At 57.2% G+C, this 55,048-nt stretch carries 60 protein-coding genes and 2 pseudogenes (1 of these 62 cut by a window edge); 32 read left to right on the top strand and 30 right to left on the bottom strand.

The genetic code is table 11. The features are described from left to right. The 8 genes from folD to P8O11_RS06720 form a co-directional block, all read right to left on the bottom strand. A protein-coding gene (folD, locus tag P8O11_RS06755) for a bifunctional methylenetetrahydrofolate dehydrogenase/methenyltetrahydrofolate cyclohydrolase FolD (protein ID WP_300293015.1) crosses the window boundary here: on the bottom strand, positions 1 to 19 show its 5' portion. 872 nt of this gene lie to the left of the window's left edge; the window shows 19 of its 891 coding nt (coding positions 1-19); its start codon is at positions 17 to 19; its stop codon lies beyond the left edge, outside the window. Positions 20 to 126: 107 nt separating this feature from the next. Further along, complete coding sequence (locus tag P8O11_RS06750; protein WP_300293013.1) at positions 127 to 1,803, bottom strand: formate--tetrahydrofolate ligase; 1,677 nt, start codon at positions 1,801 to 1,803, stop codon at positions 127 to 129. 148 nt (positions 1,804 to 1,951) lie between these two features. After that, positions 1,952 to 2,548 (bottom strand): sulfurase, encoded by a 597-nt coding sequence (locus P8O11_RS06745; RefSeq protein WP_300293011.1) that lies wholly within the window; start codon positions 2,546 to 2,548, stop codon positions 1,952 to 1,954. Between the two features lie 160 nt (positions 2,549 to 2,708). After that, the gene (locus tag P8O11_RS06740; RefSeq protein WP_300293009.1) at positions 2,709 to 4,364 is read right to left on the bottom strand and encodes a peptidoglycan -binding protein; all 1,656 of its coding nucleotides are present in this window, start codon (positions 4,362 to 4,364) and stop codon (positions 2,709 to 2,711) included. Between the two features lie 3 nt (positions 4,365 to 4,367). Then, positions 4,368 to 5,594 carry a biopolymer transporter ExbB gene (locus tag P8O11_RS06735; RefSeq protein WP_300293007.1) on the bottom strand — a complete coding sequence of 409 codons (1,227 nt, stop codon included), beginning with the start codon at positions 5,592 to 5,594 and terminating at the stop codon, positions 4,368 to 4,370. 156 nt (positions 5,595 to 5,750) lie between these two features. Beyond that, a complete protein-coding gene (locus tag P8O11_RS06730; RefSeq protein ID WP_300293005.1) occupies positions 5,751 to 6,008 on the bottom strand; it encodes a hypothetical protein in 258 nt (85 codons plus the stop codon). 64 nt (positions 6,009 to 6,072) lie between these two features. Further along, positions 6,073 to 6,330 (bottom strand): hypothetical protein, encoded by a 258-nt coding sequence (locus P8O11_RS06725; RefSeq protein ID WP_300293003.1) that lies wholly within the window; start codon positions 6,328 to 6,330, stop codon positions 6,073 to 6,075. Between the two features lie 385 nt (positions 6,331 to 6,715). Further along, positions 6,716 to 7,180 carry a gamma-glutamylcyclotransferase gene (locus P8O11_RS06720; RefSeq protein ID WP_300293040.1) on the bottom strand — a complete coding sequence of 155 codons (465 nt, stop codon included), beginning with the start codon at positions 7,178 to 7,180 and terminating at the stop codon, positions 6,716 to 6,718. Positions 7,181 to 7,309: 129 nt separating this feature from the next. Between P8O11_RS06720 and P8O11_RS06715 the strand changes: the two genes are divergently transcribed. Beyond that, positions 7,310 to 8,293, top strand: a complete 984-nt coding sequence (locus P8O11_RS06715; RefSeq protein WP_300293001.1) for a DUF2125 domain-containing protein — start codon at positions 7,310 to 7,312, stop codon at positions 8,291 to 8,293. Continuing rightward, positions 8,290 to 8,940, top strand: a complete 651-nt coding sequence (locus P8O11_RS06710; RefSeq protein WP_300292999.1) for an HD domain-containing protein — start codon at positions 8,290 to 8,292, stop codon at positions 8,938 to 8,940. The genes P8O11_RS06715 and P8O11_RS06710 overlap by 4 nt, the downstream gene beginning before the upstream one ends. A gap of 248 nt (positions 8,941 to 9,188) precedes the next feature. Here the strand turns inward: P8O11_RS06710 and P8O11_RS06705 are convergent, their stop codons facing one another. From P8O11_RS06705 to P8O11_RS06685, 5 genes are all read right to left on the bottom strand, one after another. Further along, positions 9,189 to 9,494, bottom strand: a complete 306-nt coding sequence (locus P8O11_RS06705; RefSeq protein ID WP_300292997.1) for an extensin family protein — start codon at positions 9,492 to 9,494, stop codon at positions 9,189 to 9,191. Between the two features lie 320 nt (positions 9,495 to 9,814). Beyond that, positions 9,815 to 10,732, bottom strand: coding sequence for a prephenate/arogenate dehydrogenase family protein (locus P8O11_RS06700; protein ID WP_300292995.1), 918 nt, complete (start codon positions 10,730 to 10,732; stop codon positions 9,815 to 9,817). Beyond that, positions 10,729 to 11,811 carry a histidinol-phosphate transaminase gene (gene hisC / locus P8O11_RS06695; RefSeq protein WP_300292994.1) on the bottom strand — a complete coding sequence of 361 codons (1,083 nt, stop codon included), beginning with the start codon at positions 11,809 to 11,811 and terminating at the stop codon, positions 10,729 to 10,731. The genes P8O11_RS06700 and hisC overlap by 4 nt, the downstream gene beginning before the upstream one ends. Positions 11,812 to 11,931: 120 nt before the next feature. Then, positions 11,932 to 12,552 carry a 30S ribosomal protein S4 gene (rpsD, locus tag P8O11_RS06690; protein WP_300292992.1) on the bottom strand — a complete coding sequence of 207 codons (621 nt, stop codon included), beginning with the start codon at positions 12,550 to 12,552 and terminating at the stop codon, positions 11,932 to 11,934. A 174-nt stretch (positions 12,553 to 12,726) separates the two neighbouring features. Continuing rightward, complete coding sequence (locus P8O11_RS06685; protein WP_300292990.1) at positions 12,727 to 13,788, bottom strand: Hint domain-containing protein; 1,062 nt, start codon at positions 13,786 to 13,788, stop codon at positions 12,727 to 12,729. Between the two features lie 211 nt (positions 13,789 to 13,999). On the opposite strand from P8O11_RS06685, the gene P8O11_RS06680 reads away from it, so the two are divergent. The 7 genes from P8O11_RS06680 to P8O11_RS06650 all read left to right on the top strand — a co-directional run bounded on the left by P8O11_RS06680 (position 14,000) and on the right by P8O11_RS06650 (position 20,596). Continuing rightward, positions 14,000 to 14,875: a LysR family transcriptional regulator gene (locus P8O11_RS06680; RefSeq protein ID WP_300292988.1), complete on the top strand. Its 876-nt coding sequence runs from the start codon at positions 14,000 to 14,002 to the stop codon at positions 14,873 to 14,875. A 78-nt stretch (positions 14,876 to 14,953) separates the two neighbouring features. Next, positions 14,954 to 16,405, top strand: a complete 1,452-nt coding sequence (locus tag P8O11_RS06675; protein ID WP_300292986.1) for an aldehyde dehydrogenase family protein — start codon at positions 14,954 to 14,956, stop codon at positions 16,403 to 16,405. 4 nt (positions 16,406 to 16,409) lie between these two features. Next, entirely contained in the window at positions 16,410 to 17,387 is a 978-nt protein-coding gene (locus P8O11_RS06670; protein WP_300292984.1) for a membrane dipeptidase, read from the top strand. Next, positions 17,384 to 19,051: a hypothetical protein gene (locus P8O11_RS06665; RefSeq protein WP_300292982.1), complete on the top strand. Its 1,668-nt coding sequence runs from the start codon at positions 17,384 to 17,386 to the stop codon at positions 19,049 to 19,051. Before P8O11_RS06670 ends, P8O11_RS06665 begins: the two co-directional genes overlap by 4 nt. Continuing rightward, positions 19,048 to 19,611: a DUF3726 domain-containing protein gene (locus tag P8O11_RS06660; RefSeq protein ID WP_300292980.1), complete on the top strand. Its 564-nt coding sequence runs from the start codon at positions 19,048 to 19,050 to the stop codon at positions 19,609 to 19,611. Before P8O11_RS06665 ends, P8O11_RS06660 begins: the two co-directional genes overlap by 4 nt. A 47-nt stretch (positions 19,612 to 19,658) precedes the next feature. Continuing rightward, a complete protein-coding gene (locus tag P8O11_RS06655; RefSeq protein WP_300292978.1) occupies positions 19,659 to 20,189 on the top strand; it encodes a TetR/AcrR family transcriptional regulator in 531 nt (176 codons plus the stop codon). 5 nt (positions 20,190 to 20,194) lie between these two features. Next, positions 20,195 to 20,596, top strand: coding sequence for an META domain-containing protein (locus tag P8O11_RS06650; RefSeq protein ID WP_300292976.1), 402 nt, complete (start codon positions 20,195 to 20,197; stop codon positions 20,594 to 20,596). Here the strand turns inward: P8O11_RS06650 and recO are convergent. From recO to P8O11_RS06615, 7 genes are read right to left on the bottom strand one after another with little or no spacing between them, the layout of a single operon-like run. Further along, entirely contained in the window at positions 20,583 to 21,317 is a 735-nt protein-coding gene (gene recO / locus P8O11_RS06645; protein WP_300292974.1) for a DNA repair protein RecO, read from the bottom strand. The two genes, P8O11_RS06650 and recO, sit on opposite strands and share 14 nt — an antisense overlap. A gap of 10 nt (positions 21,318 to 21,327) precedes the next feature. After that, positions 21,328 to 22,563 carry a Tm-1-like ATP-binding domain-containing protein gene (locus P8O11_RS06640; RefSeq protein ID WP_300292972.1) on the bottom strand — a complete coding sequence of 412 codons (1,236 nt, stop codon included), beginning with the start codon at positions 22,561 to 22,563 and terminating at the stop codon, positions 21,328 to 21,330. Position 22,564: 1 nt separating this feature from the next. Beyond that, positions 22,565 to 23,500, bottom strand: coding sequence for a phosphotransferase (locus tag P8O11_RS06635; RefSeq protein ID WP_300292970.1), 936 nt, complete (start codon positions 23,498 to 23,500; stop codon positions 22,565 to 22,567). After that, the gene (locus tag P8O11_RS06630; protein ID WP_300293038.1) at positions 23,497 to 24,864 is read right to left on the bottom strand and encodes an aldehyde dehydrogenase family protein; all 1,368 of its coding nucleotides are present in this window, start codon (positions 24,862 to 24,864) and stop codon (positions 23,497 to 23,499) included. The genes P8O11_RS06635 and P8O11_RS06630 overlap by 4 nt, the downstream gene beginning before the upstream one ends. Next, on the bottom strand, positions 24,837 to 26,465 hold the full coding sequence (locus tag P8O11_RS06625; protein ID WP_300292968.1) for a tripartite tricarboxylate transporter permease: 1,629 nt from the start codon (positions 26,463 to 26,465) through the stop codon (positions 24,837 to 24,839). The genes P8O11_RS06630 and P8O11_RS06625 overlap by 28 nt, the downstream gene beginning before the upstream one ends. A 7-nt stretch (positions 26,466 to 26,472) precedes the next feature. Then, the gene (locus P8O11_RS06620) at positions 26,473 to 27,012 is read right to left on the bottom strand and encodes a tripartite tricarboxylate transporter TctB family protein (protein WP_300292966.1); all 540 of its coding nucleotides are present in this window, start codon (positions 27,010 to 27,012) and stop codon (positions 26,473 to 26,475) included. Between the two features lie 60 nt (positions 27,013 to 27,072). Then, positions 27,073 to 28,014 (bottom strand): tripartite tricarboxylate transporter substrate-binding protein, encoded by a 942-nt coding sequence (locus P8O11_RS06615; RefSeq protein WP_300292964.1) that lies wholly within the window; start codon positions 28,012 to 28,014, stop codon positions 27,073 to 27,075. A gap of 156 nt (positions 28,015 to 28,170) precedes the next feature. Between P8O11_RS06615 and P8O11_RS06610 the strand changes: the two genes are divergently transcribed. The 3 genes from P8O11_RS06610 to P8O11_RS06600 are packed head-to-tail and all read left to right on the top strand — an operon-like array spanning position 28,171 to position 30,964. Beyond that, positions 28,171 to 28,953: an IclR family transcriptional regulator gene (locus P8O11_RS06610; RefSeq protein ID WP_300292961.1), complete on the top strand. Its 783-nt coding sequence runs from the start codon at positions 28,171 to 28,173 to the stop codon at positions 28,951 to 28,953. Then, on the top strand, positions 28,950 to 29,612 hold the full coding sequence (locus tag P8O11_RS06605; RefSeq protein ID WP_300292958.1) for an HAD-IA family hydrolase: 663 nt from the start codon (positions 28,950 to 28,952) through the stop codon (positions 29,610 to 29,612). Before P8O11_RS06610 ends, P8O11_RS06605 begins: the two co-directional genes overlap by 4 nt. Next, positions 29,609 to 30,964, top strand: coding sequence for an aspartate aminotransferase family protein (locus P8O11_RS06600; protein WP_300292955.1), 1,356 nt, complete (start codon positions 29,609 to 29,611; stop codon positions 30,962 to 30,964). Before P8O11_RS06605 ends, P8O11_RS06600 begins: the two co-directional genes overlap by 4 nt. Here the strand turns inward: P8O11_RS06600 and P8O11_RS06595 are convergent. The 3 genes from P8O11_RS06595 to P8O11_RS06585 are packed head-to-tail and all read right to left on the bottom strand — an operon-like array spanning position 30,961 to position 33,545. Then, positions 30,961 to 32,136 carry a lytic murein transglycosylase gene (locus tag P8O11_RS06595; protein ID WP_300292953.1) on the bottom strand — a complete coding sequence of 392 codons (1,176 nt, stop codon included), beginning with the start codon at positions 32,134 to 32,136 and terminating at the stop codon, positions 30,961 to 30,963. The two genes, P8O11_RS06600 and P8O11_RS06595, sit on opposite strands and share 4 nt — an antisense overlap. Before the next feature lie 48 nt (positions 32,137 to 32,184). Beyond that, positions 32,185 to 32,781 carry a phospholipid-binding protein MlaC gene (locus tag P8O11_RS06590; RefSeq protein WP_300293037.1) on the bottom strand — a complete coding sequence of 199 codons (597 nt, stop codon included), beginning with the start codon at positions 32,779 to 32,781 and terminating at the stop codon, positions 32,185 to 32,187. An 11-nt stretch (positions 32,782 to 32,792) separates the two neighbouring features. After that, positions 32,793 to 33,545, bottom strand: coding sequence for a VacJ family lipoprotein (locus tag P8O11_RS06585; protein WP_300292951.1), 753 nt, complete (start codon positions 33,543 to 33,545; stop codon positions 32,793 to 32,795). 175 nt (positions 33,546 to 33,720) lie between these two features. On the opposite strand from P8O11_RS06585, the pseudogene P8O11_RS06580 reads away from it, so the two are divergent. The 8 genes and pseudogenes from P8O11_RS06580 to P8O11_RS06545 all read left to right on the top strand — a co-directional run bounded on the left by P8O11_RS06580 (position 33,721) and on the right by P8O11_RS06545 (position 41,023). Then, positions 33,721 to 35,460 (top strand): annotated as a pseudogene (locus P8O11_RS06580) (type I secretion system permease/ATPase). Between the two features lie 56 nt (positions 35,461 to 35,516). After that, a pseudogene (locus P8O11_RS06575) lies at positions 35,517 to 36,788 on the top strand (HlyD family type I secretion periplasmic adaptor subunit). Positions 36,789 to 36,867: 79 nt separating this feature from the next. Beyond that, a complete protein-coding gene (locus tag P8O11_RS06570) occupies positions 36,868 to 37,332 on the top strand; it encodes a RidA family protein (protein ID WP_300292949.1) in 465 nt (154 codons plus the stop codon). Continuing rightward, positions 37,332 to 38,096: a glycerophosphodiester phosphodiesterase family protein gene (locus P8O11_RS06565; RefSeq protein ID WP_300292947.1), complete on the top strand. Its 765-nt coding sequence runs from the start codon at positions 37,332 to 37,334 to the stop codon at positions 38,094 to 38,096. Before P8O11_RS06570 ends, P8O11_RS06565 begins: the two co-directional genes overlap by 1 nt. A gap of 34 nt (positions 38,097 to 38,130) precedes the next feature. Then, entirely contained in the window at positions 38,131 to 39,312 is a 1,182-nt protein-coding gene (locus tag P8O11_RS06560; protein ID WP_300292945.1) for a GNAT family N-acetyltransferase, read from the top strand. After that, on the top strand, positions 39,309 to 39,599 hold the full coding sequence (locus P8O11_RS06555; RefSeq protein WP_300292943.1) for a 4a-hydroxytetrahydrobiopterin dehydratase: 291 nt from the start codon (positions 39,309 to 39,311) through the stop codon (positions 39,597 to 39,599). The genes P8O11_RS06560 and P8O11_RS06555 overlap by 4 nt, the downstream gene beginning before the upstream one ends. Positions 39,600 to 39,834: 235 nt before the next feature. Further along, positions 39,835 to 40,431, top strand: coding sequence for a pyridoxamine 5'-phosphate oxidase family protein (locus tag P8O11_RS06550; RefSeq protein ID WP_300292941.1), 597 nt, complete (start codon positions 39,835 to 39,837; stop codon positions 40,429 to 40,431). Between the two features lie 49 nt (positions 40,432 to 40,480). After that, a complete protein-coding gene (locus P8O11_RS06545) occupies positions 40,481 to 41,023 on the top strand; it encodes an AAA family ATPase (RefSeq protein ID WP_300292939.1) in 543 nt (180 codons plus the stop codon). 148 nt (positions 41,024 to 41,171) lie between these two features. Here P8O11_RS06545 and P8O11_RS06540 read toward each other — a convergent pair whose 3' ends face one another. Both P8O11_RS06540 and P8O11_RS06535 read right to left on the bottom strand, forming a co-directional pair. After that, complete coding sequence (locus P8O11_RS06540) at positions 41,172 to 41,726, bottom strand: YaeQ family protein (RefSeq protein WP_300292937.1); 555 nt, start codon at positions 41,724 to 41,726, stop codon at positions 41,172 to 41,174. Positions 41,727 to 41,844: 118 nt separating this feature from the next. Next, on the bottom strand, positions 41,845 to 42,333 hold the full coding sequence (locus P8O11_RS06535; RefSeq protein ID WP_300292935.1) for a peroxiredoxin: 489 nt from the start codon (positions 42,331 to 42,333) through the stop codon (positions 41,845 to 41,847). Positions 42,334 to 42,417: 84 nt separating this feature from the next. On the opposite strand from P8O11_RS06535, the gene P8O11_RS06530 reads away from it, so the two are divergent. Both P8O11_RS06530 and rsmD read left to right on the top strand, forming a co-directional pair. Further along, complete coding sequence (locus tag P8O11_RS06530) at positions 42,418 to 43,629, top strand: FAD-dependent oxidoreductase (protein WP_300292932.1); 1,212 nt, start codon at positions 42,418 to 42,420, stop codon at positions 43,627 to 43,629. After that, positions 43,626 to 44,171 (top strand): 16S rRNA (guanine(966)-N(2))-methyltransferase RsmD, encoded by a 546-nt coding sequence (gene rsmD, locus P8O11_RS06525; protein WP_300292930.1) that lies wholly within the window; start codon positions 43,626 to 43,628, stop codon positions 44,169 to 44,171. The genes P8O11_RS06530 and rsmD overlap by 4 nt, the downstream gene beginning before the upstream one ends. On the opposite strand, the gene map is transcribed toward rsmD, so the two are convergent. Both map and sfsA read right to left on the bottom strand, forming a co-directional pair. Next, entirely contained in the window at positions 44,168 to 44,986 is an 819-nt protein-coding gene (map, locus tag P8O11_RS06520) for a type I methionyl aminopeptidase (protein WP_300292928.1), read from the bottom strand. The two genes, rsmD and map, sit on opposite strands and share 4 nt — an antisense overlap. 98 nt (positions 44,987 to 45,084) lie before the next feature. Then, positions 45,085 to 45,783 carry a DNA/RNA nuclease SfsA gene (gene sfsA, locus P8O11_RS06515; RefSeq protein ID WP_300292926.1) on the bottom strand — a complete coding sequence of 233 codons (699 nt, stop codon included), beginning with the start codon at positions 45,781 to 45,783 and terminating at the stop codon, positions 45,085 to 45,087. A gap of 46 nt (positions 45,784 to 45,829) precedes the next feature. Between sfsA and P8O11_RS06510 the strand changes: the two genes are divergently transcribed. From P8O11_RS06510 to arsC, 7 genes are read left to right on the top strand one after another with little or no spacing between them, the layout of a single operon-like run. Next, entirely contained in the window at positions 45,830 to 46,552 is a 723-nt protein-coding gene (locus P8O11_RS06510) for a molybdopterin-binding protein (RefSeq protein WP_300292924.1), read from the top strand. Further along, a complete protein-coding gene (locus P8O11_RS06505; protein WP_300292922.1) occupies positions 46,549 to 47,283 on the top strand; it encodes a GNAT family N-acetyltransferase in 735 nt (244 codons plus the stop codon). The genes P8O11_RS06510 and P8O11_RS06505 overlap by 4 nt, the downstream gene beginning before the upstream one ends. Then, on the top strand, positions 47,280 to 47,849 hold the full coding sequence (locus tag P8O11_RS06500) for a peroxidase-related enzyme (protein ID WP_300292920.1): 570 nt from the start codon (positions 47,280 to 47,282) through the stop codon (positions 47,847 to 47,849). The genes P8O11_RS06505 and P8O11_RS06500 overlap by 4 nt, the downstream gene beginning before the upstream one ends. Then, positions 47,821 to 48,798: an OmpA family protein gene (locus tag P8O11_RS06495; RefSeq protein ID WP_300292917.1), complete on the top strand. Its 978-nt coding sequence runs from the start codon at positions 47,821 to 47,823 to the stop codon at positions 48,796 to 48,798. Before P8O11_RS06500 ends, P8O11_RS06495 begins: the two co-directional genes overlap by 29 nt. A gap of 38 nt (positions 48,799 to 48,836) precedes the next feature. Further along, entirely contained in the window at positions 48,837 to 49,184 is a 348-nt protein-coding gene (locus tag P8O11_RS06490) for a DUF952 domain-containing protein (protein WP_300292915.1), read from the top strand. Beyond that, on the top strand, positions 49,177 to 50,235 hold the full coding sequence (locus P8O11_RS06485) for a quinone-dependent dihydroorotate dehydrogenase (protein ID WP_300292913.1): 1,059 nt from the start codon (positions 49,177 to 49,179) through the stop codon (positions 50,233 to 50,235). Before P8O11_RS06490 ends, P8O11_RS06485 begins: the two co-directional genes overlap by 8 nt. After that, positions 50,226 to 50,564 carry an arsenate reductase (glutaredoxin) gene (gene arsC, locus P8O11_RS06480; protein ID WP_300292911.1) on the top strand — a complete coding sequence of 113 codons (339 nt, stop codon included), beginning with the start codon at positions 50,226 to 50,228 and terminating at the stop codon, positions 50,562 to 50,564. Before P8O11_RS06485 ends, arsC begins: the two co-directional genes overlap by 10 nt. On the opposite strand, the gene P8O11_RS06475 is transcribed toward arsC, so the two are convergent. From P8O11_RS06475 to P8O11_RS06465, 3 genes are read right to left on the bottom strand one after another with little or no spacing between them, the layout of a single operon-like run. After that, a complete protein-coding gene (locus P8O11_RS06475) occupies positions 50,551 to 51,873 on the bottom strand; it encodes an MATE family efflux transporter (RefSeq protein ID WP_300292909.1) in 1,323 nt (440 codons plus the stop codon). The genes arsC and P8O11_RS06475 overlap by 14 nt on opposite strands. Further along, positions 51,866 to 52,378, bottom strand: coding sequence for a PaaI family thioesterase (locus P8O11_RS06470; RefSeq protein WP_273496866.1), 513 nt, complete (start codon positions 52,376 to 52,378; stop codon positions 51,866 to 51,868). Before P8O11_RS06470 ends, P8O11_RS06475 begins: the two co-directional genes overlap by 8 nt. Before the next feature lie 2 nt (positions 52,379 to 52,380). Further along, positions 52,381 to 52,794: a PaaI family thioesterase gene (locus tag P8O11_RS06465; protein ID WP_300292863.1), complete on the bottom strand. Its 414-nt coding sequence runs from the start codon at positions 52,792 to 52,794 to the stop codon at positions 52,381 to 52,383. Between the two features lie 142 nt (positions 52,795 to 52,936). Between P8O11_RS06465 and P8O11_RS06460 the strand changes: the two genes are divergently transcribed. The 3 genes from P8O11_RS06460 to P8O11_RS06450 form a co-directional block, all read left to right on the top strand. After that, the gene (locus P8O11_RS06460; RefSeq protein ID WP_089887157.1) at positions 52,937 to 53,314 is read left to right on the top strand and encodes a MerR family DNA-binding transcriptional regulator; all 378 of its coding nucleotides are present in this window, start codon (positions 52,937 to 52,939) and stop codon (positions 53,312 to 53,314) included. Positions 53,315 to 53,410: 96 nt separating this feature from the next. Further along, on the top strand, positions 53,411 to 53,818 hold the full coding sequence (locus P8O11_RS06455) for a MerR family DNA-binding transcriptional regulator (protein WP_089887155.1): 408 nt from the start codon (positions 53,411 to 53,413) through the stop codon (positions 53,816 to 53,818). A 40-nt stretch (positions 53,819 to 53,858) separates the two neighbouring features. After that, positions 53,859 to 55,048: acyl-CoA dehydrogenase family protein (locus tag P8O11_RS06450; protein WP_300292860.1), on the top strand; the 1,190-nt coding region annotated here is incomplete at its 3' end.

Genomic DNA, 55,048 nt, shown 5'->3' with positions numbered 1-55,048 from the left:
CAATAATTGTCGCGCTCATGTCGCCCTCATTTTCTTTCTCTAAATATCCCCGCCGGAGGCATGGAGCCGCGCAGCGGCGACCGGAGCATCAAGGGCTAAATGCCCTTGATGCTCCGGTCCTTTTACTTAAAACAGGCCTTCAATCTCGCCTGCGTCATTCAAGCGGATTGTTTCAGCCGCAGGCACCCGTGGCAAGCCCGGCATTGTCATGATCTCGCCGCAGACAACCACGACAAAACCAGCACCCGCACTCAAGCGCACTTCTCGTACAGGCACAGAGTGCCCGGTTGGCGCACCGCGCAAGCTCGGGTCAGTCGAGAAGCTATACTGCGTCTTCGCCATGCAGACCGGAAGGTTGCCGTAGCCCTGCTCTTCCCAAAGCTTAAGCTGGTCACGGATTTTCTTATCCGCAATCACCTCATCAGCGCGGTAAATCCCTTTGGCAATCCGCTCGATCTTCTCAAAGAGTGGCATGTCATCAGGATACAGTGGAGCAAACTGGCTCACGCCACTGTCTGCAATTTCGGCCACGCGTTTGGCGAGCTCTGCACTGCCCTTGGAGCCAAACTCCCAGTGCTGGCTGACAATCGCTTCAGAACCTTGGCTCTTTACGTAGTCTTTTACAGCCTGAACTTCTGCCTCTGTGTCGGTCACAAAGTGGTTGATCGCAACAACAACAGGAACTCCAAAGGACTTCAGGTTGCCGATATGGCGGCCAAGGTTGGCACAGCCCTTTTTAACAGCGTCGACATTCTCGCCACCAAGGTCCGCTTTCGCAATCCCCCCGTTCATTTTCATGGCGCGCACAGTCGCAACAAGCACCACACAGTCAGGCGCAAGACCCGCTTTGCGGCATTTGATGTTCATGAATTTCTCAGCCCCAAGGTCCGCGCCAAAGCCCGCTTCTGTCACAACATAGTCGGCCAGTTTGAGCGCGGTCTGCGTTGCAATCACCGAGTTACACCCATGGGCGATGTTGGCAAACGGGCCACCGTGAACAAACGCAGGGTTGTTCTCAAGCGTTTGCACAAGGTTTGGCTGCATCGCGTCTTTCAGCAAAACAGTCATCGCGCCTTCCGCCTTGATATCGCGCGCATAAACAGGCGAGCGGTCGCGGCGATAGGCAACAATCATACTGCCCAGACGCTCTTCAAGGTCTTTGAGGTCTTTGGAGAGGCACAAGATCGCCATAACTTCGGAGGCGACAGTGATGTCAAAGCCATCTTCGCGTGCAAAGCCGTTTGAAACTCCGCCGAGCGACGATGTGATCTGGCGCAAGGAGCGGTCGTTCATGTCCACAACACGGCGCCAAGTCACACGGCGGGTGTCGATATCGGCCTCATTGCCCCAATAGATGTGGTTGTCCAGCATCGCACTCAGAAGCGAGTGCGCAGAAGTGATCGCGTGGAAATCGCCCGTGAAGTGCAGGTTCATGTCTTCCATAGGCACAACTTGCGCATAGCCGCCGCCAGCTGCGCCGCCCTTCATCCCGAAGTTCGGGCCCAAGCTCGCTTCGCGAATACAAACCATCGCTTTCTTGCCAATCGCGTTCAAGCCATCGCCAAGGCCCACGGTTGTTGTGGTCTTGCCTTCGCCCGCAGGCGTCGGGTTGATAGCCGTCACAAGGATGAGCTTGCCGTTTTTGTTCTTTTGCACAGAGTTGATAAAGCTCTGGCTCACTTTGGCCTTGTCGTGGCCGTAAGGCAGCAGATGCTCACTCGCGATCCCGATTTTATCGCCAATCTCTTGGATCGGGCGTTTCTTGGCTTCGCGGGCAATTTCAATGTCGGACTTATAGCTCATAGCGGATTCCTTTTTCCCATCCGGCTTCTCTTGCTGCCCTTCTATCGGCCCCAAAGAGACAGCGGCGCGCGGAATCCGACATTTCCAAAGCCCATAGCGGCGGAGTGTCGCAGCCACAATCTGCGCCTGTCGCCTATCGGAAACTCATCTAGCGGCGCGCTTGCGCCAGATGCGGCCAGACCGGTTGATCAGGAACATGCAGCACAAGCTCATCCCCAAGAGCAATCTCCCCTCCACGCTCAACCCACGCTGTCACACCGCGGCGGTTCTTGGCAGCAGGCTTAAATGCCTTGCCATACCCCTCGTGCTCGGCCTCGACTTCCTTGGCAGGATAGATGCAGGGGCGGTTTTCCATATCAACCACGAGCGCCGCGCCCGAAGGTGCAAGCAAGCGCGAAGATGGCGGCACATGAGTAAAGTCAGGGATACCCTCGATCACCAGAGATGCGCCCAAATGCTCGGGCTGCAAAGCCTCAAGCCCCATCTCGGCCGCAATCAGCGCCATTTCCTCTAAGGATAAAACAGAGAGTTGTCGCACATTCGCAATCTCGCTGCCTTTGGGGTACTGGCTCGTGACACGGCTGCAGGACACGCGCGTAAATCCGCCATGCGCCTCGCCTTCCATTCCGTCAAGCCCAAGCCTAACAGAGCGCAGCGGCTCTGAGCGCAAGCCTGCATCACGGTCTTCTACACGACCGATCCACTTGATAACGGCCTTAAAATTCGTTGGTTTCAACGCAGGCATATCAGCCCCCCTCATTACCTCGTGAATTTGGCGCAGCATAACTACGAACAAGGTTCTCATACGCCAAAAATTAGTGTCACAGCCACGTTTTGCCGATTTCCAGATCCAAGCGAAGGGCGAGAAATTACGCAAGCTTTCCGTTACGCCACTTCCTGACAACTCACTTCTCGGTAAATTTAAGCTCAATGCGACGGTTCTGTGCTCGAGCCTCGGGCGAATTGCCGCTCGCAATAGGTTGATACTGCCCGAAGCCGTTGGCGCTCAGCCGTTCGGGCGGAATACCAAGGAAATTCACCATATACCTAACGACAGAAAGCGCCCGCGCCTGAGAGAGTTCCCAGTTATCAGCAAACGCACCCGCGCCTGACAAAGGCACATTGTCGGTATGGCCGTCCACACGGATCACCCAATCAATCTCGTCAGGGATATCTCCAACAACATTGCGCAAGATTCCTGCAATCTTGGCCAGCTCGCCCTCCCCTTCACGGCTCAGATTGGCCGCACCCGGCGCAAACAGCACCTCGGAAGAAAAGACGAACCTGTCGCCCACAATGCGTATACCGTTCTGCGCGCCGATTACGTCGCGCAAACGTCCAAAAAATTCGCTTCGATAGCGTTCGAGATTCTGCTTTTCGGCCTCAAGCCTGACCCGCTCAGCCTCTTCCAGCTCGCGCCGCTTGCGCTCCTCGGCCGCCGCACGCGCCAAGGCCGCGTTGAGATCCTGCCCCAAGTTTGAAAGCTGGATGTCGCTCGCCGCATCGCGCTCCTTATAGTCGTCGATAATCGCCTGAAGGCTGCCAAGCTGTGCGCGCAAAGCCGCGACTTGCTGATTGAGCAGGGCTTGCTCGCGCAGCGCCTCTGCCGAGCGCGCCTCTTCTTCTGAGAGCGCTGCGTTGGCTTGGGCCAAAAGCACAGCTCGCGCCTCTGCCTCACTCAACGTCTCGCCAAGCGTTCCCTCAAGCGCAAGCTTCTCTGCCAAAGCCTGCGCGAGCTTCGCACGCATATCCGCGTTCATTGCGGCCTGTGCAGCACCCTCTGATTCAGCCTCAAGCAGCAATGCCGCGATCCGTTGGCCAAGCTCGTCCTCTTTCGCCTCCGCCGCGGCAAGCAAGGTCAGCGTCTCTTCCGCGTCCTTGCGCGCAGCCTCAAGCGCAAGCGTCATCGCCGTGAGCTCTGTGTCCGCCTCTGCAAGGCGCGCACGCAAAGCCTCTGCTGCCGCCAGCTCGATGGCGCGGGCTGCTTCCTCTTCGCTCAATGCCGTCTCGACCCGTGCAAGAGCCTCATCTTTGGCCGCCGCTTCGGCCTCCGCCGCTGCAATCACGGCCTCCAAAGCCGCCTTCTGCGTGCTAAGGTCGGCACTCTCGGCCCGCAAAGCCTCAGCCTCGCTCTGAGCCAAATCGCGCTCCGTCAAAAGGCTCGCCACCTGCGCTTCAAAGGCAGTCACCTGCGCTTCTGCAGCGCTCAGCGCCTCGTCTTGCGCCTGTGTTTGGGCCCGCAGAGTTGCGATCAAAGCCGCCTGTTCGCCCGCCCGGGTGCGTGCCGCCTCAAGCGTCACACCAAGCTCACCAACCCGCGCCTCAAGCCCCGAGGTCTTCCGCTGTTCAAGCCCAAGCGCCTGCGCCAGCTTGGCGATTTCGGCATTTAGCTGGTTCATCTCGCTTTCCTGCCCCGTGATCGTCTCACGCAGCACGAATTGAACCACCATAAAGATGGTCAAAACAAACATCAGAACAAGCAAAAGCCCCGTCATCGCATCGACAAACCCAGGCCAGATATTGGCCTGAAAGCGCTGCCCGGTGCGGCGGGAAAGGGCCATAAGCTAGCCCTCGTTTCCAGTGGTGTCGGGCGTCTGCTGGCTCACACGCAGCTTGCGAACAGTGTTTGGTCCCTGTCCGCCAAGTACCTTGCCCAAATCGGCAATATCGGTGCGTAGCTCAGCCATCATCTCTTGACGCCCCGCGCTGATCTCTTCCAGTACGCGCAGCATCTGCACATCAATCGATCTGAGGCGCATACGGCTCTCAGCATCAATCCCAGCTTCCGTGCTGCTACCGCTGCGCTGACGCAATTCGCCAATCAGCGCGTCTTGTCCTTCAGCCACACGGCCAAGCGCGGTCAACGTCGGACTGGCATCGCCCATCTCGTTCATAAGCCGTTCAAGCGCACCAGTCAGTTGCGCAAGCCGCTCATCAACTGCCGCTTGGCGCGCATCGCCCGCGCGGAAAATGTCCTGCAAGGCATCCATCTGCTGTGCCATATGCTCTAAAACGCCGTCATAAACAGGAGCCTGACCGCCCTCTTCGTTCTCGCCAGAGGCAAAGCCAAGACGGGTGATCGAGCTGAGCCACTCCTCCAGCTCACGATAAAAGCGGTTCTGCGCATGGCCCGCAAAAAGCTCCAGCAATCCCACAACAAGCGAGCCGGCAAGACCCAGAAGGGAAGACGCAAACGCCACGCCCATGCCCGAAAGCTGCTGATCCAGCCCGCTCATCAAACGCCCAAAAACCTCAACACCGCTCTCCCCTTCGGCGGGGGCAAGACCTCGGATCGTGTCAACAAGCGCAGGAACAGTCGTCGCCAGTCCGTAAAATGTGCCCAAAAGGCCAAGGAAAATCAGCAGACTGACAATATACCGCGTGATCTCCCGCTCTTCGTCGATCCGCTGCGCCACTGAGTCAAGAATAGAGCGTGCCGATCCAGAGCTAATCTGCCTCCCGTGCGCCCGTGCACTGAGCAGATTGGCCAAAGGCGTCAAAAGAGACGGCGGCAAGACCCCTTCGCGCTCCGCCACATCCGCTGCGAATGCCTCGATCCAGCGCACAGAGCGCATCATTTGATATATCTGCCAGAACGTCGCCAAAACGCCGACGGCAAAGACAAAAACGATAAACCCGTTGAGATAGGGGTTCGCCTCAAAAACAGGCAATACCTGTGGCAGAGCCAAGAGGGTAACAAACCCCGCCAGCCCAAGCGCCAACAGCATCAAAACGATCTGTCTCAAAGGTTGCGAAAAATACAGCTCGGCCTCACGGTCCGGATGCGCCATCGTGACGGCTCCCGACGCTTATTTCAATTGCGTCAACCATAAGCAGAACTCACGCTCAAGCCAAGAAAAATGCCAACGTCCGCCCGACAAGAAAAAGCGGCGCGTAGAATATGCGCGCCGCCTTCAGGGGGAGGGAGAGGAATATCGCAGTCAGGCTTAGCGGAAGTGCGCGCCACCAGGAGCTGTCGAAACCGCATCGGAGCCTTCAAAGAGGCTCACTTGGAGCATACCGTCCGTGGCTTCTTGCCCACTGCGCTTGCTGTTGAACTTGGGTGCATCAATCGTGATGCGTTCGCCTGCTGTTGCCTCTACGGCATATTCATTTGCCGAAGACGCAGGGCCATCCGTGCCAAGCGCAAGAGCTGACGTTGCTGTAAGGGCAAGGGCGAGGGCTGTATTGTATACGAGTTTCATAAGAGTATCCTTTGTTGAGATGCGCACTTCGGCGCGTGATTTGAAAAAGAGGGTCGTCTGTGGTTTAGCGGAAGTGCGCGCCGCCCGGGGCTGTCACGATAGTGTCTGAGCTTTTGAAGACGTTGAGTTGCAACTTGCCGTCAATTGTCTCTTGGCCCGAGCGTGTGCTGTTTGACGTGGTCGAGATCACTGCCACAACTTCACCAATAGTACCTTGGCCGACATAGCTGTCTGCGCTCACTGCAGAGCCTTCAACACCTGCGGCAAAAGCTGTTGTTGCAGTAAGAGCGAGGGCGGCGACTGTATTGTATACGAGGTTCATAATGTGGTCCTTTATGTTTTTTTTGCGCTCATGGCGCGGTTGCTTTCTGTTTCCCGTCGGCGTCTTCACCGTCCGGCATGCAACCAATCTGAGCCTTGCCGCTCGATATTTCAAAACACCCCTGCTCACCGCCCCGTGCAAAAGCGCGACGCAATCGTGAGCCCAAGGAAAATTTCTCACTAAAGTCTAAATTTAATAATTATTTTCATGTGTTTACACAGAATGCAAAAAGCTCTCGATTGAAATATTTCACAGATTTCACAGCCGCATGATCAAAAAGAGATGGGTTTTGTGATCGAAATTTTAGGTGCGCTCACGCACATTAAACGCAGAAAAGGCTACCTTTGTGATCAACGCGCACCAAATATTTCAGAAATTTTGGCCCTCAGCCAAGCATTTTCACTCGCGCCACAATAGAATCGAGCTCAGGGTCCGAAATCCCGAGCTCGTGCAAATGCGCCGCCGTGTTAAAGAGATACTCGCTGTTCGGCCCACGCCCCCCATGCGCACCTGCAATGATCCGCGCCTGCTCTTCCAGATCAAGTCCGCCGCAATACTGCACATGCGCCGAGTCAATCACATAGGTCACAGCTTCAACACGGCGCTTGTCGGCCAGCGTGATCTCAAGGGTGCGCTCTACATAGGCCGAAGAGATCAGCTCACGCTCGCGCAGATATGCGAGTACATCTGCCTCCTGCCCGGCCCGCACAGAAAAGGCGACCCCATGGCAGCGCGCCCGTGGCATCTCGTCGAGCGCCAGTACAAGTCCTGGGTTTTCCTCTGTTCCGCGGTGATGGATCGAACGCATACAAAAGCTGCGGGCATAGCCTTCAAGCGTGGCAATCCGCATCTCATCCACTTCAAAGCCAGGGTTCCAGATCAAAGACCCATAGCCAAACACTCACATCGTCATATCACTTGTCCCTTCGCGCGCCTGCCCCCATAAACACCATCACCACATGAGGGAAAAGGTGCACGCGTGAAAAAACTGCTCGTTCTTATCGTGACTCTGGCCGCGCTCTGGTCTGGCTATTGGTTCATCGGCGCGGCCGGCGTCAAGGCTGGCTTCGCCGCGTGGTTTGACGCCCGCCAAAGTGAAGGCTGGCAAGCCGAGCACTCCGACCTTTCGGTCAAAGGCTTCCCCAACCGGTTTGACACAACTCTGACTGACCCCGCCCTCGCTGACCCCGCCACAGGGCTCGCATGGTCGGCCCCCTTCGTTCAGCTTTTCGCCCTAAGCTATAAGCCAAACCATATCATTGCTGCCTTCCCCGAGTTCCAGACATTGCGCACGCCAGAAGCCCGCTTTGCGCTCAAGAGTGAAAAGATGCAGGCCTCCATGGTCATGGAGCCCAAGACAGACCTCGCCTTCAATCGCGCCAATCTCGCGGCCACAGCCCTCACAATCACGCCAGAGGCGGGCGCACGCATTCATATTGCCGGACTACAAACTGCGCTCACTCGAGAAAACACCTCAAGCTATCGCGCCGCTTTCAATGCCGATGGCCTCGCCCCGCCACTTCCCGCCGCGCTCACAGGCGAGCTGCCCGAGGCGCTCACATCCTTTCGCGCCGATGCCACTCTAGATTTTACCAAACCATGGGATATTACAGCCCTTGAAGAGAGCCGGCCCCAACCAACAAAGATCAAGCTCCACCTCGCCGAGGCCGAATGGGGCCAGCTCAAACTTGCCGCCGCTGGCGAGCTTTCTGTAGATCGTACAGGCTTACCTACAGGCACGGTCACAATCAAAGCCCGCAACTGGCGCGACATTCTCGCACTGGCCACAGCCTCAGGCGCATTGCCCGCTGCACTGACCGATCAGATCGAACAGGGCCTGTCCCTCCTCGCCAATTTCTCAGGCAATCCAGAAACGCTGGATATCCCACTGACATTCTCAGGCAGCTATATCAAAATTGGTCTTATCCCCGTCGCCCCCGCGCCGCGCCTTTCGATCCGATGAGCGACTGTCCTTACGAGACTGCGCTCCTTACGCATTGGGCCGCAGGCTCGGATAGTGCGGCAGACAGCGCCCATGACCTCGCCCACATCCGCCGCGTCTGGGCCAATTGCCAACACATCGCCAAAGGCGAAAACGCCCCCGTCGATCTGGACCTGCTCCACGCCGCCGCAATCTTCCATGATCTCGTCAATCTAGCGAAAGACGCACCCAACCGTGCAGAGGCCTCCCGCCTTTCGGCCAAAGCCGCCGCCCCGCTGGCTCGCGCCTGCGGATTTCCCGAGGCCAAAATCCCCGCGCTGAAACACGCCATCACAGCCCACAGCTTTTCCGCAAATATGCATCCCAAAACACTTGAAGCCAAAATCCTGCAGGATGCCGACCGCCTCGACGCCCTTGGAGCCATCGGCCTTGCACGCATGCTCATGGTCTCAGGCGCTCTCGCCCGCCCGCTCTATGACCCGCAAGATCCCATGGCCGAGCGCCGCCCTCCCGACGACACCGCCTTCGCCCTCGATCATTTTCAATCCAAACTCTTCACTCTGGCCAACACCATGCAAACCGCCACAGCCCGCCAGATCGCTGAAGAGCGCACAAATTACATGCGCGCCTACCTCGCCCGCCTAAAAGGCGAGATAAACGAAGGCTAACCCGCCCCGCTCTTTTTCTTTCCAGAAATATCCCGGGGGGTCTGGGGGGCTGGCCCCCCAGCTCTGCCTGCGGTCTGTGGGGCTGACCCCCCAGCTGGTCGGATTTTCGCGCAGCGAAAATTCGAAACCGAGCTCATCTCGGCCAGCGCACATCACCGTGCGCTCTATTAACACTGCAAAACTCCGTTTTGTCGGTGCACGGGTTGTGCACGCTTTTCGCCCCCCTAGAATCAGGGCCGTTAACCTTTTTATTTGCAGTAAGATCCGCCGCTGTAGCGCGCTGTGTCAAAGTGCAAATGGTCCTCGTGGTACCCGTCCGAGCCAGGGCCAAGCGTTGTACCAAAAGGCCCACACGCCGCCTTATGCGCCGCCCGTATCGCCTTGCCACCTTTGCCCTTGCCGTAGTCTCTTAAGGCACTGTATTCGCTCCCATTTTTCATAATGAAACCCGAAATATCTATGGCGCGGCCCTTGCCATGCTCACTGATCCGCCCGCCCTTTTTGTGGTTGCGCGTGCGGCAAACATAATGTGCCGCAACTTTCAGCGAGCTCACACCGCCCGCATGCCTGCCAAAAGCAGGCTTCACCCCATTTTAAACCCATGTTTTCAATGCTTTAGCTGTGCCGCAGTCCATCAAGGACCCTTGCCTCAAGGCAACACCGCTCACCGCGCTGATCTTTACAGCGTCGTTAATCCCACACCCGCTAAGCTTGCCAGGAACATGGCCCACATATTCTCCCTGAAGTGACGGATCACCACAGACCGCGCCAGGCACAGAACGCCCTGAGTCGCGTTGCTTTTCAGCCTTCGGAGCACCAAAGAATGAACAAGAAGAGGCAAAACACAACAAAAACAATGCCTTAAATATTTTGTTCATTGTTTTTTAACCCGACCAAAATCTGGGGCGTCTGTATCCTGCCCCGCTTCGATAATGCCTCGCCTGATCGCCCTTGTGCGCGTGAAATATGCGTGCAGCATATCCCCGTCCCCTGTGCGGATCGCGCGTTGAAGCGCAAACAGCTCTTCAGTAAAGCGCCCCAGAATTTCAAGTGTCGCGTCTTTATTGTTGAGGAATACATCGCGCCACATTGTTGGGTCCGAGGCCGCAATCCGAGTAAAATCGCGAAACCCCGCCGCAGAATATTTTATCACTTCGCTGTCCGTCACGCGGCGCAAATCATCGGCCACACCAACCATCGTATAGGCAATCAAATGCGGTGCATGAGAGGTAACACCGAGCACCAGATCATGGTGCTCCGCATCCATTTCCTCAACCTTCGCGCCAATCCCTTCCCAAAGATCACGCAGGGACCGTACCGCTTCGAGGGGCGCGCCCTCGGCGGGAACAAGAAGAGTGTATCGGTTGTCAAACAGCTCGGCAAAGCCAGCGCGCGGGCCAGAATGTTCGGTCCCTGCCAAAGGGTGTGCTGGAATAAAGTGCACATTTTCAGGAAGATGCGGACCGACTGCATCAATCACAGCCTTTTTCACAGAACCCACATCGCTGACGGTCGCACCTGTTTTGAGGTGTGGGGCAATCTCTTGCGCCACCGCGCCCATCGCGCCCACAGGCACACAGAGCACAACGAGGTCCGCGTCTTTCACAGCCTCTGCCGCACTGTCACAAACCACATCACACAAGCCGATCTCCCGCGCGATATCACGCGTCTCGCCTGAGCGCGCATAGCCTCGCACCTCGCCCGCAAGGCCGCCGCGTTTCATGGCCCAAAACATCGACGACGCGATCAAGCCCAGTCCGATCAGAGCCACTTTTTCATATGTCTGGCTCATGCCTGGGTCTCCCGCCAATTCGTAAGTGCCGCAATCAAACGGCCAGTCTGCGCCTCGTTGCCCACAGTCATCCTGAGCCCTTCAGGAAAGCCATACCCCTTCACACGTCGCACCAATATGCCCTCGCCTTGCAAGGCCAGATCAACAGCCGCCGCTTCTGCCTCATCCGCAAAGCGCGCCAACACAAAGTTCGCGTGGCTCTCGTCACATGCCACACCCAGTTGGCGCAATGCCCCCGCGAGCCGCGCTCGCTGAGCCGCGTTCAAAACCGTACAGGTTGGCACCCAGTCCATATCTTCCACTGCAGCTTGCGCCGCCTGAAGCTGCACCGTTGACAGGTTAAACGGCTGTCTGATCCGCGTCATGACATCAATCATCTCACGCGGCCCATAGCCCCAGCCAATGCGCAATCCACCTAACCCGTAGACTTTTGAAAACGTCCGCGTCATCAGCACGTTGGGAAGCTTGGCCACAAGGCCTGCCCCACCATCATAGCCTTCAGCATATTCTGCATATGCCCCATCGATCACCAAAATCACGGTCGCGGGCAAGCTCCGCGCAAGCCGTTCAAGCTCCCCATCAGGCAGCATCGTTCCCGTCGGGTTTGCAGGGTTTGCAAGCATAACAACCCGCGTGCGCTCCGTCACAGCTGCAAGGATCGTATCAACACTCACAACCCGCTCGGCCTCAGCAACCTGTACAGGCGTGGCCCCCGCCATATGCGCAAGGATCGGATACATAGAAAAGCCGTGCTCGGTGTAGATGATCTCGTCACCCACGCCTGCATAAGCCTGACAGACGAATTGCAAAACCTCATCAGACCCGACGCCACAGATGATTTGTTCAGGCGCCAGCCCATAGGTCTTGCCGATTGCCGCACGTAGCTCGGCATGGTCGGTCGAGGGATAGCGATGCACCTCACTGGCCGCCTGCGCGATCGCAGCCATCGCTGCGGGAGGCGGGCCAAGCGGGTTCTCGTTTGAGGACAGCTTCAAAACATCAGAATGCCCAGCAATGCTAGACTTTCCACCCTCATAAAGTGCGATATTCATGATCCCTGCTTGCGGTGTAAGGCTCATATTTCTCTCCAAATTCCTCACAGGTCATACTGGCAGATACCTCTCGCTGCCAGCAAAGAAAAAGGGCCGCAGCGGTATCCCGCCACAGCCCTCTCATAAAGCTTTGCGAAATACGCGTGCTTAGTTTTGTGCGTAATATTCGATAACGAGGTTTGGTTCCATCACAACTGGGTATGGCACATCGCCAAGACCAGGAGCGCGTACGAATGTCGCTTTCATTTTGGAGTGATCCGCATCGATGTAGTCAGGCACGTCACGCTCTGCAAGCTGAGTGGCTTCGATTACAACAGCGATCTGCTTGGAACGATCACGCACTTCAATCACATCGCCTTCTTTGACGCGGTATGAAGGAATGTTTACCTTCTTGCCGTTCACAGTGACGTGGCCGTGGTTTACGAACTGGCGTGCCGCAAAAACTGTCGCAACAAACTTGGCACGGTAAACAACCGCATCAAGGCGGCGCTCGAGCAGACCAATCAAGTTCTCGCCTGTGTCGCCTTTTACGCGCTCTGCTTCTTTATAGATGCGGCGGAATTGCTTCTCTGTCAGGTCGCCGTAGTAGCCTTTCAGCTTCTGCTTGGCGCGCAGCTGCAGACCGAAGTCAGACAGTTTACCCTTACGGCGCTGACCATGCTGGCCGGGGCCATATTCACGACGGTTGACAGGTGACTTGGGGCGGCCCCAAATGTTTTCGCCCATGCGGCGGTCAATTTTGTACTTGGCAGACGTGCGTTTTGTCACGGCTGATCTCCTTCTAAGAGCGAGGCCCCAATGGGCCACTATGAAGGGCGTTGTCCTCTGGATTACTCCTGACAGGCTGGCTCTTGCGAGGGCCACCAACACCAATGAAGCCGCGCTTATATCTGCGCGCGCCCCTGAGTCAAGCGCAAACCCTTTATTTTGAGCCTCAAGCCCCTACGCGGCTTCGTGTGCAAGGATCGCCGCTTCCGATGCCGAAAGATTGCGCCGCGCAAAAGCACCATAGCGCTCAGGCTGAACCTCAAAGTCAGGGCGCATCTGCAACAAGGTTTCACGGTCTTCCTCACTCAAGGTCGAAAGTGCCGTGTTGGCAGGGTGAAAGCTTTCCGTCTCCACGCCATTGGCCCAGACAATTTGGTGGTTTGGAAGCAGAAGGTGGACATAGGTCACCTCTTTCAACTGACTATCCACAACGATATTTTTGTCGTTGAGCATGTCCTTCGCCCGCACCAAAACCTCATCCGTGTTAAACAATGCCTGTGCGATCGCACCCTTTACGAGCATACGATGCTCGGGTGATACGACCAATTCCTCATCAGGTCGCGCGATCCCCAACGCGCCCGCTCGAAAGCGGATCGGCCGCAAACGGGGCATCGCAAAAAGGCGTGCGCCCGTCATCCGCCGCTGACCAACCCATTGGATTTCCTGCGCGCCCGCATCTTTTGTTTGCACGTAGTCGCCTTGTCTCAATGTTTCGATGGCCCGCAACCCGTCGGGGGTTTCAATCCGCGTGCCTGGCGTAAAGCAAATCACGCCGCCCGCGTCTGGCCCTTCGGCGCTTTGCCGGGCAGGCTCAAAACTCTGATGGACGACCCAAAGATCGCGGCCTTTCGGAGGGAGCTGATCGACAAACATCAACAATGGCTGCGCATCAGCGCCAAGCTCGTTGAGTGTTACCGTGTAGCTCTGAGATCCATCTGTCACAACAAAGCTGTTGTCGCTCAAATTTTCTGGCGCATCCTCCAACAGGTCGCTTCGATCATTGACTGCTGCGCCAACAAGACGGTGCACCATGCGCGCCGCGCGCCGTCTGAGGTTTGCTTCATCGTCCGCTCTGTCCAGCCGCAATAGCTCGGAAGGCCCATCAACGCGCACAGCGTCTCCCTGCCAAGACCACGTTGCCCCAACGTTCAGGTCTACCACTGGCGCATGCGCCAGCCCGTCTATTTTTGTTTGCGGCCAAGAGATAACTAACGTGCCCTTAAAGCCCGTTTCCATCACTACTGCCTGCCTCGATCTTGTTTTTATTATGTGAGTTGAGGCTAGCACGACCGATTCGTCCTGCATACCCCCGAAAACACAGGATGAATCCTGATTGTGGCAAAAAAGCTGACGCGAAAACGCGTCAATCACTCAAGGAAAATAGGCTCGAGCCATTCAAACGCAAGGCAGCGCTAGACACAGCCCGTCGCGCCTGCAAGATTATGCCATGACCCTAAAAATAGATCTTTTACGCGTGTTTTGTGCAGTGGCTGAAACAGGCTCACTCTCGATGGCGGCAGACACTCTGGGGCGCACACCCTCTGCAATCTCAATGGCCCTTAAGCAATTTGAGGAGCACTTGGGCGCCCCGCTTTTTGTCGGCAGCCGCAAATCAAAACTCACACCGCTCGGGCAAGCAATCTTGACTGAAGCCTTGCAAGAGATCGCCCATTTCGCTCGCTCGGTGCGGCGCATCGAAGGGCTGGCGCAAGCCACCCATGGAGAAGTCCGCCTTGCCGTGACACCCTCGGTTGCGCAAACTGTTCTCCCTGAGATCATAAAATCCTACAGCGAGCTTTATCCCGATGTTTCCATCGAACTGCGCGATCTGGACAGCGCAGGCGTCTTGGCCGAGCTGGAAGCCGACCGAGCAGATATCGGTATTGCCGCCCTCCCCGAGCGAGCAGGCTTTGAGCGCTTTGAGCTCTTCTGCGACCCGTTCGGGGTAGTCTGTCGCGCGGATCATCCCCTTGCCCCGAGGTGGGACAGCCTAACTTGGGCCGACATTACTGAAGAAACACTTATCGCCAACGGGCTATGTGACAAAATAAACGATCCCGCATTTGAAACCATGCGCGCGGGCTCGAGGCTGTTTGTGCACAACACCGCCTCTCTGCTCGCACTTCTGCGCGCAGGTGCAGGAATTTCGATATTGCCCATGCGCGCACTGGGGGCTGGCGAAGATGATCTGGTGTTTCTCCCACTTAAAGATAGCAAAGCAAAACGGCACGTACACGTTATGCACCGGACCGAAGACCAGCTGCTTACTCCTGTGCTACACTTCACAGACGCTCTGCGCGCAGCCTCATTTCAAGAAATCTGAAGCAAACTTCAGCGAAATTCGTTTGCTCTTAAGCCCTGCAAGGGCCAAAAAGGATCAAACCTTGGCCAAGGAAACCTTATGACCGACATCAAACCAAATCTGATCGCAGGCGCCTGGAGCACAGGCGTAGGCGCTATTAAAAACTACAATCCATCGGATCTATCCGAAGTGGTCGGCTTGTATGCCCAAGCGTCAGTGCAAGAGCTGGACACTGCCGTCGAGGCGGCTCAAGCCGCCCAAGTCGAATGGGCCGCCTACGGTCTTGAGCGCAAGCAAGCTGTTCTCAATGCAATCGGCAACGAAATGATGGCGCGCGCCGAAGAGCTCGGCACACTGCTCAGTCGCGAAGAAGGCAAGCCCCTCGCCGAGGGCAAGGGCGAGGTCTACCGCGCAGGCCAGTTCTTTACCTATTACGCCGCCGAAGTGCTCCGTCAGCTTGGCCAAAACGCACAGTCCGTGCGCCCAGGTGTTGATATCGACATTCGCCGCGAGCCTGTCGGAACCGTTGCCGTGATCAGCCCGTGGAACTTCCCCACGGCCACAGCCAGCTGGAAAATTGCACCCGCATTGGCCTATGGCAACGCCGTGATTTGGAAGCCTGCAAATGCCACACCTGCTTCTGCACATGCGCTTGCTGAAATCATTGCGCGCCAAGATATACCGAAAGGTCTCTTCAGCCTCGTAATGGGCTCTGGCAGCGACGTGGGCCAGAAGCTCGTCGAGCATCGCGGCATCAACGCCATTTCCTTTACAGGCTCGGTTCCCGTGGGCCGCGGAATCGCACAAGCGGCCGTTTGCAATTTCACCAAGCTGCAAATGGAAATGGGCTCCAAAAACGCCTTGGCCGTGATGGATGATGGCGATCTCGATCTCGCGGTTGCTGTCGCTCTTGGCGGAGCTTTTGGCGGCACAGGACAGAAGTGCACCGCCTCTTCACGCCTTGTTGTGCACCAAGCTGTGCATGACGCCTTTGTGGAAAAGCTCGTTGCCGGGGCCAAGGCCATGAAAGTCGGCCATGCTCTGGAAGAGGGCACACAGATCGGCCCTGTTGTGAGTGAGGCGCAACTCAAGGAAAACCTCGCATGGGTCGCCAAGGGCCGCGCCGAAGGGGCCGAGCTGGCTTGCGGTGGAGAAGAGGTCGAACGCGCCACAAAGGGATATTACATGACGCCCGGTGTGTTCCTCAACACGACCAACACGATGGAAATCAATCGTGAAGAGCTCTTCGCGCCGCTGACAGCCGTTATCAAAGTTGGCAGTTACGACGAAGCGTTGCATACCGTCAACGATACCCGCTTTGGTCTCACCGCTGGTATCGTAACGCGTTCACTTGCCCGCGCCAGTGACTTCCGTGCCCGTGCCCGCTCAGGCTGTGTCATGGTCAATCTCGCCACCGCAGGCACAGACTATCACGTCCCCTTTGGCGGCCGTGGCGAAAGCTCTTATGGCCCGCGCGAACAAGGCTCTGCTGCTGCTGAGTTCTACACAACAGTCAAAACCGCCTATATTTCCGCAGGCTTGCCAGAGTAAATCCATGTATCGCATCGACAACCTCCAATACGCCAACTGGTCTGAGAAAATCTTTCGCCAAATGCGTGAAGGCGGCCTAGATGCGGTGCATGTTACGATCGCCTATCACGAGAATTTCCGTGAAACCGTGCTTAATATGGAGCAATGGAACCGTTGGCTTGAGCAGTTCCCTGATCTTATCGTGAAGGGGCGGTCTGCGGCCGACGTACGCCATGCACATGAAACAGGTCGGACGGCGATCTTCTTCGGCTTTCAAAACCCCTCACCCATAGAGGATGATATCGGCCTCGTCGAAATCCTACACGATCTCGGCGCGCGCTTCATGCAACTAACCTACAACAACCAATCGCTCCTCGCGACAGGCTGCTACGAGGATGAAGACACCGGCCTGACACGTATGGGCAAACAAGTGGTGCGCGAAATGAACCGCGTGGGGTTGGTCGTCGATATGTCCCACTCCGCTGATCGTTCAACCATTGAAGCCGCGGACTTTTCCGAACGGCCCATCGCCATCACCCATGCCAACCCGCACGCTTGGCAGCCTGCCCTACGCAACAAACGTGACGAGGTGATCCGCGCTGTCACCTCCAATGGCGGCATGCTTGGCTTCTCGCTCTACCCTCACCACCTCAAAGACAAATCGGCATGCACATTGTCAAGCTTCTGCCAAATGATCGCCGACACCGCGGAAAAGTTCGGCGCCGAACATCTCGGCATCGGATCGGACCTCTGCCAAGATCAGCCTGACTCCGTCGTTGAGTGGATGCGCGTGGGTCGCTGGACCAAAGAGATCGACTATGGCGAGGGCTCTGCTGCAGCTCCGGGTTTCCCCCCCATGCCCGATTGGTATCAAGACAACCGCGACTTTGAAAACATCGCGCAAGGCCTCGCAGATGTTGGCTTCTCCCAGCCAGAAATTGAAGGGGTCATGGGCGACAACTGGTTGCGCTTTTATGAGCTCAACTTCGGATCAAAGCCATGACGGAGCTGGTGATGCGCCCGCCCGAGCAAGTTATGACGCTGTCGCGCTTGGGCAGCCTGCACCAGTGCCGCCTATCCTTCATGCGCCAGCTTCTGCGCCGTCTGGCACGCGAAAACTGGCAGATCAGCCGCCCGCGCTTTGACATCAACTCACGCGGCGAAGGAGTCGCGGTCTATACGGCCCAAGGCCCTGAACGGTCCTATTCTCTCATTGCTTTTGCTCATGACCTACCCGATGAGATGCGCTCTGACCGCGTGATCGCAACCGCATGGGATGCAACCTTCACGCTCTTTGACGGCACCCCGACCCCCGATGATATTGAGCGATTGCGCGCCAATGTGCCACTGCAAGAAGCAGGGCGAGTTAGCAACAAAGAGCTTTCGCTGTCTCGGGCCAACCGTTCCGCACGGCTCTGGGATTATGTCGTCGACTGCCTCGCCAAAGGCTTACAGCCCGATGCCGCCGAGCTTGCCAAAGTCGGCTACCTCATGCGCACAACTGCAGTCTACGGCTCTGGCAAATTCGGCGCATCCGATCGCGCCTTCGTGGCCGAGCGCCCCGAGTTTGAAGCGCCCTTTCAGGTCGAGATGCTCTCGGTCTATCTCACCCGCGCCTTTGTTGCCGATCTGGTCGAGCATATGGCCGCGCTGAAAGCGCCCCAACAAGCTGTGCCGCTCAAGTCCAGCCTGCGCCGCAGCCTTGGGATAGGCAATTCAACAGGCCTCGGCATGGCCCCTTTCCTCGTCAATCACCCGCGCCTTTTGAACAACTGGATCACGGCGCGCGAATACGCCCTCGCCAAAATCCGCGTGCTCCCAAATGCGAGTGTCACCGACATCAGCGCCTTCAAAGCCGCATTTGAAAAGGCATGCGGCTCTGTTGCACTCTGGCACTCCGATCATCCGATCCAGCAGGCCAAGCTCGCCGCTCTACGCAAAGACATCGCCGCTCTGCAAGCCAAGCTGATCGACTTTACAGGCACAGCCCCGCAGCCGTGGAATGCCCTTTATTTATGGTCCGAAAGCGCACTTTCGGAAGAAGGCCAAGAGTTGCTGGTTTCGCTCCTCATGGAGCCACAAGGCGCGCTGCTAGAAGGCCTTGGAGCCTGCATGCAAGCCGATGAACATGCGCTCTTTCGGATCGACGGCGCGATGCCGCTCTCCGACTTGAAAGCCCTCATCCAAGAACATTACGCTTGGGCTCTCGCCACCGATTGGCAAAGCCATGAGGCCTCTGCACGGCTATGGTATGTCTCTGAAGCCAAGCTTGAGCCGCGCCTTGGCGAACGCTTTGAGGAGCCCCTAGAGCCCTATGAACAACCCCTCGCACCAGGGCGAGACGCCAGCCTTCTGTTCGCCACTCTCGAGGATACCAAGCACAAAACTGTGGCCGCCTTTCTCGCTGCCCACCCCGAACATCGGCATATTATCCGCCGCGTACAGATGGCTCCGAGCCACCCCTATGGAGAAATTCGGGACAATACTATCAGCGCCAGCATGAAGCCGATCGACATGCTACGTGCCAAGCTGAGCTTCTTTGGAGCGACACATTTTGATCCCCGCTCAGACCGCTGGGTTCGCATCAACATGTTCCGCGGCGCTCCCTACCCAAATGAGCTTGTAGAAGAGCAAGGAGACACTTGGGTCTACGGAGCCACGCCATGAGCTATTCTATGGGCGAAATCGAAAGTCACTGCCGCAAAGCTGCGCGCGGCGCAGGGTTTTCTTTCGGCGAGGCGGAAGAAGCAGGCCAAGCGGTGCGTCGCTTGTCCGCCGCAGGCCTCGCAGGGGCAGAGGCACTTCTCACATATCTCACCGCGCGCGAGGCGGGAGAAACACACGACAGCTCCTGCCCGATCAAACTGGGATGCCAATTGGTCGATGGCGCATCGCCCTCCTTGGCGACGTGTCACACACCAATGTTGCTGCTCCCTTTTCTGAGCCCCCTTGCAGAAGCTCAAGGCACAGCCCTCCTCCTGCAAGGCACAGTCTTTAAGGGGCTCGCAACACTCGATGGCGGACTGCATGTCATCCATCCCGCCGCACAGGATAGCGATCTGAGCCTTCAATCCGCAACAGCGCCAAGCGCAGATCTGGTTTGGCGCGCCACCTGCTCCCGCGATACATATGCGGCACTTGATGCCTTCTGTCAGCGAACCTACGCCCCCGAAACAGAGGCCAGCCGCGCAAAGGGCGCAGGAGCTGGCAACGACGGCAACACCTAAGTCGTAAATCTCTTGCGAGCGACCATACGCTCACGTACCTTCAAGCCATGACCCAAGCACGCCTCAGCAAGCAAGACTGGATCAGCGCTGGCTTTTCAGCGCTTCAAGCCAATGGCCCTTCGGCCCTGAAAGCCGAGCCTCTCGCGCGTGCACTCAACACAACCAAAGGTTCGTTCTACTGGCACTTCCGTGATGTGCCCGCCTTTCACAAACATATGCTTGCGCATTGGGAAGACGAGGCCCTGACAGGGCTCATCGCAGAAATAGAAATCCAGAGTTCTCCACATACAGCGCTGCAAAAATTCGTTCTCCTTGTGGCAGACCCTTCGGGCATGACGCCGGCCATACGGGCTTGGGCACAATCTGCCCCGCCCGTCGCCCAAGCACTTGCCGAAATCGACAACGCAAGACAGAAGTACCTCGCCGCGCTCCTCAAACGCGCGGGCGTCAGCAACCCCGACATCGCTCAAGCACTCTATGCAGCAGCGATTGGACAGCAGCTGCTGCCGAAAAGCGCCCAAGCCACATCAAAATCCACGCTGAATACCCTTGTCGACTTGATCTTGGCACTGAGGTGAAGCGGATGAAGCGCGCCCTCTTCGCCCTCACTTTCTGCACCACACTGGCAACACTCCCCGCCTGCCAAGCTGACGAAACAGTTCGCGCCTATGGCGGAGCTGCAAAAATATGGCTCTTGCAAGAAATCGACGGCGCCGCCTTCCCAGCCCGCGCAACACTCAGCTTCCCAGATAAAGGCAAGCTTGCGGGCACAGCGCCTTGCAATCGCTACTTTGGCACAATGAATTTGCCCTACCCGTGGTTTGATGCAAGCCAAATCGGCGCAACCAAAATGGCCTGCCCTGATTTGGCCCCTGAAAACCTCTTCTTTGCCGCTCTTGTAGAAATGACCCTGTCTGAAGTTTTGGGCGACACGCTCTTGCTCAGCAATGACAAGGGCCGGGAGATGGTCTTTAAGGCCGAGTGATCCGGCGTTCAAACACGTTCACAAACCGCGCGCGCGCATCAGGAAGCGGCTTTGTTCCCAGCTCTGGTGCAAGATGCTCGGCTAGAAAATACCCAGTCAGCCTCAGGCCTGCCGCCACGTCCTCGTCCTCTGCATCACCTTCTCCCAACAGCACAGGCGGTAGCTCTAGAAGCTTGCTTGCCCATGCGCCCGCACCGTCCGCCGTTACGGCACGCCCCGTCTTGGGAGAAACAAAGGCCAAGCCTTCCGTCGCGCCGGTCACGGCGCAACAGCTCAGATCAAGCCCGAAGCCAAGCTCTTCCAGCAACGCCACCTCCCATTTGAGGTAGGCCAGTGGCCAGATATCGTCCTGCCCAAGCAGGTCCATTAAAGCCTCGGTGCGCTGGTAGAGCGGCAAATGTACCTCCCGCTCAGGCAAAGCATAGCGCAGCAAAGCGGTGACGGTATTGAGCCCCGCCAGAGCGAGACGCGAGCCCAGCACCTGTGCCGAGCGCGAGCGCATGAGCTCTGCTGTAAAACTGCCGATATGCTCTTCGAGCCGTGCGCGCCACATCAGGTCAAGCTGCGCACCTGGCTGTAAAATCGGGGCCATCTTGCGGCTTGCGCCACCACGCACAACACCCGCATGTAACCCGCGCTCAGGCGTGAGCACGTCAAGAATGGCGCTACTTTCGCCATGAGGCCGCACGGCCAGCAAAATTCCAGTGTCACGCCATTCCATGAGCGCAAGATTAGCGCGTCACAACGCCCTCTGCGAGCCATTTATCAAAGGTAGCCAACACAGCTTCGGCAAAATCAGCATCATTGATATGACAGTCCAGCTCCTGCGCCGAAACGTTGGCTGGCATATGCTGGCGCATCGCGTCCATGAAAAGCTTCAGGCCTTCGGCATCATGCAAAGGAGCCCCCTCACGATCCCACTCGTTGCAGCCTTGAAGCGGCAGAAAAACCTCAGTTGTGCCTGTCGCTTGCGCAAGCTTTCCGCAGATAACTTGAGCCACTTCGCCACGATCTTGTGCAGAGATCATCGCCGAACTGAGCAAGCGGTTGTGCGCATGCGTTTCATATCCAGCCAGCCTTGCAGGCGGCTCTTGCCAGCCGACAAAATCAACAAGATCATAACAGCCTGGCGCAATCATCTGAGGAATACCTTTGCGCCCCGCGTTGGTCATACGGTCCGCACCAGCGGTGATGTTTGAGCCAAAATGGTGGTTGGTCACTTCCTGCGGTGCAAAGTCCATAGCAGCGGCAAAAGCGCCCTCAGCGGCCAGCCCTTCAAAGGCACGCCCACCCATCCCGGTCGCGTGAAACACAGCCACTTCGAACCCGCGCTCTTCAAGCGCAGGCTTAAGAGCCACCATATAGCGCAGTACGGTCTTGCCAAAAGACGTCATGCCAATCAGCGGCTTGTCCCAGTTCGGCGCCTCCACAGCCCGCGCTGCCCCAAGGACAGCACCAGCAGCTTGGCTGAGCGACGACTTGCAGACAGAGTTCAGCCCGTAAAGCCCGCCGCCCCAAAGGATCATCTGAATATCAGGCGCAAGCCGCTCAGGCGGCAGCATCGCAGAGAACGAGACTGTCGAAACAACATACTTCGGGACTCCCAACGGAAGCGCCGCGCAAAGATCAAGCGCAAGATCAGTGCCCATAGAGCCGCCCAGCACTATCACACCGTCGAATTTTCCCTCGCGATAAAGTTTAAGGGCAAGCGCCGACGCGCCATCCGCCATGATCTGCATCGCAATGTTTTCGTCACCCCCGTCAATCGCGGCGTTAATGGAGCTTCCGCCCGCTTCGGCCACCTCATGCTTGGAATAATCTGTCGGCTTTGAAGGCTCGCCCAAAACGCTCACATCCATCGTGGCCACGCGTCCACCTTGCGCAAGGATCACACTTGCCAGATAGCCAAGCTCATCATCTTTGGTGTCATACGTGCCTACAATAAGGATCGTTTTGTCTTGGCTCATCTCATCTCTCCATAAACGCTTGCGCCAGCTTGAGCGCAGTTGCATTGGCCCGCGCCGCACGCGCAGCCGTGTTTGGCTCATCCCTGCGGTCCATAAACCAGCCCGGATAAGTAAAGGCGCGCAGCATCAAGAATAGATCCAACTCTTGCGGATCAATCGCTGCGCGCACCCCGTATCCCTCACAAAGAGCCGCGCGCAATTCGGGGTAATCAGGCGCATCCATATACCGCAAAAGAAATGTCGCGAGCTCAAAAACACGAAAGCCGTAGCCCCCGTCATCGAAATCAATCAGGCCCACATTGGCCCCGTCCCACATGACATTTTGCCCCACGAGGTCCGCATGAATGAGACCGTAGTCAAGCGCACCCTCAAGCGTAGCCAAGGCCTTGTCGGCCTGCGCACGCGCAGCCATCAGCAAGTCGCGTTCGGCTGCGTTCAAATCAGGATGCTCCCAAAATCTCCCCCATAACGGCGCATCCCCCAAAAGCCCCGCGCGGTCCCACGCAGGACGGGCAAAGCCCTTCGCCGGCGGCCACGCATCGCACGCTTCATGCAACGCCGCCATTGCTACGCCGAGCTTTCGGCAAAACGCAGGCCTGTCACGCACATTTTTCATTTCGCCAGGCGCGCCAAGCGGCGCGCCGCCGAGCCAAGTGACCACACTCACAAGTTGGCCTTCAACCTCGGTGACAAGCGCCCCCGATGGCAAGGCAACAGGCCGCGGCACAGGCAAACCTGCCTCCGCCATCGCACCAATCCACTCAAGTTCATGGCGCAGCTCTTCTGCGCTGCGATAGCCCACACGGTGCAGGCGCAACGCATAAATCTCGCCCGCGTCCAGGCGGTAAACCACATTCTCGCGCGCCGCAGCCAGCGTGATCCGGGAGTTTTCAAACCCCCAAACCAAAGCCGCTTTTGCCGCGCCCGCCAAACTCAAAGCTGAATCCAAGCCGTTTTCAGGTCGACATATTTTTCAATCGCATGAAGTGATTTATCATGCCCATTGCCGGACTGCTTCACGCCACCCAGCGGCACAGTATTGTCCGACCCACCATAGGTGTTCACATGAACGATCCCCGCACGAATACCATGCACCATTCGGTGCGCACGACTTAGGTTAGAGGTCCAGACACCCGCCGAGAGGCCATAGTCTGTCCCGTTGGCAAGGCTCACAGCTTCATCATCACTGTCAAAAGCCGTCACTGATAGCACGGGGCCAAAGACCTCATTTTGAAACACATTGTGCCCACGCTCAACGCCCGTCAAGATCGTAGGCGCCATATAGTATCCGCCTGTTTCCTGCAGTATCCGTCCGCCGCCAGTGACTGCCTCCGCGCCCTCCGCCAGCGCCTTTTCCACAAAACCAAGGTTGCCCTCAAGCTGCGGGATGGAGTTTACCGCGCCGATCTGTGTTTCAAGATCAAGCGGGTCTCCCACCTTGAGCTTTTCGGCCTCCGCCGCCATCAGCGCGACAAAGTCGTCATGCACAGAGCGCTCAACCAAAAGCCGTGAACCAGCCACACAGACCTGCCCCGAATTGCGGAAAACCCCCATCGCCGAAACCTTGGCTGCTTTCGCAAGATCAGGCGCATCGGCAAAAACGATATTGGGCGACTTGCCCCCAAGCTCCAGATAGACGCGTTTGAGATTGGAGCGCGCTGAATACTCCAGCAAGCGCCGCCCCACGCCGCCAGAGCCTGTAAAGACCAAGACATCCACATCCATGCTCATCGCAAGCGCCTCACCTGTCACAAAGCCCTGCCCTGTGACCACGTTGAGCACACCGTCAGGCAGCCCTGCCTCGGCGCAGATTTCTGCAAGCCTGAGCAGCGAAAGCGAGGCCGTTTCGGCGGGCTTCAGCACCACAGAGTTCCCCATCGCAAGTGCAGGCGCCAGTTTCCATGCACCGATCATCAAGGGGAAGTTCCAAGGCACAATCGCGCCCACAACGCCCACAGACGCGTGATGTACTAGGCCCAAAACGTCTGGAGCGGTCGGCGCCACCTCGCCATAAATCTTGTCCAAAGCCTCGGCATAATAGCGGAAGGTTCCCGCCGCCGATCCCGCCTCAGCTTTGAGAGCCATGTTAAACTCTGTCCCGTTGTCGCGCACGCCCAGAACGGTGAGTTCGACAGCATATTGCTCAATAAGATCGGCAATCTTATGCAGAACTTTTTTGCGGCCTGCGGGCGGCATATCGCGCCAGCGCCCATCTTCAAAGGCGCCCCGCGCCGCCGCCACTGCACGGTCCACATCGGCCGCGCTCGCGCGCTCTATCGTGGTGAGTTTTTGTCCGTCAATCGGGGAGCATACTTCGAGCGCTTCTCCCGAAGCCTCTTGCCACGTTCCATCAATAAATAGTCTTTGCGGCGCGACATCTGCGCGGCGAAGCTCGTCGATTTGTGCTTGGCTTGCCATTTGGCCTCCTTAAGCAATTTGCGTTGCTGCCACACGTAGCGAAAGTGCAGGATCAGCACTCCCAGGATCATAATAAAGAGGATCATCGCCACGGGGCGGTCGATAAAGTCAAAAGGCGTTTTAACGCGCGCCATACCCGCGCGCAGTTTCACTTCCATAATCCCGCCCAGCACCATGCCAAGAACGATCGGCACAGCAGGCAAGTTGAGGCGCTTCAAAACAAAGCCAAAGATGCCAAAACACGCTGCAATGAGACAGTCGGTGAAGGAATTGCGCAGGCTATAGACACCAACAAAACTCAGTGTCAGGATCGAAGCACCCAAAAAACGGTTGGGGATTTTGACAACCTTGATGAGGTGGTTGGTCGCAAACAATAAAAAGATCAGCACGAGCACATTGAGGATCAGAAGCGCCAGATAAAGCGCTACAACAAAGTCCATATCATTTTGGAACAGCTGAGGACCGGGCACGACATTGTGCACATAAAACACCGACAGCATCATCGCCGTCAGCGCCTCCCCCGGAATTCCAAGTGCCAAAAGCGGAACCATCGCCGCCGCAGGCACTGCATTGTTTGAAGTCTCCGCAGCAATCAGGCCTTCACTTGCGCCTTTACCAAAGTCATCAGGGCGTTCTGAGGTACGCTGCGCATATGTATAGCTGAGGAACTGAGCCGTAAATTCTCCAACACCCGGGATCATTCCCATCAAGACGCCAAGGCTGGCGGAAGCCGTGGCCACTCGTGGATGCCGCGCCAGTTCTCGCATGCCTTGAAACAACCCGCCCCGCAGTTTGGTCATGCGAATTTTCTCGTCCTGCCCTTGCAGCAGGAAAATGGCCTGCGAAATTGCGAAGAGGCCCAAGACGACGACGATGAGATCAACCCCAGACGAGAGCCATGACTGCTCAAAAGTAAACCGCTTGGAGTACTTCACGGGCTCAAGGCCAACCGTGTGCAGAAATATCCCAAAACAAGCGAGTGCCGCCGCAATAAGGCTTTGGCCCCGATGAGCGACCACAACAAGAATGATGCCCAAGAGCGCAGCAAGAAATATCTCGCGGCTGCCAAACATCGGCGCAATCTTGGCAAGCACGGGGGCAAACAAAACAAGGCAGATGACAGAGAACACACCCCCAAAAAAGCTTGAGGAGTATGCAAGACTCAGGGCACGCCGCGCCTCGCCTCGCGTGGTCATAGGGTAGCCATCATAGGTTGTGAGCGCGTTCACCGCTGTTCCCGGCGTATTGATCAGGATCGCAGGGATCGAGCCACCATACATGGACGAGCCATAGATCCCTAAGAGCACCGTGAGCCCCACAATCGGGTCCAGACTGAAAGTCGCAGGCAGCAATATTGCAATCGCAACAGCGGGGCCCACACCCGGAATCGCCCCGATCAGCACACCACCGATCGAGCCCACCAAAAGCGCAATCATCACATCCCAGCGCGCTAGAATTTCGAGGCTTGAAAGTATCAGATCCATAAACGCCTCAAAAATTCAGAATAAAGAAAGAGCGCAAAGCATCTGGCAGGTATTCATAGATCGCCCCACCCGGAATTTTGACGCTGAGGAAAGATTTGAACACGACGACAACAGCAAGCGCGACCAACACAGCCGAACCCAGCATCATGCGCGATCGGTAGCCAAGGCGGTAGCATAACGTAAGCATGAGAACGATGGTCATCGGCAAGTAGCCAAGCTTGGGTACAAGCATCACGTAGGCCAAAAACCAAATCACATACTCAATCGCGAAAAACCAGATTTTCCACTCGACGACATCGACCCGCTCAAACCCGCGGCGCGGCAGCTTCCACAAATGCAGTCCGCCAAAGAGCACCATGCCTATCACCGAAACTGCAGGCCAGAAGCGCGGCTGAGCAAAAAACTGCGTGCCCTTGGCCCATTTGGTCTCATTCCCCAGTTGGCTCAAGAGCAAAGCAGAGGCCACCAAAAAGACAATCGCAAACAACGCCTGCCCTCTCAATGGTCCATCAAAGCGGCGGATTTCTTCACTGCGATCTTTGCTCATATCGATCCCCAAGACACAGAAAGGCTGGGCAAAATCTTCGCCCAGCCCGTTGCTGTCGACTTATTCCAAGAGACCTTGGATTTTGGCCACGGTTTCGATGTTGCGCGCCACACGCGCCGCAGCATCATCAGCACCCTGCCAATACACAAGCGCACCAGTTTCCTTGGCGACGTTTTGCGCCCGCTCGCTCATCACTGTTTTTTCAGCAACAGCAATGATCTTCGCACGGACGTCCGCAGGCGTATCCTTATGAACGAACAAACCGTTCCAAAGCGCTATATTCATCTCGGGGTCCACTTCGCCAGCTGTCGGCGCATCTGGAACAAGACTGATCCGCTCATCAGTGATTGAGACGAGCACCTTCACATCATCAAGACATGGAAGGATCAGCTGCAGTGTGGTGTTGATCACATCCGCATCTCCAGAGGCCAACGTGTTGCAATCAAGCGCATCAAATGCAGCGTCACTGCCCCACTCAAAACCCTTTGTGACAGCCATTGCTTTGGTCACCTGCGTGGGTGTCAGAGGGTCGCCAAAGTGCCCAAGCGCCACATCGTTTTCTTTTGCGTAAGCAGCCAACTCGTCGATGTTGGAGTAAGGCGCGTCCTTGCTTGTCGCGATGACAAAGGGATAGGTGAGGAAAATACCCAGCGGGTCAAACTTCTCTGGTGTGAGCTCGTCAATCCCGATCTGGTGTCCTACGACAGGCACCCCGATCACGAAGGAGCCGATGGTGTAGCCATCCGCAGGCGCTTGCGCCACCTCGATCGCACCAGGGAACGGCCCGCCGCCGCCGCCAGGCTTGTTCACAACAGCCGCTGAAACGCCGTACTCGGCCTGAAAGTCTTCGGCAATCATCCGTGTCAGGACATCCTCCAAATCACCTGGAGGCCAAGGCACAATAAAGCTCACAGGTTTTTCTGGATATTCAGCCATCGCTGCACCGCCCATGGCGGCCATGGTCAGCGCCAAAGCGCCGCCGAGAATCTTGTTACCTAGCATCGTTATCTCCCTGATCGTGCTGGTTCATTATTTGAACCCTTGGTTCTAAAACAGATTGACAGACCCGTGCTGAGTCTGTCAACACCTTTAAAAAGCCAAGCAAGCGTAGCCTGTCTTCAAATATACACACCGGCCTCTTCGGCCAGAAGGAAATCCATGGGAACCGTTTCCAAAGCCTTGTCATTACTGAATTATTTCAGCCGATCTCAGAGCCATATTGGCTTGAGTGAAATGGCGCGCCTAACAGGTATGAACAAGACAACGGTACACCGGATGCTCACCGAGCTTCAGAACCAAGGATTCGTTGAACAGACCAATTCTGGCCGCGAATACCGCCTCGGGCCCGCCTTTCTACGGCTCGCTGCCCTGCGCGAAGCAACGGTTCCGCGCCGCGATCTGGCCCAAAGCGTGGCTGATGATCTCGCGATGCGCACAGGCGAAACCGCTCATGTCTCGCTCCTCCATGGTGAAGTCCTGAGCACGATCGCCTATGCCTACGCCCACCAACACGGCCTCCAAGTCACAATGGATGACGCCGAAATATTGCCGCTTCATGCGACAAGCTCGGGCCATGTCGTACTGGCCTACGCCGATCCGTCCTTTGCCAAAGCCGCGCTGGAACGCCCTCTAGAAGCCTTCTCCTCAGGCACACTCACAGACCGCAAACTGATCAAGGCCAAACTTGATGACATTCGTCGTGACGGTTTCGCGGAGGCCATCAGCGCCTTTGAAACAGATGTGCATACCCACGCCGCACCTCTCTTTGATGCAAGCCAGGCCTGCATCGGTGCGGTCGCAGTCGCCGCGCCCTCGGCGCGCATGTCCGCCGAGGCACGTATGCGCATCCGCACAGCATTACTGGACGCAAGCCCACGCCTGACACGGCTGATGGGCGGCTTTCTCCCTCCAAGTTATCGCCAGAAAGAACCCGCCGCATGAATACACGCGCGCTGATCCTCGACTTTGGCGGCGTCATTTCCCGTACGCTGTTTGAAACTCATGATCTGAGTGAAAAGGCGCTCGGCCTACCCACTGGCTCGCTCACATGGCAAGGGCCCTTCGCGCCCGAAGCCGACCCCCTCTGGCGCGCAATGCAGGCTGACGAAATATCGGAGCGCGACTATTGGAAAAGCCGCACCGCTGAAGTTGGCAAGCTCACAGGCCAGAACTGGAGCGAGATGAGTGATTTCGTGCGTGCCGCGCGCGGGGCTGAGCCTGACGCCGTCATACGCCCCGAATTTCGCACCACCATCGCCGCCTGCAAGGCTGCAGGCGTTCGCCTCGCAATCCTCTCCAACGAGCTTGATCTCTTCTACGGTGCAGACTTCCGCGAGAAGCTGCCCTTCCTCAAAGACTTCGAGGTGATCGTCGACGCGACCTACACAGGCATCCTCAAGCCCGACGCCCGCGCCTATGAGCTGGTCCTGCAAGCGCTTGGCCTACCCGCCGCCGACTGCGTCTTTGTCGATGACCAGCTCCGCAACATTAAAGGGGCAGAGGCCCTAGGCCTGCCATCTGTGCATTTTGACGTGATGGCCCCTTCTCAAAGCTATGCAGAGGCTCTGCGCCTCCTTGATCTTGAAAGGACAGACCCGTGAAAGACAGCAATTTCCTGAAGGAAAAGAACGCCCGCTCACTCTGGCACCCCATGGCGCACCCCGCCGACAGCCTCGCAAATCCACCCACAATCGTAACCGGCGCAGAAGGCGTCAGCATCATTGATGTCGACGGCCACAAAGTCGTTGATGGGGTCGGCGGGCTCTGGAATGTCAACCTTGGCTTCTCATGCCAACCAATCAAAGACGCCATTACAGCCCAGCTTGAGCAGCTCCCCTATTATTCCACCTTTCGTGGCACGACCAACGACGCAGTGATTGAGCTGTCCGAAGAACTGCGCGATTTCTTTGAGCCTGACGGTCTGACGCGCGCCTTTTATACATCAGGCGGTTCAGATTCAGTCGAAACCGCCCTGCGCCTCGCGCGCCAGTATCATAAGGTCAAAGGCGAGCCCGCGCGCACCAAGTACCTCAGCCTCAAGAAGGGATATCACGGAACACACTTCGGCGGCGCCTCCGTCAATGGCAACGCCAATTTTCGGACCGCTTATGAGCCGCTCATGGCGGGCTGCTTCCATATTCCCGCACCCTATCCCTATCGCAATCCGTTCAATGAGACAGATCCAGAAAAGCTTGCGCAGCTCTGCCTGCAAGCCCTTGAAGATGAAATCGCCTTCCAAGGCGCAGGTACAATCGCCGCTTTCATAATGGAGCCTGTCCTTGGCGCTGGCGGGGTCATTCCTCCCCACAAAAGCTTCATGCCAGGCGTGCGCGATATCTGCACACGCAACGGTATTCTCCTCATTGCCGATGAGGTGATCACCGCTTTTGGCCGTACTGGTTCATGGTCGGGCAGCCGTCACTGGGGCGTCAAACCAGACTTTATGTGCACCGCCAAGGCCATAACAAACGGTTACTTCCCCTTCGGCGCCGTGATGATCGCTGACGACGTCGTGCAGGTCTTTGAGGAAGACAAAACCGGCAAGGCCGCCATCGGTCATGGCTATACCTATTCAGGCCATCCTGTTGGCGCAGCTGCTGCGCTGGCTTGTCTCGCCGAAACAAAGCGCCTCAAGGTCAACCAAAACGCCGCCGCACGCGGGGCCCAACTTTTCAGTGGCTTGCAAGCCCTACAAGACAAATACGAGATGATCGGCGATGTGCGCGGGGGGCATGGTCTAATGTGCGCGCTGGAGTTGGTGTCAGACCGCGCCAGCAAAGCTCCGATTGGCAAAGGGCCCATCGGCACGCTGCAAGAGGTCACATATCAAAACGGAGCGATGGTGCGAGTCTCAGGGCCAAACGTGATCCTCTCCCCCCCCCTCGTGCTCACATCTGCCGATGTACAGACAATCCTAACAGCGCTCGATGCAGGCTTTGCCGCCGCAAGTTAAAGCCTGTTGAGAAGCTGGTGCGTGGGCCACGCATCAGCCGGGAGCCCAAGCTTTCTTTGCATATCCTGTACGGCCGCGCGCGTACCAGCGCCCAATATCCCGTCAATCTTACCCACATCATAACCTTTGCGCGCCAGCTTTTCTTGCAGAATTTTCAAATCGCCCCCTGCAAGCCCGCGCTCGGGCTGGCCCGCATCAAAAACGGGCGCGCCGCAAAAACGATTGGCAAAATATGCCGCTGTGAGCACATAGGTGAAGCTCTGGTTCCACTCAAAATAAACGCGAAAGTTGGGATAAGCGAGAAAGGCTGGTCCCTTGCGGCCCTGCGGTAGAATGAGCGAAGCGGGCAAGTGTCCCGCCAGCTTTCCACCGCGTGGCTTGACGCCCATCTTTGCCCAGTCAGATGCCTTCAGTTGCGTGCGCAGCCCGGACTTTGACCAATCCATTTCCTCAGGCACGACCACTTCTTGCAACCAAGGCTCGCCCGCGCGCCAGCCCAGATGCTTGAGCATCTTGGCTCCGCTCAGAAGCGCATCCGCAGCAGATGTTTTGAGCAAGACATGCCCATCTCCGTCACCATCGACACCATTGTCGATAATATCCTGAGGCAGCATCTGCACCATGCCAATCTCTCCCGCCCAAGCCCCTGTCGTTTTGGTCGGGCTAAAGTCGCCATGCTTGTAGAGTTCGAGCGCCGCAAAAACTTGCGGACGGAAAAGCTCTGGCCGGCGGCAGTCATGGCTGAGTGTCATCAGCGCATTGAGCGTGTTGAAATTCCCTTGATACGAGCCGTAATCCGTTTCAAACGCCCAAAACGCCAGCAGAACGCCGCGACTCACACCATATTCACGCTCCACACGGTCAAAAATGCGATCATAGCGCTTGGCATTCATCACGCCTTTGTTGCGCCGTTCATTTGAAATAAGTCTGCGGGCAAAGCTGGTAAAGTCGAGCTGAAAGACCCCCTGTGCACGGTCCGCTTTCAGCACTTTTCGATCAACCCGTACGTTGGCAAAAAAGCTGTCAACCAACGCCGCATCATAGCCCTTGGCACGCGCGTCTTTCTTTATGTCCGAGACAAAATCAGCAAAGCTGTCACCACATTTCGCAACAACACTCTGTGGAAAAGCCAGTACTAGCGCCAACAAAGCTGCCTTGAGAAACTTGCGCATGTAACCCTCAAACTCATAAAAATAGGCATCCCAGCGCTGGGAAAGCCCCTACCCGGCGTTCTTCAAATCGGCGACCAGCGCATCAATATCACCACGGCGCTTGTCCAGCATTGAGCCAATCTCTGTTCGTTCCGTCAGGAGCATGTTGATGCCCTCGATGTAGAGATTGAAGAATTTGTTCCCACCAGAACGGTCAGAAACAAGAAACGTCACTTCAAAGGGCGACTGCCCCTTCAGGTAAGCGACAGCGCTCACCTCATACCATTTCTTGACCTGCTTCACGCCTGTAACTTCAAGACGCCCGCCGATAAACTCACGGAAGCGACGGCCATACTTACGCGCCACATAGGTCTCGAATGCTTCAGAATAAGCCCGCTTTTGCGCAGCAGTGGCGCTGCGCCCGTCATTACCCAATGTATAGGCCGCAATATAAGCGGTATCTGAATAACGTGCGAAAATACGCTCGAAATCTTTGTACATCGCACCTTCGGATTTGCCCGACCCGATCACAGAGTTGATCTCGCCCACGAGCTTATCCACCAAGCTGCGCGCTTCATCCTTAGAAAACGCCTGTGCTGACAGGGGTGTCAGAACAAAGCTGGCCACAGTCGCAGCCATCAGTTTGATCGAGTGACGACGTGTCATAAAACGCATAATCAGAAACCTTCTGTGTTCAGATCAAAGGGGTCAAGCTCGGCTTCTGGGGCCGCTTGGCCCAATTCAAACCGACGGTTTTGCAAGTAAATCGTTTGCGCCTGCGCGTAGCTGTCGGCGCTGTCATAGAGAACAGAATCGATCGTGTCTCCAAAAGTTCCACGGTCGCCAAGGCGTGCCGCCACAGAAGCTCCCGTGCCATAGTAACTTTCGGGCGCTGGAACCATGTAGGTCAAAGGATTGGTGAACAGGTCCACAATCCGTCCAACTGCGTCCCGCTCTGTTGCAGGGCCAATCAGCGGCAGCTCAACATAAGCGCCTTCGCCCACACCCCAGACAGCCAGCGTCTCGCCGAAGTCCGCTTTCGCACGGTAAAGCTTGAATTCTGATGATGGGTCAAAAATCCCGCCAATCCCAAGCGTGGTATTCAAGGCAAAGCGCAGCGTGTTTTGTCCAGCCTCACCAATGCGCCCTTGGAGCACGTTGTTCACGATCGTTCCCGGAAGCGACAGGTTGGAAGAGAAATTGCTGACGCCACTTTGCACAGGCCTGGGCACAATGCTCACATAGCCCTTGCTCGCAGGTCGTACGAGTGCACGATCCACAGCTCTGTTGAATTCATGGTTGTTGCGATTGGTCTCAACATAGGGGTCAAATACAGCGGACGGGTCCAGCCCCGCATCCCGCTTTGTGCAGGCGGCAGCCAACCCCATCACGGCAATCAGTGCAACAGGTTTCAAAAATCCCTTTTGCAACACAACCTCCCCACTCAAATCCATCTTACCCATCTATGACATCCGAGCCCTGAGCCCAACCAGTCAACTGTGTTATTGCGAATATGTGGCAGTTTGGAAACAGGCCAACGCCTCAAATGCGCAATAACACGCGTGATTTGAGGATTCCATAAGGGTTTATGCCTATGAAGTGCGCATGAAAGTAACCAGTAACCAGTTCGGCTTTGAAGAGTTGCGCGCGGTACGGCGTGAGTCGCGTGCTCTTTTTTGGGCCGCGGGCGTATTCAGTGCCTTTGTAAACCTGCTGATGCTCACGGGCCCGCTCTATATGCTGCAGGTCTATGACGGCGTTCTTGGCTCGCGCTCCGTCGCTACACTCCTCGCGCTCACCGCCCTTGTGGTCTTCCTATATACGATGATGGGCCTGCTTGATTATGCCCGCGGGCGGATCATGGCGCGCGTTTTCAGGCGCGCCTCGACAAGCGTGTCTTTGACGCCGTTATGCGCAAAAATGCCCTCGGCCATCAGGACGAAACGGCCTTGGCCCTGCGCGATCTGGAAGCAGTGCAACGCCTGCTCACCTCCCCCGCGCTCATGGCCCTCTTTGACATGCCCTTCGCGCCGCTTTTCCTCTTTGGGATATTCCTGTTCCACCCATGGTTAGGCTATCTCGCCATTTTCGGCGGTGCCCTTCTGATCGTACTCACCCTTACAAATCTCTTGGCCACACGCCGTTCGCTAAACCGTGCCAACAGCGCGGTCGCCCATGCCGAAATTTTGTCTGAGCAGATCCGCTCCGAAGCCGAAATGATCGAAGCAATGGGGATGCGCGCATCTGCATTCGCGCGCTGGCAAAAGGCCCGCACGGCCTCTCTGTCAGAGCATATGACCGCAGCGGATCTGAGCGGAGTGTTCACAACGTCAGGCAAAGCCTTTCGCCTCTTGCTCCAGTCCGCCATGCTTGGCCTCGGCGCATACCTCGTGCTGCAAAATCAGCTCACGCCAGGTGCGATGATCGCGGGTTCCATCCTGATGGGCCGCGCTCTCGCTCCGATTGAGATGAGCATTGGCCATTGGCCATTGGCCACTTTTCGCCCGCGCACGCAAGGGATGGCAAGTCTTGGCACAATTGCTATCAGACGTTCCCCCAGAGCCTTCGCGCATGCCCCTTCCGCGCCCGAATGCTCTTTTGGAAGTGATCCAAGTCACGGTTGTGCCTCCCGGTGAAGCTCAGGCGTCGCTCAAGGTGGTTAACTTCACGGTCAAGCCCGGCCAAGCGATCGGCGTGATCGGCAAATCAGGTGCAGGCAAATCATCCCTTGCCCGCGCACTCACTGGCGCATGGCGTCCAGCAGGTGGCAAAATCCGCCTCGATGGCGCGGCCCTTGATCAATACGACCCCGCCATTCTGGGCGACCTCATCGGATATCTGCCCCAGCGCGTCGAGCTCTTTGAAGGGACGATAGCCGAAAACATTACCCGCCTTTCACTGGCGCCTGATGCCGCCGCGGTTGTAAAAGCTGCGCAACGAGCGGATGCTCATGCAATGATCGTCGCTTTGCCTGACGGGTATGACACCAAAGTTTCGGCAAACGGCGGACGGTTGTCAGGCGGACAGATCCAGCGGATCGGCTTGGCGCGTGCCATGTACGGAGACCCCGTTATATTGATCCTTGATGAGCCGAACTCCAACCTCGACAATGACGGCAGCCAAGCGCTCAATCGGGCCATTTCAACCTTCCGCAAAGAAGGTAAGTCCGTCCTGATCATGGCCCATCGACCGGCAGCAATCGAGCAGTGCGACATCCTCCTGATGCTCGAAGAAGGCCGTGTTCTCAGCTTTGGTCCCAAGGAGGAGGTTTTGCGCCGTATGGTCCAGAACCACTCCGAAATCACCAAGCAAGCCACCAAAGGCGAAAGTGGAGGCGCCGTATGAGCAATACCCGAGCCCAAGCAGCCCGCACCGAGATCAACCGTACTTGGCCAGCACGCATGCCTGTTTTTGTCGGTCTGTTCGCACTAATGCTGCTCGTCGGCGGCTTCGGCAGCTGGTCCATTTTCAGCTCTCTCGCGGGAGCCATCGTCGCATCAGGACGCGTCGAAGTCGAACAAAACCGCCAGATCGTTCAGCATCTCGACGGTGGCATTGTGGCCGAGATTTTGGTCAAGGAAGGCGAGAGAGTGTCTGCAGGTCAAACCCTCATCAAGCTCGACAGCGCCTCGCTTGGCTCAGAGTTCACAATCGTGCAAAGTCAGCTGTTCGAACTGATGGCCCGCCGTGCGCGCCTTGAGGCCGAACGGGATACATCTGCCGCCCTCACATTCGATCCAGAGCTTGGCCAGCTCGCCAAAACCTCAGCCGAAATCGCTGAGCTGATGGATGGTCAGACACGCCTTTTTGATGCCCGCGCTGAAAGCGTCACCCGCGAGCGTGAACAACTTGCAAAACGCCGTGAGCAAATCCTCGATCAGGTCCGTGGCATAGAGGCTCAAACAGAAGCTCTCGTTCAGCAAATAGCCCTGATCAGCGAAGAGCTGGAGGCCCAAAACAGCCTGCTGGAACGCGGCCTCGCGCAAGCCTCCCGTGTGCTCGCACTGCGCCGAGAAGAAGCGCGCCTCTTGGGACAAGTCGGCGAGTTGCGCGCTGGCAAAGCCCAAGCCGAAGGCCGCACCACCGAACTTGATATTGAAAGTCTGAAGCTCACCAGCTCCCTGCGGGAGGAGGCTATCAGCCAGCTGCGCGATTTGCGCGTGCAAGAGCTTGAACTGAGAGAGCGCCGCCAGCGTCTTTCCAAGCGGCGGTCCCGCCTCGCCATCCAAGCGCCAGCTTCAGGTATTGTCTATGGCCTCACCGTCAACACCCCACGCGCCGTCATCCGCGCGGCTGAGCCCGTTCTCTATGTCGTCCCACAAGACCGCCCCCTCGTGATCGCGGCTCAAGTCCCCGTTATTCATATTGATAAAGTCTACGCAGGCCAAAGCGTAAACTTGCGCTTCTCAGCCCTTGATCAGCGCCGTACGCCAGAGCTCTAAGGCCAAGTCGTCACCGTATCTGCCGATGCCTTCATTGATGAGGCCCACGGGACATCCTATTACCGCGCAGAAATTGCTCTCAATACAGGCGAGTTTACCAAGCTTCCCGAGGGTGCCGTGCTTATCCCAGGCATGCCCGCCGAAGCCTTCATCCTCACTTCTGAGCGTAGTCCGATGGACTATCTCATCAAACCGCTCTGGGATTATTTCGAGCAGGCCTTCCGCGAATAAGACAAGTCGCTTTTGCCGTATCGGCGCGGCGCATTTCCCGCTAGCCTCACCCCGACTCGCCAAATTCAGGAGACACGAGATGAGCAGCAAACTAGAACAAAGCCTCAATGAGATGGGTATCACCCTGCCTGCTGCCCCAGCGCCCGCAGCCAACTATGTGCCCTTCGTCGTGACAGGCAACACAGTCTATGTCTCAGGCCAGATTTCCAATGGAGAAGACGGCCTTATTGTCGGCAAGCTTGGTGACAACATGACAACAGAAGAAGGCGCCGCCGCGGCGCGCACCTGTGCGCTCAGCCTTCTCGCACAGCTCAAAGCTGCCTGCGACGGTGATCTGGACCGCCTTATGCGGGTTGTCAAACTTGTCGGTTTTGTAAACTCGACAGCCGACTATACAGAGCAGCCCAAGGTGATCAATGGCGCCTCCGATTTCATGGTCGAAGCACTCGGCGACATCGGCCGCCACGCACGCTCAGCCGTTTCGGCAGTCTCTTTGCCCCTCGGCGTCGCAGTAGAAATCGAAGGCATCTTCGAGATCAAATAATGCAAAAATCTGCGTTGCCCCAAAGCTTCCTTCAGGCTCCGATTGCCCATCGGGGCCTGCATAGCCTGTCAAATGGCGTCCCGGAGAACAGCCTCGCCTCCTTTGAGGCCGCTATTGCCCGCGGCTATGGGATCGAGCTGGACTTGCAACTCTCTCAAGACGGCATCGCGATGGTGTTCCATGACTATTCGCTTGAACGCCTGACGAGCGAAAAAGGCGCAGTCGCACAGCGCACAGCCGCCGCGCTTGGCGAGATCCCCCTCACAGGCGGCGTTGAAGGTATCCCGGCACTGTCTGAGACGCTCGCTCTTGTCGCAGGCCGCGTGCCGCTTCTGATCGAGCTAAAGGATCAGGATGGCGCTCTTGGCCCCAATGTCGGCCCCCTCGAAGATGCCACCATCAATGCCCTCGCAGGCTACAGCGGCGATGTCGCATTGATGTCGTTCAATCCCCATTCCGTTGCAGCCCTCGCCGCCCTCGCGCCCCATATCCCGCGGGGCCTCACAACATGTGACTATCTCCCCGAAGACTGGCCCACAATCCCCAAGGCCCGCCTCGTCGAGCTTGTCCCAATCCCCGATTTTAATCGCACGGGTTCAAGCTTCATAAGTCATCAGGCCAGCGATTTAAGAAGTGCCCCTGTGACAACCCTTAAAGCCCAAAACGTGCCAATTCTCTGCTGGACCATACGCTCCAGTACAGAAGAGCAAGCCGCGTGCCAAATCGCCGATAACGTCACGTTCGAAGGCTACTTGCCCGCTTGAAAGCGCGCCTGTCTGCAACAATATTGAGGCCAAGATGGACAGTGACGCGCAAATTGAAATCAGGCTCAATCCCAGCTTGCGCGACATCCCGCAAGCCGATTGGGATGCCTGCGCCCATGCCCTCGGTCCGCGCCCCCGTGACCCGTTCACAACACATCGCTTCCTTCTAGCACTCGAAGAAAGCGGCTCGGTCGGTCCTGGCACAGGATGGCAGCCGCTCTATCTCACGGTGCACCAAGGCGGCCAGATCATCGGCTGCGCGCCGCTCTACGGCAAATCACACTCGCAAGGCGAATATATCTTTGATTTCAACTGGGCCGATGCCTTCACCCGCGCAGGTGGGCAGTATTACCCAAAGTTCCAAATCGCCGTGCCCTTCACGCCTGCCACAGGCCCGCGCTTCCTCGCACGCGAGGGCTTTGAAACGGTTGCCATGCCCGCCCTCGTCCAAGGCGCGATCCAAGTCGCCGCAGAGCAAGGCGTCAGTTCGCTGCATGTGACCTTCTGCACAGAAGATGAAGCGATAGCAGGCGCCGCCATGGGCCTTCTGCGCAGGACCACCCAGCAGTTTCACTGGGAAAACCACGGTTTTGAAACCTTTTCAGACTTCCTCACAACCCTGACCGCACGCAAGCGCAAGAACATCCGCCGCGAGCGCGCCGAGGCGCAAGACTTTGGCGGAACCATCCGTCGCCTCACAGGCGATCAGATCAAACCCGAACATTGGGACGCCTTCTGGCAATTCTATCAAGATACAGGCCGTCGCAAATGGGGCACGCCCTACCTGACCCGCGAATTTTTCGATATCGCTCAAGAGACCCTGCGCGACGACATGATCCTGATATTGGCCGAGCGTGACGGCACACCCATCGCCGGGGCGCTCAACTTTATAGGCGAGCAGGCGCTTTTCGGCCGCTACTGGGGCTGTGTCGAAGATCACCGCTGCTTGCATTTCGAGCTGTGCTACTATCAAGCCATCGAGGCCGCCATTGAGCTGGGCCTGCCTCGTGTCGAAGCGGGTGCGCAAGGCGAACACAAGTTGGCGCGCGGGTATCTGCCCACAACCTGCCACTCGCTGCACTGGCTCGCTGACGAGGGCTTTTCACACGCAGTTGAGCAATATCTCGTGTCAGAGCGCCGCGCGATTGGCGAAGAAATCGAAATACTGACAGGCTATGGCCCGTTCAAATCCGACAAAAGGGAGGAACAAGATTGATAGAAGTTCTCAGTGACACAGCCCGCGAACAACTCCTCGCGCCCCTGTTTGAAAACGGCTGGGCGCAGGACACCTCCCGCGACGCCATCACAAAAACATACAAGTTCAAAGATTTCGCCGAGGCCCTCGGCTGGATGACGCAGGCCGCCCTCTGGTCCGAAAAGTGGAACCACCACCCAGAATGGAGCAATGTCTACAACCGCGTCACCGTCACCCTCACAACCCACGACGCAGGCGGCCTCAGCTCACTTGACGCCAAGCTCGCACGAAAGATGGACAGTTTGTGAAGGGGGAGCTTCTAAGTAAAGTTTGACGAAATGTTCAACAATCAGTCGTTTTGAGAGTGGTTGATGCTGGTGCAGCGAACGACAGGTCAAAGCCCAAAAAGACGCATGCTGCAGAGCGCACGAATGTCGTCTTTCAGTTCGGGTTCCACCCACGGATTGTTCCGGGGGGCAAGAGTTGGCTTTTCGTATGGTGACCAATTTGGTATCTAGCAGTCATCTGGTTAGGATATGTGCGATGACCCCCGAGAAGCTCAGAAAGATCTACGGAGAAGCTTCACCACATGCTGAAGCAAAGATCATCTCACATTTCGACTGTCATTGCAGACAGTTCATTGAACACGCCACTTTTCTTGTTCTCGCAACGTCCGATGGCAAAAATCTCGATGTATCACCCAAAGGCGATCCTGCCGGTTTTGCGAGAATTGAATCGGAAACGACTCTACTGATACCTGATCGACCGGGAAACAATCGTATCGACGGATTATTGAACATCTTGGCGCATCCTAACGTCGCCACCTTCTTTATGATCCCGTCTGTAACCGAAACATTGAGAGTGAATGGCCGCGCCGAAATCTGCGATGATCCTGAACTTTGCGATGGTTTTCAGATAAATGGTCGCAGCCCAAAGACTGTATTACGCATCACAGCAAACGAGATTTTCATTCATTGCGGGAAAGCGCCTATGCGGGCGGGTCTGTGGCAGCCAGAGACTTGGCCCAAAGAACGTCCAATCGCTTCAATGTACCAAGTCGTTCAGGATCACTCTAAAATGGCAGTTACTTCGACGGAGCAATCCTATTCAGAACAGCGCTACAAGGAAACTTTGTATTAAAGGGTGCCTCAATGGGCATCTGGGGTTTCAAGGAAAGGATGGCCAGTAGATGATGAAGTACGGTGTGATCGTCACAGGTATTCCCGCAAGCGGAAAAACGACAATAGCTCGTCAGCTTGCCAATAGTCTCGACTTTGAGCTTCTTGATAAAGACGACTTCCTTGAGGACCTTTTTGAACAATTTGGTGTTCAATCCTTGAAAGACCGGAAGCGTTTCAGCAGACAAAGCGATCAAACCTTTCAAGACGAGGCAGCGCGTTCAGGCTCTGCCGTTCTTGTTTCGCGTTGGCGTCCTCTGCTCAGTACTGATGAAAGCGGAACTCCGACCAATTGGTTGACCGACGAGTACGACCAACTCGTTGAAGTTTTCTGCACCTGCTCGCCCAAACTTGCACTGGCACGTTTCCTGGCGAGAACAAGGCACCCTGGTCACATGGACTATCAAAATGAAGTCAGTGAACTGGAAAAGCGAATGAAGTCATGGGCAGACCGCTTTCCACTGGGCATTGGCGAAGTGCTAAAAGTGGACGCCGAGGGCGTGCCGGATATCGCCGATTTAAGCACCAGAATTCGAACCGCATTCTATAGATAGCGCCCCAAGCTCCAAAGGGGTCGAAAAGCCCAGACTACAAAAGCCGACCTTCACGCAGCCGCAGCGAAATGGCAGCTTCGTCCCGCACAGCGGAGGTTGCGGTCACGCGCTTGGAACGCCAATGTTTGATCTGTCACGTTAGCAGAGTCTACCCTCGGCTTGCCACACTTTTCCACTCCACAAGCGTCACATAAACCATGCCCTCATCACCGCTGACCATAACTTCGCCGTCCTGAATGTTGATCTGAAGTTTCATCGAGCGGTTCGCCAGTTTGGACAGCTCGCCAGTGTCTTTCTCCGAGAGGTTCATAACCTGAAGGTTGTCAAAACGGCTCGTGCTGTTCTTGAGCTTGTCCCACCACATCTCTGCAGTCCGGCCGCCATAGCTGTAAATAGCCACTTTACGCGCCTTGCCGCAGGATTGCCGCACAAGCTTCTCACTCGGCTGCCCGAGCGAAACCCATAGCTCAAGCTCGTTGCTAAAGCTCTTTTGCCAGATGTCGGGCTCGTCATCCGTCGAAATCCCCTTGGTCATCTCCAACTGCTCATGCGCATTCAAAGCAAAAGCGAGCAAGCGAACCATCAAGCGCTCATCCGTCTCCGACGGGTGCTTTGCAACAGTCAACTTATGGGTCTCGTAGTAATGACGATCCATGTCAGACACAGACAGTTCAACTTTATAAATCGTCGCGTTTTGCGCCATGCTCGGCCCCTGACCTTTGAAGTTAGTGCTGCCTAATGCGTCTGACGACAATGTAAAAGCGCATAAAGAAAGGCCCCCTCGGCAAGGGGGCCAAACGAGGTTCTCTAATTTGGTTGGCTTAAAGAGCAGCAACCATTGCTTCACCACCAGAAATTTCGCAGGTTCCAGGGCTCTCTTCGGCGTGCAGTACTTTCACAACGCCATCCTCCGCCATCAAAGCATAGCGCTTGGAGCGGCTCACAAAGCCAACGGGCGGCGCATCAAAATCCATGCCAATCGCCTTGGTAAAAGCACCTGAAGAATCGGCAAGCATGGTGATGCCCTCACCTGCCGCACCCGTGGCCTCGCCCCATGCGTTCATAACCCAAGGGTCATTGACCGAAAGACAGATAATCTCATCCACGCCTTTGGCCGCCAGTGCCTCTTTCTGGCGCACAAAGCTTGGCACATGTGCCGAATGGCAGGTCGGCGTGTAAGCGCCCGGAACAGCAAAGATTACAACCTTGCGCCCTTTGAGCTTTTCGCCCAGCTCCACAGGCGCTGGCCCGTCCGCGCCGAGCGTCATAACAGCCACTTCTGGTAGTTTGTCTCCAACTGAAATCGTCATAATCCGTGTCTTTCCCTGTTTGCGATTGTCTCTTGAAACCATATAGGGTTCTTTACGGTCAGGGCCAGCAGAAGGATCACACTAATGTCTCATATCGTCGTTGTCGGAGCAGGTCAGGCTGGCGCGTCTCTTGTCGCCAAGCTGCGCAATGAAGGCTTTGATGGGGCGATCACCCTGATAGGCGAGGAAACTGCGCCCCCCTACCAGCGCCCGCCACTCTCCAAGGCCTATCTCTTGGGCGATATGGAACTTGAGCGGCTCTACCTGCGCCCCGAAAGCTATTATGCCGATCAGAGCATTTCCCTGCGCCTCGGTGCACATGTCAGCGCTATTGATCCTGCGGCCAAGACCCTGACCGTTGACGCAGAGACGCTGAGCTATGACGAGCTTGCCCTTACAACAGGCTCCACCCCCCGCCGCCTGCCCGCCGCAATCGGCGGCGCGCTGGACGGCGTCTATGTTGTGCGCGGCCTCACGGATGTCGATGCGATGGAGCCAGAATTTGGCGAAGGCAAACGCGTCCTGATTATTGGTGGAGGCTATATCGGTCTTGAGGCCGCTGCCGTGGCCGCCAAAAAGGGCCTCAATGTCACACTGGTCGAAATGGTCGACCGTATCCTACAGCGCGTCGCCTCCCCCGAAACATCAGATTACTTCCGCACTTTGCATACGGCACACGGCGTCAATATCCTTGAGGGCACAGGCCTCAAACGCCTGATCGGCGACACCCGCGTCACAGGGGCGGAACTGTCAGACGGAACCACCCTTGAGATAGACTTCGCCCTTGTCGGCGTTGGCATTGCCCCCGCCACAGCTCTGGCCGAAGCCGCAGGCCTCACGCTGGACAACGGCATCATGACAGACGCGCACGGGCGCACCTCTGACGCCCATATCTGGGCCGCGGGCGATTGCGCTTCGTTCCCTTATCGCGACGGGCGCATCCGCCTAGAGTCTGTGCCCAACGCCATCGACCAAGCCGAAATCGTTGCACAAAATATGCTCGGTAAAGCCGTTGAATACACGGCCAAGCCTTGGTTTTGGTCGGATCAATACGACGTCAAACTCCAGATCGCGGGGCTCAACACAGGCTATGACCGCGTTGTCACCCGCAAAGGCGAAAAAGACGGCGCAGTCTCCTTCTGGTATTACGGGGGGCAGACGCTCCTCGCTGTCGATGCCGCCAATGATCCGCGCGCTTACATGATCGGCAAGCGCCTCATCGAGGCGGGCAAATCCCCCGCGCCAGAAGTGGTCACGGACCCCGCAACAGAGCTCAAATCCCTGATGTCGGCGTGAGGATTATTGCAGGGCAACACCGCGGGCTGGTGCTCGCAGAGGTCGGCCAAGGCGACACAGACGCCCACTTGCGCCCCACGTCAGACCGCGTGCGCGAGAGCCTCTTCAATATCCTCGTGCATTACGGTCAGCCCTCTGGTGCGCGCGTGCTTGATCTCTTCGCAGGCACAGGCGCACTTGGCCTCGAAGCGCTCAGCCGTGGCGCAACCCATGTAACCTATGTGGAAAATGGCCGTGCAGGCCAAAAGCTCATCCTAGAGAATCTTAACAAAGCCCGCCGCACGCAAGACGCGGCTCTTCTCAAAAGTGACGCCACAAGCCTTCCTCCAGCCAAAACTCCCTGCAATCTGGTCTTTCTGGACCCCCCCTATGGCAAAGCTTTGGGCGAGCAGGCCCTTGCCTCCGCCCGCGCCCAAGGCTGGCTCTCTGAGGATGCGCTCGTTGTCTGGGAAGAAAGCGCGCCAATGTATGCGCCTCAAGGCTTCACGCTAGAGGATCAGCGCAAATACGGCAGCACAGTCATCACGCTCCTGCGTGCCTAGTCCTGGCCATACGTCGGGTGAAACCGCCCGGCAGGCGACAGGGTAAAGATCTCATAGCCCGTCGCAGTCACGCCAATCGAGTGCTCAAACTGAGCGCTGAGAGACTTGTCCCGCGTCACAGCCGTCCAATCATCTGCCAGAACTTTGGTTTCAGGCCGTCCAAGGTTCACCATCGGCTCGATGGTAAAGAACATACCCTCATCCAAAACAGGCCCCGTGCCTTCGCGCCCGTAATGCAAAACATTTGGCGGCGCGTGAAACACAGTGCCAAGCCCGTGCCCGCAAAAGTCGCGCACCACGGACATGCGCTGCGCTTCAACAAAGCTCTGGATCGCATAGCCAATATCGCCAAAAGTGTTGCCAGGCTTTACCGCTTCAATCCCCTTGAACAGCGCTTCATGGGTAATCTCGATCAGACGTTCCGCCTTGCGGCCAAGTTTACCCGCCACAAACATGCGGCTGGTATCGCCAAACCAGCCGTCAACAATCACCGTCACATCGATGTTGAGAATGTCGCCATCCTTGAGCTTTTTGTCAGAGGGAATACCGTGACACACCACGTGGTTGATCGAAACACAGCTCGCGTGCTCATAGCCTTTGTAACCGATGGTGGCTGACTTGGCTCCCGCCGCATTGACCATATCCTCGACGATACGGTCAATCTCAGCTGTGCTCTGTCCAACAAAAACATGCTCGCCAATGCGGTCCAGAATGTCGGCTGCCAAGCGCCCCGCCGCGCGCATCCCTGCAAAATCGGCCTCGCTATGAATGCGAATACCGTCTCTCGTCACTGGTCCGTTATGCTTCTCACCCACGGCGCTGGCCTCATCTATATCTGATCACTTTGGTTCTACATAAATCGGATCAAGCCCAAGGGCCAGCCCAAGCCTCAAGCCCCGTGCGCAGCACCAGTTCAAAGCTGCAAATCCAACGGCTTTCCAAGGGTGATACCTTGCGGGTCAATCACACAATCATACGCCAGAGCCTCAACGCCCGCCGCCAGAGCCGCGCGCAACCCTGCCGCATAAGCCGCATCAATATCCCCCGCCACGCTGACCACTTTCGCATCCGTGCGCTGGACTAAAAACAAAAGTATAGCCCGATGCCCTTGCGAGACCATCGCAGCCAGCTCCTGCAAATGCTTCAGTCCCCGCGCCGTAACAGAGTCAGGGAATTCGGCCAGCCCTGCCGTCCGCATCAGCGTGACCGACTTTACCTCGAGGTAAATATCACGCACGCCACCCTGCAGCAGAAAGTCCACACGGCTCTTTTCGCCATATTTCACTTCAGGGCGCACCACATCATATTCAAGCTCGGCAATAGCGCGGGCCTCAAGCCCCGCCTTGACAACACGGTTCGCAGCAGAGGTATCCACCCCCGTAAAATGCCCGCCACCATGCTCCACAAGCCGCCAGCCATATTTGAGCTTTTTCTTGGGGTCGTCATTAGGCTCCACCCAGATGCGCATGCCTGTCTCGGCCAGCCCCATCATCGAGCCAGGGTTTGCGCAATGCGCCACTGCCTCGCGCCCGTCCGCCAAGCGGATATCGGCAAGAAAGCGTTTATAGCGGCGCAAGAGTGTCGCAGGCTCAAGTGGGGTTTGAAAGCGCATGATATACGGCCTATACCCAAGCCAACAAAGCTTCAAGGAACACCGCATGAGCAACCCAACAGCCGCAATGCTCGTCATCGGCGACGAGATTCTCTCAGGCCGCACCCGCGACGCCAATATGCATCACCTCGCAGGCGAGCTGACCAAAGCAGGCATCACGCTTTCAGAGGTCCGTGTTGTGTCTGATGATGCCCCCGCTATCGTCGCAGCGGTTCAGGCGCTCTCTGCGGCTTATGACACAGTGTTCACATCAGGCGGCATTGGCCCGACCCATGATGACATCACCGCCGATTGTATAGCAGAAGCCTTCGGCGCACATATCGATGTGCGCGATGATGCCCGCGCATTGCTCGCCGCCTTCTATGAAGAGACAGGCCGAGAGTTCAACGCCGCACGCATGCGCATGGCGCGCATCCCTGATGGCGCGACGCTGATTGACAACCCTGTATCCGTCGCGCCCGGCTTCACCCTTGGCAATGTCCACGTCATGGCCGGCGTCCCGTCTGTCTTCCAAGCCATGCTCGCCACGGTCTTGCCGACCCTCACAGGCGGCGCGCCACTTCTGAGCCAAACCCTGCGCATCAACCGCGGCGAAGGCGATATCGCAGGCCCCTTGGCCGATCTGGCCGCGCGATATCCTGCGCTGTCTATCGGCTCCTACCCGTTTCAGGACAATGGCGTATATGGTGCAAACATCGTCATGCGCAGCTCTGATGGCCCTCTGTTGGACAAAGCCATGTGCGAGCTCGTGGAGATTTTCCCCGCATGACTCTCCCTGGCATCCAGCAAATCTATGATGTTGTCGATGGCACATGGCCCGCCGCCGAATATACGCAGACAGGCCCATGGCTCTTTCGGCGCGGCGCAGGCGGTGGCCAGCGCGTCAGCGCCACAACCGCCCAAGGCCCCGTCACTGTCGAGGATATCGCCACAGCCGAAGCGCAGATGCAGGCGATGGGCCAGCCCAATCTCTTCATGATCCGCGAAGGCGACGAGACGCTTGATGCACTCCTCTCCGAGCAGGGCTACGTCGTCCATGACCCCGTCACAGCCTACGTCGCTCCCGTTTCGATCTTTGCCGAGAAACACCCGCCGCGCATCTGCGCACTGCTGGCATGGGAGCCACTGGCGATCATGCTCGACATCTGGGCCAAAGGCGGCATCATTGAGGGCCGAATTGATGTGATGCACCGCGCCCAAGGCCCCAAGACGGGCCTCATCGGACGTCTCAATGATCACCCTGCCGCCGCAGCATTTTGTGCCATTCATGACGGTGTCGCCATGGTTCACGCACTTGAGGTCTTGCCGCACCAACGCAAACAGAACATGGGCAAGTTCGCGATGTACGAACTCGCCCACTGGGCCGCGCGCAACGGGGCAGGCCACATCTCGCTTGTGGTCACTCAAGCCAATCAGGCGGGCAACGCGCTCTACACTTCCCTCGGCATGACATCTGTGGGACAGTATCACTACCGCTTGAAGAAAGAGGGCCAGACATGAGCCATAAACAACCGACTGCACTTGACCTTCCCATGCTTGATCCGCTCCCCGACGAGACGCAGAAATACTTTGATATCTGTCAGGACAAGCTCGGCCTCGTGCCAAACGTGCTGCAAGCCTATGCCTTTGACATCGACAAGCTCAACGCCTTCACAGCGCTCTACAATGACCTGATGCTCGCCCAAAGCGGCCTGAGCAAGCTTGAGCGCGAGATGATCGCCGTCGCGGTCTCCTCAATCAACAAATGCTTTTACTGCCTCACAGCTCATGGCCAAGCTGTTCGCCAGCTCTCGGGTGATCCGATGCTTGGTGAAATGCTGGTGATGAACTGGCGTGCCGCCGATCTTGACGCCCGCCAAACCGCGATGCTCTCCTTCGCCGAGAAAATCACTGTCGCCAGTTACACAATCGTTGAGGCCGACCGCGAGGCCCTGCGCACTGTAGGCTTTTCCGACCGCGACATTTGGGACATTGCCAATGTCGCAGGCTTTTACAACATGACAAACCGTGTGGCCTCCGCCACAGATATGCGCCCAAATGACGAGTATCACGCGCAATCGCGCTAACGTTTTCAGCGCTGCTCTGGCGCTCATATGTCTGACTGCCGCGCCGCTTCTTGCCGAAGCTCTCGCGCTGCCTTCCAACGCGCGCCTTACCCGCGAAGTCGTCAAAAGTGCCGCCAGTTATTCCGCCCCCGTTGCGCCCTACGCAGCAGGGCTTCTGCCCGTGTTCGAGGTGCAGGGCCGCATCACAAAACAAGCCTATCGCATCCCACAACAAGGCATCACACCCCAACAGATTCTCACTCCGATTGAAGAAAGCTTGGTCGCAGCAGGCTTTGACCCTCTGTTCAAATGCCAAGACAGGTTCTGCGGTGGCTTTGATTTCCGTTTTTCAACAGATGTCTTGCCCGCACCTGACATGTTCGTAGATCTGTTTGATTATATCTTCCTCACCGCAAGACGCATGCCCGAAGGCGGCGCTGCCTCCGAGTATATCACCCTTCTTGTGAGCCGCGACAGCACGGCAGGCTATGTGCAGATCATCCAAGTCACACCCGAAGGCGCAACACCGCTCGCCACAGAACGTGGTGAACCACTTGTCGCCCAGCCCGTTGTCACCCCGCGCCAGCCCAAAGGCCCCATCGGGACAGAGCTTGAAACACGTGGCCACGCTGTCCTCTCTGACCTGACCTTTGAAACAGGCTCATCCGACCTTGGCCAAGGTGCCTTTGCCAGCCTTGAGGCTCTCGCAACATACCTGCGCGCAAACCCGACCCGCAAAGTCGCTCTTGTCGGCCATACCGACACAGTCGGCTCGCTCTCGGGCAACATAGCCCTTTCCAAGCGCCGCGCCACATCAGTCATGCAACGTCTCGCCTCCGCGCATGGTATCCCCGCCGCACAAATGGAAGCGGAAGGTATGGGTTACCTTTCCCCCGTGGTCAGCAACCTCACTGACAAAGGTCGCGAAGCCAATAGACGCGTCGAGGTGGTGCTTCTCAGCACAGAGTAGCGCTTGACCAATCCGCGTCCAAAAGGCATCACAGCCTCATGCTGATCCTCAAGATATTCCGCGCCCCCGAATGGGCGGCCCTGCGCGCAAACGGCGAAAGCCAAGGCGCGCCGATTGATGTAGCCGATGGCTATGTCCATTTCTCAACGCCAACACAGGCGCAAGAAACCGCCGCCAAGCACTTTGCTGGCGAAGAGGGCCTCGTGCTGCTGGCGGTTGACGCCGAAGCCGTCGATGACGACCTCGAATGGGAGGTCTCGCGTGGCGATGACCTTTTTCCACATCTTTACCGCAACCTGAAACTTTCAGATGTCGTCGCGCATTGGCCGCTTCCGCTCGTCGATGGCGTTCATGTCTTTCCCGAAGAGGCCTTGGCCGATGACTAAGCTCGAAACCCTCGCCCTCAAAGCGATGCACGCCTTTGATCCAGAGAGCGCCCACGGCCTCGCCATATCCGCGCTCAAACTCGGCCTCGTGCCGCTGTCTGGTCCCGTCACCTCGCCGCGTTTGGCGACCACGCTTGCGGGCCTTACTCTGCCGAACCCCGTCGGCCTCGCCGCGGGCTTTGACAAAAATGCCGAGGTGCTTGCCCCGCTCGCACGCGCAGGGTTCGGCTTTGTCGAAGTCGGCGCCGTGACACCCCGCGCACAGCCAGGCAACCCCAAGCCCCGCCTCTTCCGCCTGACCGAAGACCAAGCCGCCATCAACCGTTTCGGCTTTAACAACCAAGGCATGGAAGCCGCAAACGCGCGGCTGGCAAATCGCCCAAAAGACGCCGTTATCGGCCTCAATCTTGGCGCCAACAAAGACAGCGAGAACCGCGCCGAAGACTTCGCCCGCGTGCTCAGCTATTGCGGCGCGCATCTTGACTTTGCCACGGTCAATGTCTCCTCCCCCAACACAGAAAAGCTGCGCGATCTACAAGGCGCTGAAGCGCTTTCGGCCCTGCTCGCTGGCGTGATGGAGGTCAACAACTGGCTCAAAAAGCCGCTGCCCATCTTCCTCAAAATCGCCCCCGACCTGACCGACACAGAGATCAGCGAAATCGCCGATGTTGCTCTCGCTCAAGGCCTGAGTGCCATCATCGCAACCAACACAACCCTGTCACGCGACGGCCTCAATAGCGCCGCCAAATCCGAGGCAGGCGGGCTTTCTGGCGCGCCGCTCTTTGAGCGCTCCACACGCGTGCTTGCAAAGCTCAGCAAAGCCACCGAGGGCAAGCTCCCTCTCGTTGGTGTCGGCGGGATCGCCACAGCCGAACAAGCTTACACCAAAATCCTCGCGGGCGCGTCTGCCGTACAGCTCTATACAGCGTTTGTTTATCACGGCCTGAGCCTCGCCAGCGAGATCGCTCATGGCCTTGATACGCTGCTTGAAAAAGACGGCTTCGCCAATGTGGCCGATGCCGTGGGAACAGGGCGTGACGCATGGCTCTAACCATTTGGCACAACCCTCGCTGCTCGAAGTCGCGCCAAACTCTTGCGCTGATTGAAGCCCGAGAACCGACGGTGCGCCTCTATCTCACTGACGCCCCAAGCGAAGCCGAGCTGCGCGCCGCGGCAACGGCTCTTGGCGTCGCGCCCATCAAGATGATGCGCACAGGCGAGCCCGAGTTCAAGGCCGAGAGCCTCAGCCAAGACAGCTCCGAGGATATCCTCTTCGCCGCTATGGCCCGCATGCCCAAGCTCATCGAGCGCCCGATTGTGTTTGCGGGGGAAAAAGCCGTGATTGGCCGCCCGCCCGAGGCCGTGCTCAGCCTGCTTTAGCCGCCCGCTCAAGAGCGGGGTAGCGCAAGGCGAGGCTTCCCGCGCGAGCAATAAACGAAATATGCAGCGCCAGCCAAAGACCGTGATTTTCCATGCGTGGCATCAAGGCCCAAGCCGCGAGCACATAAATCACAAAGGCCACAGCCATCATGTTACGCATATCTGCCGTACGCGTCGCCCCGATGAATATTCCGTCAAACTGTGTCAGCCCGACAATCATCACAGGCGCTGCAATGAGCCAAGGCAGATAGCGACGCGCCTCTTGCTGCACATCTGGCGCTTTGGTCATGATGTCGATAATCATCGGCCCAATAAGCCAGAACGCCAGCGCCATGAGTACGCCCAGCGCCCAATAGGTGGTCAGCACCGCCGCGCGCCGCACCTGCGCCACAGCCGCAGCGCCAAATGCCTGCCCCACCAGCGCTTCGGCCGCAAAGGCAAATCCGTCAAGCGCATAGCCTGTGATGTGCAGAAACTGGAGCAAGACTTGATTCGCCGCCAAAGTCACATCGCCAAAGCGCCCGCCCAGCAGCAGAAACGACACAAAGATTCCCTGCAACAAAAGCGAGCGGATCAGAATATCGCTGTTCACCACAGCCATCCGCTTGAGCTTGATACGGTCAAACACCCGCGCCCAATCGCGCCAAGCGGAGTGGGCAAACGCCTCGCGGCACATCCACAGCCCAAGCACCAGCCCTGACCATTCTGCAATAAACGTGGCCCAAGCGACCCCAGCAACACCCCAGCCAAACGAAAGGACGAAAACAAGATCAAGCCCGACATTCACCCCGTTCATCAGAAGTTGGATCCACAAGACTTCCCGCGTGCGCTCCTGAGCAATCAACCAACCTGTGATCCCATACATCGCAATGGCAGCAGGCGCCGAGAAGATGCGAATTCGCATATAGGTCTCCGCCAGCCCCTCGACTTCCGCGCTCGCAGGCGAAAGGCGAAAGGCCCCCCAGATCAGCAAGGGCTGGATCAGCACAAAGAACAGCCCCCCCGCCACCCCGATCATCAAGGCGCGCGTCAAAAGCGCCGCCACTTCGCCCGCTTCCCCGCGCCCCGCTGCTTGGCTGGTGAGGCCCGTCGTGCCCATTCTCAAAAAGCCAAAGACCCAGTAGATGGCCGAAATGAAGACGGCACCCACACCCACCGCCGCAATCGGCGCCGCGTCTGGAATCTGTCCGACAACAGCGGTATCCACCGCGCCGAGAATAGGGATTGTCACATTGGCCAGTAAGATGGGAATGGCGATCTTGAGCACCCGACGATAGGTGAGCTCTCTATCGCCTATCGCGTCACTCATCCCGCCGCGGAGGCATCAGGAAGTGCCCCGTGCCCTGCGCAAAAATGCGGTTGCGATTGTCTTGCCACGCTTCGACATGCACGCTCGCATAGCGCCGCCCAGAGCGGTTCACTTTTGCACGCGCATACGCATCTCGAGGCAGGCCCGTACGAAGATAATCGATGGTAAAGTCGATGGTCTTTGGCAACCGTGGCAAATGCCCTTGAACAACTTCATCCGCGTCCAGATCGCCGCGCTCAATCTCGTCCCAAAGCACAGACCAGCCAAGCCCGATCACAGCGGCAACTTCCATAAACCCGGAGATCGCCCCGCCATGGAGAGCTGGCAACAAAGGGTTGCCAATGAGTTTATCATCATAAGGAAGAATAGCCGTGAGCTCGTCCCCCCGACGGTCAAATTCGATGCCCATAAAATTGATATACGGCACACCGTGCACCAACGCACTCAAGGCCGCATCACGGCGTTGTTTGACAACCTGCACAGGTTCGGGACGTTTGTAAGCCATGCTCAGCGCTCCACCGTAAAGGCCCCTGTGGCCGTGGCCACTGGGTTCTCTTTGTCGTCATCCGTCGCCGTAGCCCGCACAAAGGCAACTGAGCGGGTGATGTGATAACAATGCGCCTCCGTGGCGATGGTCTGGCCAGGCGTGGCCGGGCGCATATAGTCAATGCGCAAATCAATCGTCGCCGTCCCCGCAGGGTTGCTCGGATGGCTCATGGCCGCCGCACCACAGCACGTATCCATAAGCGCTGACACCGCACCGCCATGGATCACCCCTGTCTCAGGATCGCCCACAAGATACTCGGAATAAGGCATCTCAATTCGCGCGTAGCCGTCTGAAATATTCTTCAGCTCCATGCCCAATGCGCGGCTGTGTGGGATCGCGGAAATAAACTGTTTGGCAATTTTGGTTTTATCCATTGGGCGCTTGCTCCGTCGGGCACTTGGCCTCTGTTGGCCACATACTTCCAGACCGCCGCACCCTTCGCAAGCAGTAACACCGCAATTGTCTGTCTTGTGTCTTTTGCCACACCGCCCTAGGGTCCGCGCGAGGAGACTAAGAATGACGGACACACGGCTAAACTTCAAAGACATGTGCGCCAAATTCGACGTAACGCCGCGCACGTTACGCTACTATGAATACATCGAATTGCTTCAGCCCGAGCGCGAAGGCCGCTCGCGGTTTTACTCCGCTCGCGAGATCGCACGCATGACACTGATCATGCGCGGCCGCCGCTGGGGCTTTCCACTGGAAGACATCCGACAGTTCCTGCTGGTCTACGAAGAGCATGGCACAAAAGCCCAACTCCAGCACTGGATCGATATGGCCGACGGCAAGCTCATTGAGCTGGAAAAACAACGTGCCGAACTCAACACTGCCATTGAAGAGCTGACGGAAAACCGCCGGGAGACACTGGAAACTCTTCAAACCAAGAAGTGACGCAACGTATCGTTTACGTAAACGTCAACTTTCCCTTGAACGACTCGGCCAAGCTTTGCATCTAAACATCACGCGTTCCTCAAACGAGATGTTTTCATGCCTGATACAGATAAACTGATGACAATCCGCGAGATGTGCGACACCTATGATGTGACGCCCCGCACCTTGCGTTTCTATGAAGCCAAAGAGCTCTTGTCGCCCCTGCGCGACGGCCAGAAGCGCCTGTTCACGCGCCGTGATCGTGGTCGCCTCAAGCTCATCCTGCGCGGCAAGCGCTTTGGGTTTTCTCTCGAAGAAATCCGCCAGCTGCTTGAGCTTTACCATGTCGGCGACCAACAGCAGACACAGCTCGCCCGCACATTTGCAATCGCTCAAGAGCGCCTTGCCGACATGGTTCGCCAGCGTGACGAACTCACCCTAGCGATCAAGGACCTCGGCGACCAGATTAACGGCGTCGCACAGACACTTGCGGCAATGGCCGAAGGCAAAGACGCCGCCGAATAAACAGAACAGACCGCACAAAAAGACTTCAGGGAGAAACCACATGCCGAGTTACACAGCCCCCGTTAAAGACCTTCAATTCGTTCTACACGAGGTTCTCAAAGCCAGCGCATCCGATATTTCAGGCTACAGTGAGCTTGAGCCAGACTTCACAGCAGCGGTCCTTGAGGAAGCGGGCAAAATTTGCTCAGACGTTCTCGCCCCGCTTAATGCTGTTGGTGACAAAGAGGGCTGCTCGCTTGAAAACGGTGTGGTGCGTGTCCCGAGAGGCTTCAAAGAAGCGTTTGATCAGGTCCGTGAAGGGGGTTGGACTGGACTTGATATGCCCGAAGAATACGGCGGTCAGAACATGCCCTATGTGCTTGGAACAGCCGTAGGAGAAATGTTCTCGGCGTCCAACCAGGCCTTTACCATGTACCAAGGCCTAACGCATGGCGCAGCCTCTGCGATCCTTGCCCACGGCACCGACGCCCAAAAAAAAACATTCCTGCCCAAAATGGTCAGCTGCGAATGGACAGGTACTATGAACCTGACCGAGCCACACTGCGGCACAGACCTTGGCCTCATGCGCACCAAAGCAGAGCCACAAGACGACGGCAGCTTCAAACTTTCGGGCCAAAAGATCTTCATCTCTTCGGGCGAGCACGAGATGGCAGACAACATTATCCACTTGGTCCTCGCCAAAATCCCGGGTGGCCCTGACGGTATCAAAGGCGTGTCGCTCTTTATCGTGCCCAAATTCATGGTCAGCGAAGATGGCTCTCTTGGTGCGCGCAACGGCGTGAGCTGTGGCGCTCTCGAAGAGAAAATGGGCATTCACGGCAACTCGACCTGTGTGATGAACTATGACGAAGCGACCGGCTATCTCCTCGGAACCGAGCACAAAGGCATGCGCGCCATGTTCACAATGATGAACGAAGCCCGCATCGGTGTCGGCATGCAGGGCGTCGCACAAGCCGAAGCCGCTTACCAAAACGCAGTTGTCTATGCCAAAGACCGCCTCCAAGGCCGCGATGTCACAGGCGTGAAAAATCCAGATGGCCCCGCCGATCCTCTGATCGTGCACCCTGATGTCCGCCGCATGTTGATGGACCAGAAAAGCTTCGTTGAAGGCGCGCGCGCCTTTATTCTCTGGGGGTCCTCTCTGATTGATGCCGCGCACCGCGCGGGCGACAAAGACGCCGATGGCCTGATCTCCCTTATGACACCCGTCATCAAAGGCTTCCTCACAGA

This window comes from Lentibacter sp., assembly GCF_029254145.1.
In the GTDB taxonomy this organism is placed as follows: domain Bacteria; phylum Pseudomonadota; class Alphaproteobacteria; order Rhodobacterales; family Rhodobacteraceae; genus Lentibacter.
The sequence above is the reverse complement of the archived record's forward strand: the minus strand, read 5'-3'. Positions and strand labels throughout refer to the sequence as shown.

What these genes read in the sequence shown, in the direction of transcription:
- P8O11_RS06685 (WP_300292990.1), bottom strand. Translation starts at nt 13,788, where the DNA reads ATGGAAACGGGCTTTAAGGGCACGTTAGTTATCTCTTGGCCGCAAACA.
- P8O11_RS06595 (WP_300292953.1), bottom strand. Translation starts at nt 32,136, where the DNA reads ATGCGCAAGTTTCTCAAGGCAGCTTTGTTGGCGCTAGTACTGGCTTTT.
- P8O11_RS06750 (WP_300293013.1), bottom strand. Translation starts at nt 1,803, where the DNA reads ATGAGCTATAAGTCCGACATTGAAATTGCCCGCGAAGCCAAGAAACGC.
- P8O11_RS06735 (WP_300293007.1), bottom strand. Translation starts at nt 5,594, where the DNA reads ATGGCGCATCCGGACCGTGAGGCCGAGCTGTATTTTTCGCAACCTTTG.
- P8O11_RS06700 (WP_300292995.1), bottom strand. Translation starts at nt 10,732, where the DNA reads ATGAGCCAGACATATGAAAAAGTGGCTCTGATCGGACTGGGCTTGATC.
- P8O11_RS06490 (WP_300292915.1), top strand. Translation starts at nt 48,837, where the DNA reads ATGCTGATCCTCAAGATATTCCGCGCCCCCGAATGGGCGGCCCTGCGC.
- P8O11_RS06670 (WP_300292984.1), top strand. Translation starts at nt 16,410, where the DNA reads ATGTATCGCATCGACAACCTCCAATACGCCAACTGGTCTGAGAAAATC.
- P8O11_RS06675 (WP_300292986.1), top strand. Translation starts at nt 14,954, where the DNA reads ATGACCGACATCAAACCAAATCTGATCGCAGGCGCCTGGAGCACAGGC.
- P8O11_RS06495 (WP_300292917.1), top strand. Translation starts at nt 47,821, where the DNA reads ATGACGAGTATCACGCGCAATCGCGCTAACGTTTTCAGCGCTGCTCTG.
- P8O11_RS06710 (WP_300292999.1), top strand. Translation starts at nt 8,290, where the DNA reads ATGAGCGACTGTCCTTACGAGACTGCGCTCCTTACGCATTGGGCCGCA.
- P8O11_RS06620 (WP_300292966.1), bottom strand. Translation starts at nt 27,012, where the DNA reads ATGAGCAAAGATCGCAGTGAAGAAATCCGCCGCTTTGATGGACCATTG.
- P8O11_RS06545 (WP_300292939.1), top strand. Translation starts at nt 40,481, where the DNA reads ATGATGAAGTACGGTGTGATCGTCACAGGTATTCCCGCAAGCGGAAAA.
- P8O11_RS06505 (WP_300292922.1), top strand. Translation starts at nt 46,549, where the DNA reads ATGACTCTCCCTGGCATCCAGCAAATCTATGATGTTGTCGATGGCACA.
- P8O11_RS06500 (WP_300292920.1), top strand. Translation starts at nt 47,280, where the DNA reads ATGAGCCATAAACAACCGACTGCACTTGACCTTCCCATGCTTGATCCG.
- P8O11_RS06455 (WP_089887155.1), top strand. Translation starts at nt 53,411, where the DNA reads ATGCCTGATACAGATAAACTGATGACAATCCGCGAGATGTGCGACACC.
- P8O11_RS06745 (WP_300293011.1), bottom strand. Translation starts at nt 2,548, where the DNA reads ATGCCTGCGTTGAAACCAACGAATTTTAAGGCCGTTATCAAGTGGATC.
- P8O11_RS06730 (WP_300293005.1), bottom strand. Translation starts at nt 6,008, where the DNA reads ATGAAACTCGTATACAATACAGCCCTCGCCCTTGCCCTTACAGCAACG.
- P8O11_RS06725 (WP_300293003.1), bottom strand. Translation starts at nt 6,330, where the DNA reads ATGAACCTCGTATACAATACAGTCGCCGCCCTCGCTCTTACTGCAACA.
- P8O11_RS06615 (WP_300292964.1), bottom strand. Translation starts at nt 28,014, where the DNA reads ATGCTAGGTAACAAGATTCTCGGCGGCGCTTTGGCGCTGACCATGGCC.
- P8O11_RS06680 (WP_300292988.1), top strand. Translation starts at nt 14,000, where the DNA reads ATGACCCTAAAAATAGATCTTTTACGCGTGTTTTGTGCAGTGGCTGAA.
- P8O11_RS06460 (WP_089887157.1), top strand. Translation starts at nt 52,937, where the DNA reads ATGACGGACACACGGCTAAACTTCAAAGACATGTGCGCCAAATTCGAC.
- P8O11_RS06720 (WP_300293040.1), bottom strand. Translation starts at nt 7,180, where the DNA reads ATGCGGATTGCCACGCTTGAAGGCTATGCCCGCAGCTTTTGTATGCGT.
- P8O11_RS06655 (WP_300292978.1), top strand. Translation starts at nt 19,659, where the DNA reads ATGACCCAAGCACGCCTCAGCAAGCAAGACTGGATCAGCGCTGGCTTT.
- P8O11_RS06540 (WP_300292937.1), bottom strand. Translation starts at nt 41,726, where the DNA reads ATGGCGCAAAACGCGACGATTTATAAAGTTGAACTGTCTGTGTCTGAC.
- sfsA (WP_300292926.1), bottom strand. Translation starts at nt 45,783, where the DNA reads ATGCGCTTTCAAACCCCACTTGAGCCTGCGACACTCTTGCGCCGCTAT.
- P8O11_RS06740 (WP_300293009.1), bottom strand. Translation starts at nt 4,364, where the DNA reads ATGGCCCTTTCCCGCCGCACCGGGCAGCGCTTTCAGGCCAATATCTGG.
- P8O11_RS06570 (WP_300292949.1), top strand. Translation starts at nt 36,868, where the DNA reads ATGAGCAGCAAACTAGAACAAAGCCTCAATGAGATGGGTATCACCCTG.
- P8O11_RS06560 (WP_300292945.1), top strand. Translation starts at nt 38,131, where the DNA reads ATGGACAGTGACGCGCAAATTGAAATCAGGCTCAATCCCAGCTTGCGC.
- P8O11_RS06640 (WP_300292972.1), bottom strand. Translation starts at nt 22,563, where the DNA reads ATGAGCCAAGACAAAACGATCCTTATTGTAGGCACGTATGACACCAAA.
- P8O11_RS06485 (WP_300292913.1), top strand. Translation starts at nt 49,177, where the DNA reads ATGACTAAGCTCGAAACCCTCGCCCTCAAAGCGATGCACGCCTTTGAT.
- P8O11_RS06475 (WP_300292909.1), bottom strand. Translation starts at nt 51,873, where the DNA reads ATGAGTGACGCGATAGGCGATAGAGAGCTCACCTATCGTCGGGTGCTC.
- P8O11_RS06550 (WP_300292941.1), top strand. Translation starts at nt 39,835, where the DNA reads ATGACCCCCGAGAAGCTCAGAAAGATCTACGGAGAAGCTTCACCACAT.
- P8O11_RS06510 (WP_300292924.1), top strand. Translation starts at nt 45,830, where the DNA reads ATGAGCAACCCAACAGCCGCAATGCTCGTCATCGGCGACGAGATTCTC.
- recO (WP_300292974.1), bottom strand. Translation starts at nt 21,317, where the DNA reads ATGGAATGGCGTGACACTGGAATTTTGCTGGCCGTGCGGCCTCATGGC.
- P8O11_RS06605 (WP_300292958.1), top strand. Translation starts at nt 28,950, where the DNA reads ATGAATACACGCGCGCTGATCCTCGACTTTGGCGGCGTCATTTCCCGT.
- P8O11_RS06465 (WP_300292863.1), bottom strand. Translation starts at nt 52,794, where the DNA reads ATGGATAAAACCAAAATTGCCAAACAGTTTATTTCCGCGATCCCACAC.
- P8O11_RS06665 (WP_300292982.1), top strand. Translation starts at nt 17,384, where the DNA reads ATGACGGAGCTGGTGATGCGCCCGCCCGAGCAAGTTATGACGCTGTCG.
- arsC (WP_300292911.1), top strand. Translation starts at nt 50,226, where the DNA reads ATGGCTCTAACCATTTGGCACAACCCTCGCTGCTCGAAGTCGCGCCAA.
- P8O11_RS06650 (WP_300292976.1), top strand. Translation starts at nt 20,195, where the DNA reads ATGAAGCGCGCCCTCTTCGCCCTCACTTTCTGCACCACACTGGCAACA.
- P8O11_RS06565 (WP_300292947.1), top strand. Translation starts at nt 37,332, where the DNA reads ATGCAAAAATCTGCGTTGCCCCAAAGCTTCCTTCAGGCTCCGATTGCC.
- P8O11_RS06530 (WP_300292932.1), top strand. Translation starts at nt 42,418, where the DNA reads ATGTCTCATATCGTCGTTGTCGGAGCAGGTCAGGCTGGCGCGTCTCTT.
- P8O11_RS06625 (WP_300292968.1), bottom strand. Translation starts at nt 26,465, where the DNA reads ATGGATCTGATACTTTCAAGCCTCGAAATTCTAGCGCGCTGGGATGTG.
- hisC (WP_300292994.1), bottom strand. Translation starts at nt 11,811, where the DNA reads ATGAGCCTTACACCGCAAGCAGGGATCATGAATATCGCACTTTATGAG.
- P8O11_RS06610 (WP_300292961.1), top strand. Translation starts at nt 28,171, where the DNA reads ATGGGAACCGTTTCCAAAGCCTTGTCATTACTGAATTATTTCAGCCGA.
- P8O11_RS06660 (WP_300292980.1), top strand. Translation starts at nt 19,048, where the DNA reads ATGAGCTATTCTATGGGCGAAATCGAAAGTCACTGCCGCAAAGCTGCG.
- P8O11_RS06470 (WP_273496866.1), bottom strand. Translation starts at nt 52,378, where the DNA reads ATGGCTTACAAACGTCCCGAACCTGTGCAGGTTGTCAAACAACGCCGT.
- P8O11_RS06535 (WP_300292935.1), bottom strand. Translation starts at nt 42,333, where the DNA reads ATGACGATTTCAGTTGGAGACAAACTACCAGAAGTGGCTGTTATGACG.
- P8O11_RS06590 (WP_300293037.1), bottom strand. Translation starts at nt 32,781, where the DNA reads ATGACACGTCGTCACTCGATCAAACTGATGGCTGCGACTGTGGCCAGC.